Origin of the sequence: uncultured Tateyamaria sp., assembly GCF_947503415.1 — a bacterium.
Taxonomy (GTDB): Bacteria; Pseudomonadota; Alphaproteobacteria; order Rhodobacterales; family Rhodobacteraceae; genus Tateyamaria.
Genome location: NZ_CANNDS010000002.1, coordinates 837,243 through 894,482, shown reverse-complemented (window position 1 = coordinate 894,482; position 57,240 = coordinate 837,243). Strand labels below are relative to the sequence as shown.

Annotated in this window: 53 protein-coding genes (2 of these 53 running past the window's edge); 39 read left to right on the top strand and 14 right to left on the bottom strand. The window is 59.5% G+C overall.

Annotated features, from left to right (window positions below; translation table 11 throughout):
- Together modB and modA are read right to left on the bottom strand one after the other, a co-directional pair.
- Positions 1 to 445, bottom strand: partial view of a molybdate ABC transporter permease subunit gene (modB, locus tag Q1A32_RS15550; protein WP_299655061.1) — the 5' portion only. Its footprint begins 248 nt before the window's first position; only the first 445 of its 693 coding nucleotides appear in the window; it begins with the start codon at positions 443 to 445; the stop codon falls past the left edge of the window.
- Positions 442 to 1,173 carry a molybdate ABC transporter substrate-binding protein gene (modA, locus tag Q1A32_RS15545; RefSeq protein ID WP_299655058.1) on the bottom strand — a complete coding sequence of 244 codons (732 nt, stop codon included), beginning with the start codon at positions 1,171 to 1,173 and terminating at the stop codon, positions 442 to 444. Before modA ends, modB begins: the two co-directional genes overlap by 4 nt.
- Before the next feature lie 190 nt (positions 1,174 to 1,363).
- Here modA and Q1A32_RS15540 point away from each other — a divergent pair, with 190 nt between their 5' ends.
- The 6 genes from Q1A32_RS15540 (at position 1,364) to ptsP (ending at position 7,529) form a co-directional block, all read left to right on the top strand.
- On the top strand, positions 1,364 to 1,825 hold the full coding sequence (locus Q1A32_RS15540; RefSeq protein ID WP_299655055.1) for an NUDIX hydrolase: 462 nt from the start codon (positions 1,364 to 1,366) through the stop codon (positions 1,823 to 1,825).
- A 55-nt stretch (positions 1,826 to 1,880) separates the two neighbouring features.
- Positions 1,881 to 2,321 (top strand): DUF1178 family protein, encoded by a 441-nt coding sequence (locus tag Q1A32_RS15535; protein ID WP_299655052.1) that lies wholly within the window; start codon positions 1,881 to 1,883, stop codon positions 2,319 to 2,321.
- A gap of 4 nt (positions 2,322 to 2,325) precedes the next feature.
- Entirely contained in the window at positions 2,326 to 2,967 is a 642-nt protein-coding gene (locus tag Q1A32_RS15530; RefSeq protein ID WP_299655048.1) for an SDR family NAD(P)-dependent oxidoreductase, read from the top strand.
- 184 nt (positions 2,968 to 3,151) lie between these two features.
- On the top strand, positions 3,152 to 4,390 hold the full coding sequence (locus tag Q1A32_RS15525) for an aspartate kinase (RefSeq protein ID WP_299611523.1): 1,239 nt from the start codon (positions 3,152 to 3,154) through the stop codon (positions 4,388 to 4,390).
- Positions 4,391 to 4,436: 46 nt separating this feature from the next.
- Positions 4,437 to 5,150, top strand: a complete 714-nt coding sequence (locus Q1A32_RS15520) for a DUF4344 domain-containing metallopeptidase (protein ID WP_299655045.1) — start codon at positions 4,437 to 4,439, stop codon at positions 5,148 to 5,150.
- A gap of 141 nt (positions 5,151 to 5,291) precedes the next feature.
- On the top strand, positions 5,292 to 7,529 hold the full coding sequence (gene ptsP / locus Q1A32_RS15515) for a phosphoenolpyruvate--protein phosphotransferase (protein ID WP_299611525.1): 2,238 nt from the start codon (positions 5,292 to 5,294) through the stop codon (positions 7,527 to 7,529).
- Positions 7,530 to 7,833: 304 nt separating this feature from the next.
- Here ptsP and Q1A32_RS15510 read toward each other — a convergent pair whose 3' ends face one another.
- Together Q1A32_RS15510 and Q1A32_RS15505 are read right to left on the bottom strand one after the other, a co-directional pair.
- The gene (locus Q1A32_RS15510) at positions 7,834 to 8,895 is read right to left on the bottom strand and encodes an ABC transporter ATP-binding protein (RefSeq protein ID WP_299655042.1); all 1,062 of its coding nucleotides are present in this window, start codon (positions 8,893 to 8,895) and stop codon (positions 7,834 to 7,836) included.
- A 13-nt stretch (positions 8,896 to 8,908) separates the two neighbouring features.
- On the bottom strand, positions 8,909 to 9,697 hold the full coding sequence (locus Q1A32_RS15505; protein WP_299611527.1) for an IclR family transcriptional regulator: 789 nt from the start codon (positions 9,695 to 9,697) through the stop codon (positions 8,909 to 8,911).
- Positions 9,698 to 9,903: 206 nt separating this feature from the next.
- Between Q1A32_RS15505 and Q1A32_RS15500 the strand changes: the two genes are divergently transcribed.
- The 9 genes from Q1A32_RS15500 to Q1A32_RS15460 all read left to right on the top strand — a co-directional run bounded on the left by Q1A32_RS15500 (position 9,904) and on the right by Q1A32_RS15460 (position 20,233).
- Complete coding sequence (locus tag Q1A32_RS15500; protein ID WP_299655039.1) at positions 9,904 to 11,133, top strand: ABC transporter substrate-binding protein; 1,230 nt, start codon at positions 9,904 to 9,906, stop codon at positions 11,131 to 11,133.
- A 145-nt stretch (positions 11,134 to 11,278) separates the two neighbouring features.
- Complete coding sequence (locus Q1A32_RS15495) at positions 11,279 to 12,274, top strand: carbohydrate ABC transporter permease (protein WP_299611530.1); 996 nt, start codon at positions 11,279 to 11,281, stop codon at positions 12,272 to 12,274.
- A gap of 1 nt (position 12,275) precedes the next feature.
- Positions 12,276 to 13,124 carry a carbohydrate ABC transporter permease gene (locus tag Q1A32_RS15490; RefSeq protein ID WP_299611531.1) on the top strand — a complete coding sequence of 283 codons (849 nt, stop codon included), beginning with the start codon at positions 12,276 to 12,278 and terminating at the stop codon, positions 13,122 to 13,124.
- Entirely contained in the window at positions 13,121 to 15,205 is a 2,085-nt protein-coding gene (locus tag Q1A32_RS15485; protein ID WP_299655036.1) for an alpha-galactosidase, read from the top strand. The genes Q1A32_RS15490 and Q1A32_RS15485 overlap by 4 nt, the downstream gene beginning before the upstream one ends.
- A 22-nt stretch (positions 15,206 to 15,227) precedes the next feature.
- A complete protein-coding gene (locus Q1A32_RS15480; protein ID WP_299611533.1) occupies positions 15,228 to 15,998 on the top strand; it encodes an SDR family NAD(P)-dependent oxidoreductase in 771 nt (256 codons plus the stop codon).
- Complete coding sequence (locus Q1A32_RS15475; protein ID WP_299655033.1) at positions 15,998 to 16,888, top strand: 2-dehydro-3-deoxygalactonokinase; 891 nt, start codon at positions 15,998 to 16,000, stop codon at positions 16,886 to 16,888. The genes Q1A32_RS15480 and Q1A32_RS15475 overlap by 1 nt, the downstream gene beginning before the upstream one ends.
- Positions 16,885 to 17,487: a 2-dehydro-3-deoxy-6-phosphogalactonate aldolase gene (locus Q1A32_RS15470; protein WP_299655030.1), complete on the top strand. Its 603-nt coding sequence runs from the start codon at positions 16,885 to 16,887 to the stop codon at positions 17,485 to 17,487. Before Q1A32_RS15475 ends, Q1A32_RS15470 begins: the two co-directional genes overlap by 4 nt.
- Entirely contained in the window at positions 17,487 to 18,320 is an 834-nt protein-coding gene (locus Q1A32_RS15465) for an SMP-30/gluconolactonase/LRE family protein (RefSeq protein WP_299655027.1), read from the top strand. Before Q1A32_RS15470 ends, Q1A32_RS15465 begins: the two co-directional genes overlap by 1 nt.
- Positions 18,317 to 20,233 (top strand): beta-galactosidase, encoded by a 1,917-nt coding sequence (locus tag Q1A32_RS15460; RefSeq protein WP_299655024.1) that lies wholly within the window; start codon positions 18,317 to 18,319, stop codon positions 20,231 to 20,233. The genes Q1A32_RS15465 and Q1A32_RS15460 overlap by 4 nt, the downstream gene beginning before the upstream one ends.
- Positions 20,234 to 20,252: 19 nt before the next feature.
- On the opposite strand, the gene Q1A32_RS15455 is transcribed toward Q1A32_RS15460, so the two are convergent.
- The 5 genes from Q1A32_RS15455 to Q1A32_RS15435 all read right to left on the bottom strand — a co-directional run bounded on the left by Q1A32_RS15455 (position 20,253) and on the right by Q1A32_RS15435 (position 25,823).
- A complete protein-coding gene (locus tag Q1A32_RS15455; RefSeq protein WP_299655021.1) occupies positions 20,253 to 20,999 on the bottom strand; it encodes a hydroxypyruvate isomerase family protein in 747 nt (248 codons plus the stop codon).
- Positions 20,996 to 21,895 carry an L-threonate dehydrogenase gene (ltnD, locus tag Q1A32_RS15450; protein ID WP_299655018.1) on the bottom strand — a complete coding sequence of 300 codons (900 nt, stop codon included), beginning with the start codon at positions 21,893 to 21,895 and terminating at the stop codon, positions 20,996 to 20,998. Before ltnD ends, Q1A32_RS15455 begins: the two co-directional genes overlap by 4 nt.
- A gap of 96 nt (positions 21,896 to 21,991) precedes the next feature.
- Positions 21,992 to 24,172, bottom strand: a complete 2,181-nt coding sequence (locus tag Q1A32_RS15445) for a xanthine dehydrogenase family protein molybdopterin-binding subunit (RefSeq protein WP_299655015.1) — start codon at positions 24,170 to 24,172, stop codon at positions 21,992 to 21,994.
- Positions 24,173 to 24,174: 2 nt separating this feature from the next.
- On the bottom strand, positions 24,175 to 24,639 hold the full coding sequence (locus Q1A32_RS15440) for a (2Fe-2S)-binding protein (RefSeq protein WP_299611545.1): 465 nt from the start codon (positions 24,637 to 24,639) through the stop codon (positions 24,175 to 24,177).
- Between the two features lie 161 nt (positions 24,640 to 24,800).
- On the bottom strand, positions 24,801 to 25,823 hold the full coding sequence (locus Q1A32_RS15435; RefSeq protein ID WP_299655012.1) for a substrate-binding domain-containing protein: 1,023 nt from the start codon (positions 25,821 to 25,823) through the stop codon (positions 24,801 to 24,803).
- A gap of 109 nt (positions 25,824 to 25,932) precedes the next feature.
- On the opposite strand from Q1A32_RS15435, the gene Q1A32_RS15430 reads away from it, so the two are divergent.
- The 5 genes from Q1A32_RS15430 (at position 25,933) to Q1A32_RS15410 (ending at position 31,883) form a co-directional block, all read left to right on the top strand.
- Positions 25,933 to 27,462: a tripartite tricarboxylate transporter permease gene (locus Q1A32_RS15430; RefSeq protein WP_299655009.1), complete on the top strand. Its 1,530-nt coding sequence runs from the start codon at positions 25,933 to 25,935 to the stop codon at positions 27,460 to 27,462.
- Positions 27,459 to 27,923: a tripartite tricarboxylate transporter TctB family protein gene (locus Q1A32_RS15425; protein ID WP_299655006.1), complete on the top strand. Its 465-nt coding sequence runs from the start codon at positions 27,459 to 27,461 to the stop codon at positions 27,921 to 27,923. Before Q1A32_RS15430 ends, Q1A32_RS15425 begins: the two co-directional genes overlap by 4 nt.
- Positions 27,924 to 27,963: 40 nt before the next feature.
- Complete coding sequence (locus tag Q1A32_RS15420; RefSeq protein ID WP_299655002.1) at positions 27,964 to 28,932, top strand: tripartite tricarboxylate transporter substrate binding protein; 969 nt, start codon at positions 27,964 to 27,966, stop codon at positions 28,930 to 28,932.
- Positions 28,933 to 28,998: 66 nt separating this feature from the next.
- Positions 28,999 to 30,396, top strand: a complete 1,398-nt coding sequence (locus Q1A32_RS15415) for an aldehyde dehydrogenase family protein (RefSeq protein ID WP_299654999.1) — start codon at positions 28,999 to 29,001, stop codon at positions 30,394 to 30,396.
- Entirely contained in the window at positions 30,393 to 31,883 is a 1,491-nt protein-coding gene (locus Q1A32_RS15410) for an AMP-binding protein (RefSeq protein WP_299654996.1), read from the top strand. Before Q1A32_RS15415 ends, Q1A32_RS15410 begins: the two co-directional genes overlap by 4 nt.
- Before the next feature lie 35 nt (positions 31,884 to 31,918).
- Here Q1A32_RS15410 and Q1A32_RS15405 read toward each other — a convergent pair whose 3' ends face one another.
- Entirely contained in the window at positions 31,919 to 32,536 is a 618-nt protein-coding gene (locus Q1A32_RS15405; protein ID WP_299611556.1) for a response regulator transcription factor, read from the bottom strand.
- A gap of 155 nt (positions 32,537 to 32,691) precedes the next feature.
- On the opposite strand from Q1A32_RS15405, the gene Q1A32_RS15400 reads away from it, so the two are divergent.
- The 6 genes from Q1A32_RS15400 (at position 32,692) to Q1A32_RS15375 (ending at position 41,910) form a co-directional block, all read left to right on the top strand.
- The gene (locus tag Q1A32_RS15400; RefSeq protein WP_299654993.1) at positions 32,692 to 33,186 is read left to right on the top strand and encodes an oxidoreductase; all 495 of its coding nucleotides are present in this window, start codon (positions 32,692 to 32,694) and stop codon (positions 33,184 to 33,186) included.
- Positions 33,187 to 33,229: 43 nt separating this feature from the next.
- A complete protein-coding gene (locus Q1A32_RS15395; protein ID WP_299654990.1) occupies positions 33,230 to 35,767 on the top strand; it encodes an ATP-binding protein in 2,538 nt (845 codons plus the stop codon).
- Between the two features lie 152 nt (positions 35,768 to 35,919).
- The gene (locus Q1A32_RS15390; RefSeq protein WP_299654987.1) at positions 35,920 to 37,140 is read left to right on the top strand and encodes an NAD-dependent epimerase/dehydratase family protein; all 1,221 of its coding nucleotides are present in this window, start codon (positions 35,920 to 35,922) and stop codon (positions 37,138 to 37,140) included.
- An 84-nt stretch (positions 37,141 to 37,224) separates the two neighbouring features.
- Positions 37,225 to 38,772 carry a hypothetical protein gene (locus Q1A32_RS15385; protein WP_299654984.1) on the top strand — a complete coding sequence of 516 codons (1,548 nt, stop codon included), beginning with the start codon at positions 37,225 to 37,227 and terminating at the stop codon, positions 38,770 to 38,772.
- A complete protein-coding gene (locus Q1A32_RS15380) occupies positions 38,769 to 40,604 on the top strand; it encodes a glycosyltransferase family 2 protein (protein ID WP_299654981.1) in 1,836 nt (611 codons plus the stop codon). The genes Q1A32_RS15385 and Q1A32_RS15380 overlap by 4 nt, the downstream gene beginning before the upstream one ends.
- Before the next feature lie 394 nt (positions 40,605 to 40,998).
- A complete protein-coding gene (locus Q1A32_RS15375; RefSeq protein WP_299654978.1) occupies positions 40,999 to 41,910 on the top strand; it encodes a hypothetical protein in 912 nt (303 codons plus the stop codon).
- Positions 41,911 to 41,981: 71 nt separating this feature from the next.
- Here Q1A32_RS15375 and Q1A32_RS15370 read toward each other — a convergent pair whose 3' ends face one another.
- Positions 41,982 to 42,461 (bottom strand): protein tyrosine phosphatase family protein, encoded by a 480-nt coding sequence (locus Q1A32_RS15370; RefSeq protein ID WP_299654975.1) that lies wholly within the window; start codon positions 42,459 to 42,461, stop codon positions 41,982 to 41,984.
- Complete coding sequence (locus Q1A32_RS15365) at positions 42,458 to 42,730, bottom strand: DUF1272 domain-containing protein (protein ID WP_299654972.1); 273 nt, start codon at positions 42,728 to 42,730, stop codon at positions 42,458 to 42,460. Before Q1A32_RS15365 ends, Q1A32_RS15370 begins: the two co-directional genes overlap by 4 nt.
- A gap of 61 nt (positions 42,731 to 42,791) precedes the next feature.
- On the opposite strand from Q1A32_RS15365, the gene Q1A32_RS15360 reads away from it, so the two are divergent.
- Positions 42,792 to 43,796: a GlxA family transcriptional regulator gene (locus tag Q1A32_RS15360; protein WP_299654968.1), complete on the top strand. Its 1,005-nt coding sequence runs from the start codon at positions 42,792 to 42,794 to the stop codon at positions 43,794 to 43,796.
- 108 nt (positions 43,797 to 43,904) lie between these two features.
- Here the strand turns inward: Q1A32_RS15360 and Q1A32_RS15355 are convergent, their stop codons facing one another.
- Positions 43,905 to 44,762 carry an AraC family transcriptional regulator gene (locus Q1A32_RS15355; protein ID WP_299654966.1) on the bottom strand — a complete coding sequence of 286 codons (858 nt, stop codon included), beginning with the start codon at positions 44,760 to 44,762 and terminating at the stop codon, positions 43,905 to 43,907.
- A gap of 235 nt (positions 44,763 to 44,997) precedes the next feature.
- Here Q1A32_RS15355 and Q1A32_RS15350 point away from each other — a divergent pair, with 235 nt between their 5' ends.
- The 6 genes from Q1A32_RS15350 (at position 44,998) to Q1A32_RS15325 (ending at position 49,881) form a co-directional block, all read left to right on the top strand.
- Complete coding sequence (locus tag Q1A32_RS15350) at positions 44,998 to 45,729, top strand: sensor histidine kinase KdpD (RefSeq protein ID WP_299654964.1); 732 nt, start codon at positions 44,998 to 45,000, stop codon at positions 45,727 to 45,729.
- A 209-nt stretch (positions 45,730 to 45,938) separates the two neighbouring features.
- Positions 45,939 to 46,586, top strand: coding sequence for an ATP-binding protein (locus Q1A32_RS15345; protein WP_299654962.1), 648 nt, complete (start codon positions 45,939 to 45,941; stop codon positions 46,584 to 46,586).
- Complete coding sequence (locus Q1A32_RS15340) at positions 46,583 to 47,032, top strand: ferritin-like domain-containing protein (protein WP_299654960.1); 450 nt, start codon at positions 46,583 to 46,585, stop codon at positions 47,030 to 47,032. The genes Q1A32_RS15345 and Q1A32_RS15340 overlap by 4 nt, the downstream gene beginning before the upstream one ends.
- 124 nt (positions 47,033 to 47,156) lie before the next feature.
- Positions 47,157 to 48,077 (top strand): AraC family transcriptional regulator, encoded by a 921-nt coding sequence (locus tag Q1A32_RS15335; RefSeq protein WP_299654958.1) that lies wholly within the window; start codon positions 47,157 to 47,159, stop codon positions 48,075 to 48,077.
- Complete coding sequence (locus Q1A32_RS15330) at positions 48,074 to 48,982, top strand: AraC family transcriptional regulator (protein WP_299654956.1); 909 nt, start codon at positions 48,074 to 48,076, stop codon at positions 48,980 to 48,982. Before Q1A32_RS15335 ends, Q1A32_RS15330 begins: the two co-directional genes overlap by 4 nt.
- Positions 48,979 to 49,881, top strand: coding sequence for an AraC family transcriptional regulator (locus Q1A32_RS15325; RefSeq protein WP_299654954.1), 903 nt, complete (start codon positions 48,979 to 48,981; stop codon positions 49,879 to 49,881). Before Q1A32_RS15330 ends, Q1A32_RS15325 begins: the two co-directional genes overlap by 4 nt.
- A 126-nt stretch (positions 49,882 to 50,007) precedes the next feature.
- Here the strand turns inward: Q1A32_RS15325 and Q1A32_RS15320 are convergent, their stop codons facing one another.
- Positions 50,008 to 50,880, bottom strand: coding sequence for a MurR/RpiR family transcriptional regulator (locus Q1A32_RS15320; protein WP_299611582.1), 873 nt, complete (start codon positions 50,878 to 50,880; stop codon positions 50,008 to 50,010).
- A 118-nt stretch (positions 50,881 to 50,998) separates the two neighbouring features.
- Here Q1A32_RS15320 and Q1A32_RS15315 point away from each other — a divergent pair, with 118 nt between their 5' ends.
- The 6 genes from Q1A32_RS15315 to Q1A32_RS15290 form a co-directional block, all read left to right on the top strand.
- Complete coding sequence (locus Q1A32_RS15315; RefSeq protein ID WP_299654951.1) at positions 50,999 to 51,757, top strand: N-formylglutamate amidohydrolase; 759 nt, start codon at positions 50,999 to 51,001, stop codon at positions 51,755 to 51,757.
- The gene (locus Q1A32_RS15310) at positions 51,751 to 52,272 is read left to right on the top strand and encodes a TRAP transporter small permease subunit (RefSeq protein WP_299654948.1); all 522 of its coding nucleotides are present in this window, start codon (positions 51,751 to 51,753) and stop codon (positions 52,270 to 52,272) included. The genes Q1A32_RS15315 and Q1A32_RS15310 overlap by 7 nt, the downstream gene beginning before the upstream one ends.
- Positions 52,272 to 53,597: a TRAP transporter large permease subunit gene (locus Q1A32_RS15305; RefSeq protein WP_299654945.1), complete on the top strand. Its 1,326-nt coding sequence runs from the start codon at positions 52,272 to 52,274 to the stop codon at positions 53,595 to 53,597. Before Q1A32_RS15310 ends, Q1A32_RS15305 begins: the two co-directional genes overlap by 1 nt.
- A 63-nt stretch (positions 53,598 to 53,660) precedes the next feature.
- Positions 53,661 to 54,698, top strand: coding sequence for a TRAP transporter substrate-binding protein (locus Q1A32_RS15300; protein ID WP_299654941.1), 1,038 nt, complete (start codon positions 53,661 to 53,663; stop codon positions 54,696 to 54,698).
- Between the two features lie 78 nt (positions 54,699 to 54,776).
- On the top strand, positions 54,777 to 56,129 hold the full coding sequence (locus tag Q1A32_RS15295; protein ID WP_299655613.1) for a glutamine synthetase family protein: 1,353 nt from the start codon (positions 54,777 to 54,779) through the stop codon (positions 56,127 to 56,129).
- A gap of 2 nt (positions 56,130 to 56,131) precedes the next feature.
- Positions 56,132 to 57,240, top strand: partial view of an aldehyde dehydrogenase family protein gene (locus tag Q1A32_RS15290; RefSeq protein WP_299654938.1) — the 5' portion only. Its footprint extends 274 nt past the window's final position; the window shows 1,109 of its 1,383 coding nt (coding positions 1-1,109); it begins with the start codon at positions 56,132 to 56,134; the stop codon falls past the right edge of the window.

Here is a 57,240-nt window from a genome sequence, read left to right as displayed (position 1 = left end):
CACCCGGCATGATCAGGGGCAGGGTGATGGAGCCGAAGACAGCCCAACCGGGGGCACCCAGCGTGCGTGCGGCATCCTCGATCTTGGGGTCGACCGCTTCGATGGCAAGGCGGATGGCGCGGACCATGAGCGGGAAGCCCATGACCATTGCGGCAAGTGCTGCCCCAGTCCAACGAAAAGCCAGAACAAGGCCAAACGTCTCTTCCAGAAAGCGGCCCGCAGGCCCGTTGCGGCCAAAGGACAATAAAAGCAGGTAGCCGGTGACAACGGGCGGCAGAACCAGCGGCAAATGCACAAGCGCATTCAGCACGGACTTGCCCCAGAAATCGCGCCGGGCCAGCAGCCACGCGACCCAGATGGCCAGCGGCAAGGCCAGCAGCGTGGCGGTCACGCCAACCAGAAGCGACAAGCGCAGGGCGGTCCATCCGGCGGCGTCCAGCATCATGGCAGGCTGAACCCGGCAGCAACAAAAACATCCGTCCGCGTTGCAAGGTGGTCAAGGAAATCTGCCCCGAAAGGCGTGAGGGCAAGGCCGGGGTAGAGGATGGCGGGGTGACTGTCCTTGGGAATGTCCCACAGAACGGACACGTCGTCACTTGCGGCAGCGTCTGATGCATAGACAATGCCAAGCGGGGTCTCTTCCCGTGCCACCAGCGCCAGTGCCGCGCGGACATTTTCGGTTTCGGCCAGATGCGGGCTCAGATCCCCCCATGCGCCCGATTGAGTCAACCAGGCATGGGCATAGATGCCTGCGGGCACGGACATATGCTGGCCCATGGCAAGCCGTCCGCCAGTCAGACGGCCCAACAGGGTCGCAGCCGTGGCGTTAGGCAAGGGGGCGGCCCCATCTGGCCCAATGACCACAAGGCTGTTTGACAAAAGCGCACGCGGTGTGGCCATGACATGGCCGCCGTCGACCAGCCAATCGGACCATGCGACATTGGCCAGGATCACGACATCAGCGGGCGCGCCCTGACTGACCTGCCGTGCGATGGCACCGCTGCCACCGTAACTGATCACGACCTCGGCATCCCAGTCTTCGGCCACCGCATCCAGCGGGCCCTGCAACGAGGCGGCAGCAAAGACGCGCACCGTCTCTGCCAGCGCGGGGCTGACGGGTGTCAGGGCGGCGCAAGCCAGCGCCAAGCCTTTGATCCAACGACGGGTTTTCATTGCGACGAACTATTGGGCAACGGGGCAGTGTCCTCAAGACCTAAACGTGGCTGCGCCGGACACCCAACGCGCCCCCCGGGGGCCGTTAACCCGTTTACCTTTCATCCATGATATCCACCGAAACTGGTATTTCCTGCAAAAGGTGGTTATATTGCAGGGAATTACGGAGGGCAGGGCAGTGACGGCCCCGATGATCAAACAACTCCCGCTGTCTTTGGGGCGGGCGAAAAAGGCGGATGTGCGGACCCAATTTGCGGCGCTGTGCTACCGTGTGAAGAATGACAAGGTTCAGGTGCTGTTGGTGACATCCCGGCGCACGCGCCGCTGGATCATTCCCAAGGGGTGGCCCATGGATGGCCGGACGCCGGGCGACAGTGCGGCGCAAGAGGCATGGGAAGAAGCGGGCGTCGTCGGGCGACCCGACCAGCGCCCGCTGGGCATGTTTTCCTACAACAAGGACATGGGTGACGATGCGGGCCTGCCTGTGGTGGCAATGGTCTATGCGCTGAAGGTGAAGTCCCTGGCGTCGGATTTCCCCGAAGTGGCCGAGCGGACCCGCAAATGGGTGAGCCGCAAGAAGGCCGCTGAGATGGTCGACTCGCCCGAACTGTCCCGCATCCTGCGCGACTTTGATCCACGGTTTCTGGCCTGAATTCCGGCATGTATGGCTTTGATCCAAGCCGTGCTGCGACTATGTGTGGTGGGTTATGATCAAGTACACGCTCAAATGTGACCAGGGGCACAGCTTTGAAAGCTGGTTCGCGAATGCCGAAGCCTTCGACAGCCTGAAAGTGGCGGGCCATGTGGCCTGTGCCGCCTGCGGCAGTGCGGATGTGGAAAAGGCGATCATGGCCCCGCGTGTCAGCACCAGCCGGTCCGCCATGGCCGAGGGTCCCGAAGACACGACGCCGCTGGCAGAGCCCGCATCGGACGTTGAGGCCGCCATTGCCAGGATGCGCGATGAGGTCGAGAAAAACGCCACCTATGTGGGCGGTAACTTCGCCTCCGAGGCCCTTGCGCAACATTTGGGGGACCAGCCCGACCGCCCGATCTGGGGCGAGGCGAACCGGGAAGAGGCCAAGCGCCTGATCGACGACGGCGTGCCCGTGGCGCCACTGCCCTTTATTCCTTCACGCAAAGCGAACTGATGTCATGCATATTCTGATCACCGGGGCCACCCGCGGCATTGGTGCCGGGCTGGCAAACGCCTACCGCGCGCAAGGCCATGACGTCACGGGAACGGGTCGGTCCTCCGGCGCCGAGGTGACGCTGGATGTCACCCAACCCGCTGACCATCGGGCGATGGCGCAACACCTCGATGGCCAGCCCATCGATCTGCTGGTGTGCAATGCGGGGGTCTATCTGGACAAGGGCAATGATCTGGACACGGGCTATGCCCCCGATCTGTGGTCGCAGACCTTTGCGGCCAACGTGACGGGCGTGTTTCTGACCATTCAGACGCTGTTGCCGAACCTGCGCGCGGCCCCTGCGCCGCGCATTGCGATCATCTCTTCGCAGATGGCATCCCACACCCATGCGCCGGGCGGCAGCTATATTTACCGCGCATCGAAGGCGGCTGTGCTGAATGTGGGTCGGAACCTTGCCTCGGAACTGGCGGGTGAGGTGGCGGTGGGCATCTATCATCCCGGTTGGGTACAGACGGATATGGGCGGCAGCAGTGCCGCGATCACGGTGGATGAGGCGGTGACGGGTCTCATGGATCGGTTTGCAGCGCTCAGCCATGAGACGACGGGCTGTTTCGAGACGTGGGACGGGCGCGCGCACGCCTACTGACGGCACTGGTGGCTTCTGTCGAAAGGACGCGCATGCGCGCGACACGGTTTTGTTGAGCAGGGCCTTTTCAGACCCTGCTCGGGATGCCTCCGGCGGTTTTTTCGAGAACAGAGAAGACGGACCGCTTCTTGCAACTCATGCGTCCGGGCGGTAAGGGCGGGCGGACGGAAAATTGGGGCTGCACATGCCTGTTCTCGTGATGAAATTCGGTGGCACATCGGTGGCCACTCTGGACCGGATCCGCCGCGCCGCCAAGCGCGTGGGCGTCGAGGTTGCCAAGGGCTATGATGTCATTGTCATTGTGTCGGCCATGTCGGGCAAGACCAATGAGCTGGTGGGCTGGGTCAACGAAACCTCACCGCTTTTTGATGCCCGTGAATACGACGCGGTCGTGTCGTCCGGAGAGAATGTGACCGCTGGCCTGATGGCCCTTACTCTGCAGGAAATGGACGTGCCTGCGCGCAGTTGGCAAGGCTGGCAGGTGCCGCTCAAGACCAATTCCTCCCATTCCAGCGCCCGGATCGAAGAGATCCCCACCGACAATCTGAATGCCAAGTTCGGCGAAGGCATGCGCGTGGCCGTCGTCGCAGGGTTCCAGGGGATCAGCCCCGAGGGACGCATCACCACGCTGGGGCGCGGCGGGTCCGACACCACGGCCGTCGCCTTTGCCGCCGCGTTTGAAGCGGAGCGGTGTGACATCTATACGGACGTCGACGGCGTCTATACCACCGACCCGCGCGTCAGCGCCAAGGCGCGCAAGCTGGACCGCATCGCCTTCGAAGAGATGCTGGAACTGGCCTCGCTGGGGGCCAAGGTCCTGCAAACCCGGTCGGTCGAGTTGGCGATGCGCTACAAGGTCAAGCTGCGCGTGCTCAGCAGTTTCGAAGAACAATCCGACGAGGCCGGGACGCTGGTCTGCGATGAGGAGGATATCATGGAAAGCAATGTTGTGGCCGGTGTGGCCTTTTCCCGGGACGAGGCGAAGATGACGCTGGTGTCGGTTGCGGACCGGCCCGGAATTGCCGCCACCATCTTTTCCGCGCTCAGCGATGCGGGCGTGCTGGTTGACATGATCGTCCAGAACATCTCGGAGGAAGGGCGCACGGACATGACGTTCTCGTGCCCGACCGATCAGGTGGCGCGGGCCGAAAAGGCGATGGCCGACGCCAAGGGCGAGGGAATCATCAATTTCCACGAACTGATCGCCGATACGGATGTGGCCAAGATCAGCGTCGTGGGCATCGGCATGCGCAGCCACACCGGGGTCGCCGCCAAGATGTTCCAGTGCCTCAGCGCCGAAGGCATCAATATCAAGGTCATCACCACGTCCGAGATCAAGATCAGCGTATTGATTGATCGCAAATACATGGAACTGGCCGTGCAAGCCCTGCATGATGCGTTCGAGTTGGACAAGGCGGCCTGACGCCCCTAGCCTTTGACGCACCCGAAACGGCCCGAGGGACGATTTCATGTTGCGCGCCCTGTCTGCCTTTTGCCTGATGATTTGCGCCAGCCCGCTGGCTGCGAATGAAGTGCCGGAACGGGTCGGCGACGCCCTGCTGCATGTGATTGCGCATGAGGCCGGGCATGCTGTCCTGCGCGAATTTGACCTGCCGATCCTTGGCCCAGAAGAGGACATCGCAGAGGATTTCGCGACCGCCTTTGTCTACCTCACACTGCCTGACCGCGCCGAAGCCATCATCGAGGCGCGGGCGGCGCAGCACCGGGCTGACAACGCGCAGCCGGGGCGATTTTCCGAATACCGTGCGGATGCCCAGCGGGCGGGGCGGATGATTTGCCTGCTCTATGGTTTTGACCCGGATCGCTACGCGGGCCTTGCCGATCGTCACGCCATGGGCGATGAGGCGCGCGACAGCTGTGCCGATATGGCGCCCGAGCTGCTGCGCAGTTGGCGGCGCACATTGGCACCGCTGTGGATCGACCCGGATGCGCGCGTGACCGAAGTTGGCCTGCGCGTTGATCCCGATCTTGAGGCTGTGGCCGTGGCGAACCGTCCACTCATTGAAACGGCGCTTTCCATGCTGTCCCGTATGGACTGGCATTCGCGGATCACGCTGGACATCGCCCAATGCGACGGCTCTGCCGGATGGCGGCGCAACGGGCGCACCATTTTCCTGTGCAGCGCCTATGTCGACCGCATGACGCGCCAACTCGCGCCGTAGCTGCGGGCGAACCTGCAGATTGATGCCAGTATTCTACTCATGCGGGAATAATTGACACGTCGCCGTCGGTTTGGCGTTTCGCTTTGCTGGTCCCTGTGATCTAAGCTGATGTCGCAAGGTGGACGTGGGGGGCGCGCGGCGATGGCCGAACGCATTGAAACAGAAAGCCGCAAGCTGCTCGGGCGCTTGCGCGACGCCATGGCGGGGGATGACCCCGGCCAGGCGCGGCTGGACAAGATCACCCATTTGATCGCCGGCAGCATCGGGTGCGAAGTTTGCTCGATCTACCTGTTCCGGGACGAAGACACGCTTGAACTTTGCGCGACCGAAGGGTTGAACCCGGATTCCGTTCACCAGACCCGGATGCGTCTGGGCGAGGGGCTAGTGGGCCGCGTCGCACGGCGGCGGCAGGTGGTGAACACCGCGGATGCCCCCAATGCACGCGGGTTCCGGTTCATGCCCGAAACCGGCGAAGAGGTGTTTCCCAGCTTTCTTGGCGTGCCGATCCAGCGTCTGGGCGAAGCGCTGGGCGTGCTTGTCATTCAGTCAAAACAGGCGCGCGAATTTTCCGCGGACGAGATCTATGCCCTTGAAGTGGTCGCCATGGTGCTGGCCGAGATGGCCGAACTGGGTGCTTTTGTGGGCGAGGGCAGTGCCATGGGCGCGCGCCATTCGCAACCGGCAATGCTGCGCGGAACCGTGGCGCAGGAAGGGGTGGCCGAGGGCCATATCTGGCTGCACGAGCCGCGCGTTGTCGTCACCAACCCCATTGCCGACGATCCGCATCGCGAGCTTGAGCGCCTGACCGAAGCGGTTGAGGAATTGCGCGTAGGCGTCGACAAGATGCTGACGCTCGCCGCCGACAAGGAACAGGCCCAAGTCCTTGAAGCCTATCGCATGTTTGCCAACTCCAAGGGGTGGATGCGGCGCATGCAGGAGGATATCTCCAACGGTCTGAGCGCCGAAGCCGCGGTCGAAAAGGAACAGTCGCTGGCCCGTGCCCGCATGGGGCAGGCCACCGACAATTACCTGCGCGAACGTCTGAGTGATCTCGATGATCTGTCGAACCGCTTGCTGCGCATTCTGACCGGGCAGGGGTCTGATACCGGGGCCGAGATGCCCGCCGATCCGATCCTCGTGGCGCGCAATATCGGCCCGGCGGAACTGCTGGATTATGGTCGGTCTCTCAAGGGGATCATTCTTGAGGCCGGATCTGTCGGCAGCCATGCCGCCATTGTGGCGCGTGCCTTGGCCATTCCGCTGATCGTGCATACCGAACGTGCGACGCTTGAGGCGCTGAACGGCGATCATGTCATGGTGGACGGCGAACAGGGCATTGTGCACCTGCGCCCCGATGACACCGTGGTGACGGCCTTTCGCGACAAGATGGCGATGCAGGCGGCAGCGGTGGAACGCTACGCCTCGATCCGGGACAAACCCGCCTGCACATTATGCGGCTCGACCGTGGCGCTGCACATGAACGCGGGCCTGATGGCCGACTTGCCGTCTTTGGAAGGGTCAGGTGCCGAAGGCGTGGGCCTGTTCCGCACCGAATTGCAATTCCTTGTGCGCAACCAGATGCCGCGCCGGTCGGAATTGTCAGCACTTTATGCCCGCGTGCTGGATGCGGCGGGGGGCAAGCCGGTGATCTTCCGGACGCTTGATATCGGGTCGGACAAGGTGCTGCCCTACATGAAGCCCAATGACGAGCCGAACCCGGCGCTGGGCTGGCGTGCGATCCGCGTGGGGTTGGACAAGCCGGGGATCATGCGGATGCAACTGCAAGCGCTCTTGCGCGCGGCCAACGGGCGGCCCCTGACCATCATGTTCCCCTTTGTCGCGCAGTACGAAGAATACACCATGGCCTGCGCCGAAGTGGACAAGGCGATGGAGCGTGAAGCGCGCCTGGGACATGTGTTGCCCTCGGCCCTGAAAGTGGGCGCGATGCTGGAAACCCCCAGCCTCGCTTTCGCACCGCAAAAGTTCTTTGAGGAGGTGGGATTCCTGTCCATCGGCGGCAACGACCTCAAGCAGTTCTTCTTTGCCGCCGACCGCGAGAACGAGCGGGTGCGCCGCCGCTACGACACCCTCAACGTGTCCTTCCTCAGCTTCATCGAGCGCATCGTTGAACGGTGCGACCAGACCGACACACCATTGTCCTTTTGTGGCGAGGACGCAGGCCGCCCGGTCGAGGCGCTGTGCCTTGCCGCCATCGGATTGCGCAGCCTGTCCATGCGTCCAGCCTCCATCGGGCCGGTCAAGTCATTGTTAAGACGCTCAAATCTCGAAGAGGTGCGCAAGGTGATCGCGGATGCCCGCCACCGGGGCGATATGAACGTCAGACCGGCGATCATGGACTATTTGCGCGATCAGAGCTGAAGCCGTTCATCTTTTATTAATATCAGCATGTTGCGATGACGCCTGCAGGTGATGCTTCAGGTGCAGCCAGGATGGCCGTGTCTTTGGGTCCTGCACCGAAATTCTCGCAATTCTATGATTTTGGGAGTGCCGATGTGACCGAATTATTTTCCTTAAGCCATCTTTTTCTGGCGTTAAGCACGGGATTAACTCTAATAATTGCAATAAAGCGATATTCACCCGTATCTATCCAGAAACCACCCACACCACACAAAAAAACCGCCACCTGCACCGCAGATGACGGCCTGATTACAGCAAAAAACGCTTAACGCAGCCGCTGTTCGCTTTCGGCGTCAAAGAACATCACACGGGTCTCGTCAAAGCTGACAGCGACCTCGGTCCCTTCCTCCATCGCCATGTCGCCGCGCGACTCCACGATCAACCGCTCACCCGTGGGCGTGGTCAGGTAATCATAGGCGACACCCCCCAACCGCTCACGAATATCCAGCTTGATGGGCGACGCCCCTTCGGCCAGCGCCATATCCTGCGGACGCACACCCACGGTGACGGCCGTCCCCGCAGCGGGCAATGCCACAGAGGTCGGGATGACACGATCCGCCAACCCCGGCACACGCACACCCGAACCCTCGACCACACCCTTGACGAAGTTCATCGCAGGCGACCCGATAAAGCCCGCCACGAACTTGTTGTCCGGGTCCTGATAGAGATGCATAGGCGACCCCACCTGCTCGATATACCCGGCCCGCAGCACCACGATCTTGTCGGCCAAGGTCATCGCCTCCACCTGATCGTGGGTCACGTAGATCATCGTGGTGCCCAACTCCTTGTGCAGACGGGCAATCTCGACGCGCATGTCTACGCGCAACTCGGCATCCAGGTTCGACAACGGCTCGTCAAACAGGAACACCTCCGGCCCGCGCACAATGGACCGGCCGATGGCCACACGCTGACGCTGACCCCCTGACAGGGCGGCAGGCTTGCGCTTCAAATACTCGTCCAGTTTCAGGATCTTCGACGCGCCATCGACCTTGCGCTTGATCTCGGCCTTGTCGACACCGTTCATCTTCAGGCCAAAGCCCATATTCTCTTCGACCGTCATGTGCGGGTACAAAGCATAGGTCTGGAACACCATCGCGATCCCGCGCTCGGCCGGGTCCATATGGGTCACATCACGCGCACCGATGTGGATCTGACCGTCGCTTGTCTCTTCCAGGCCGGCAATCATGCGCAACAGCGTGGACTTGCCGCACCCCGACGGGCCGACAAAGACGCAGAACTCACCGTCTTCCACAGTCAGGTCGACGCCGTGAATGACCTGAGTGGCCCCGTAGCGCTTGATGGCGTTCTGCAATGTCACACCGGTCATAGTGTCCCTCCCTTTATTGACTTGGAAACTGCCAGTTGGCAGCCGCACCCGCGATATCCCGGGCGGTGGATTGTAGATGCGGCGCAAGCTGGGCCAGATCGGCCAGCGACTTGCGCGCGGTAGATGTCGTGACGCTCAGGGCACCGATGGACCGGCCCGCGTCTGATAAAATCGGGGCGGCGACACAGATGATGCCGGGCTCGTGCTCTTCGCGGTCAAAGGCAATGCCCTCGGCGCGAATCGTTTCCAACTCGGCGCACAGCGTGTCGCGGCTGGTATGGGTGTGGGCCGTGTGGGCGAACCACGCCTGCTGCGACAGGGCCACTTCCAGCGCCTCAGGCGCAAGGAATGCCAGCATCGCCTTGCCCACACCGGTGCAATATCCGGGACCAACCTTGCCCGCTTGGGAAAACATCTCCAACGGCTCGGCGGCGTTGCGTTTGTCCACATACAGGACCTGCCCGCCATCCATTTGCGCCAGGTGCACCGTCTCGCCCACACGGGTGCTCAGATCGTCGATAAACGGGCGCGCAATCGGGGCCAATGAGCTTTGCCGCCAAGCCGCATGGGCCAAGCGGACAAGGCGCAAACCGGGGGCATAGGTCTGCCGGTCCGTGTCATATTTCAACATGCCCAACGCGGTCAGGTTCTGCACCAAACGGTACAAAGTCGCCTTGGGGTGGGGGGACAACGCAAGCAGTTCGGAAAACCGCACGGGACGCTCCAGCTGGGCCACAAGGTCCAGCACATCAAGCGCCTTGGCAATTGTTCCTTCCCCCGACCGGGGGGCTGCGGTGTTCATCTGTCTCCTCCCAAAGACTGAGGCGATGAAATCTGTTGACCTCTCGCCCAAGTGCCCCGTAGTGTTCCAATAGTTGGAAACCGGTTTCACTATGTGGAACATTCACAAAGCAAAGGCCGGTGTCAAAGAAAAACTGACTTTTCGTCGTCGACAGGAAAATGCACGCTCGGCGGCGATACTCATTGGAACCAACGGGAGGAGAACCAATGTTCCTTAATCTGAAAACCGCAGTTGCGGCCATTGCCCTGTCGGCTGTTGCCGGCACCGCATTTGCGCGCGACCTGGTCATCAACTTCGATGACCTCAACCCCGGCCCCAAGAAGGGGTTCGAGGATGCCGTTGAAATGTTCAAGGCTGAAAACCCCGACATCAACGTGATCGTCAACATCAACGACCGCGAAGCGCACAAGACCGCGATCCGCAACTTCCTCACCGCCGACGCGCCTGACGTGACCAGCTGGTATCCCGGCAACCGCATGGCCCCCTTCGTGGACGCGGGCCTGTTCCAGCCCGTCGATGACGTGTGGGAAGAGAACGGCTTCAACGAAGATCTGGCCGCGATTAAGGCAACCATGTCGCGCGACGGCAAAATCTGGGGTGTGCCGTACAGCTACTACCAGTGGGGCATCTACTACCGCAAAGACATCTTTGACCTGCTCGAACTGGAAGAGCCGGGCACATGGGACGAATTGCTGGCCGCCTGTGGCAAGATGAAAGAGAACGGCGTGACGCCCTTCACCATCGGCACCAAGTTTCTTTGGACCGCCGCCGGTGTGTTCGACTACATCAACCTGCGCACCAACGGCTATGACGTGCACAACGCCCTGACCGCAGGCGAGATCAAGTATACAGACCCCCGCATTGTCGCGACCTTCGACAACTGGGAACAGCTGATCAACGAATGCGGTTTCGTGGACAACCACGCCTCGATGAGCTGGCAGGATGCGATCGCACCCTTCGCCAATGGTGACGCGGCCATGTACGTGATGGGCAACTTCTCGGTCGACGGCTACAAGAACGCCGGTCTGACCGAAGAGCAGATCGACTTCATGCCGTTCCCGACGATCAACGCGGATGTGCCTCCGGCGGAAGAAGCGCCAGCCGACGCGTTCTTTATCCCTGCCAACGCCAAGAACGTCGAAGATGCCAAGAAATTCCTGGCCTTCGTCGCGCGCCCCGATGTGCAGACCCAGTGGAACAAGACCATCGGTCAGCTGCCCATCAACTCCAAGGCCGACATCTCGGATGACAAGTTCATTCAAGAAGGCTTTGCCCTGCTGAACGCGGCCACTGGTCTGGCGCAGTTCTACGACCGTGACGCCCCGGCGGCCATGGCCAAGGCGGGCATGGAAGGCTTCCAGGAGTTCATGCTTGATCCATCCAAGAAAGACGCCGTCCTGCAGCGTCTGGATGAGGTCCAAGCCGAGGTTTACTAAGCACCTCTTTCGGGGCGGGCACGTGGTGTCCGCCCCAACCCGTTTGCCCCGTTAACCTTCTGTAAATACAGATTAACACCGTATTTTCATAAGGTTAGACATGTCCCAGCGTGGGACACACGCCCTCAGATCAGGAGGTTGCCCCATGACACATGCGGTCTTGCCCGACACCAAAGCGCCCAGCCGGCCCAGTTGGGTCCGACGGAACAAGCTGGCCATCGCCCCGTGGATCTTTCTGATCCCGGCCCTGATTTTCTTCGCGATCTACGTGGTCATCCCGATCTTCGAATCCCTCTGGCTGAGCCTCTACGAATGGAACGGCCTCTACGATGTGAACGGCAATTCCACCGCTGTCTGGGTGGGCTTTGATAACTACGCGAAACTCTGGGACGACCCCAATTTCTGGGTGTCGCTGCGCAACAATATCGCGTGGCTGGTCCTCTACATGCTGGCCGTCCCACTGGGCCTTTTCATCGCGCTGTTCCTGAACCAGACCGTCACGGGGATGCGGTTTTACAAGTCGATGTTCTTCTTTCCCTTCGTGATCTCCCAAGTCGTCGTGGGCCTGATCTTCGGCTGGTTCTACAACCCCGATTTCGGTGTGGTCGGCACGGTCTGGAAGGCCATCTTCTGCGAAGAGACCGTCAACATCGTCGGCAACGTCACCTTCACCTGCTCACGCCCCGCACCCGACATCTTGTCGAGCCCGGAATGGGCGACCTACGGCATCATCGCAGCAGGCCTGTGGCCCCAGATCGCCTACTGCATGATCCTGTACCTCACGGGCCTGAACAATGTCGCCGCCGACCAGATCGAAGCGGCACGGCTGGATGGCGCAAAGGGCTGGAAAATGCTGTGGTACGTCGTCGTGCCACAACTCAAACCCGCCACTTTCATCGCGGTCGTGGTCACCGTGATCGGCGCGCTGCGCTCCTTCGACATGATCGCCATCATGACCCAAGGCGGCCCGTTCGGCTCCACCAACGTGCTGTCACACTACATGTACGAGGTCGCGATCTCCGAATACGGAGAGCGGTACGGTTATGGCTCGTCCGTGGCGACCGTGCTGTTCGGCATCATGTTGTTCTTCATCAGCTACTTCCTGTGGCGCATGTACCAGGACGAGAAGGGAGGGCGCTGAGATGTTTCCACGTCCCATCGAAAAATCGGGCCCCACGGCCAAGGCGGCCTACCAGGCCTTTCTGCCCTTTGCCCTGATCCTGTGGCTGCTGCCCTTGCTCGCCATTTTCCTGACGTCGATCCGGTCGGCGGCGGACATCAACTCGGGCAATGTCTTTGGCTGGCCCAGTGAATTTGCGATCATCGAGAACTACACAGCAGTCTTCACCCAGTCGGCGGCGGCGCAGTATATGTGGAACTCGGTTCTGATTACCGTGCCCACGGTCATGATCTCGGTCGCGCTGGCCTGCCTTGCCGGGTATGCGCTGGCGATCTACAAATTCCGCGTCGCGCTGCCGCTCTTCTTCCTGTTCGTGGCGGGCAACTTCATTCCGTTCCAGATCCTGATGGTGCCGGTGCGGGACATGTCGGTGCAGACGGGCCTCTATGACACCATTGCGGGGCAATTCCTGTTCCACGCGGCCTTCCAGACCGGGTTTTGCACGCTGTTTATGCGTAATTTTATCAAGGCCTTACCCTTTGATCTGGTGGAATCCGCGCGGATCGAGGGTGTCGCGGAATGGAAGATTTTCTGGTACGTGGTTCTGCCCCTTGTCCGGCCCGCGATTGCGGCGCTGGCGGTGTTGATCTTCACCTTTGTCTGGAACGACTTCTTCTGGGCCAACGTGCTGACTCAAGGCGAAAGCGCCAAGCCCATCACGGCGGGTGTGCGGGCGCTGAACGGGCAGTTCGTGAACAACTGGCACCTCGTGTCGGCGGCGTCCTTGTTGGCGGCGATCCCGCCGGTGGTGTGTTTCTTTCTGATGCAGCGGCATTTCATTGCCGGTCTGACGCTGGGGGCTGTGAAGTGATACGATGCTGGCGGCTCGATGACGGGCGTCAGTCTTTGGTTCTGGGCTCTGATCGGGGCCGGTTGGCGGAGGTTGTCTATTGGGGACCGCGCCTGCCCGACGAAGAAGACCTGACGACGCTTTACGAGGCCTATACCCTTGATGTGACAGGCGGAATGCTGGATGCGAACCCCGAACTCAGCATCTGTCCGGAGGCGACACGGTCCTTTCCCGGACAGCCTGGCCTGATCATCCGGCACGGGGACGGCACGCCGTTTCTGCCGAAGTTTTGTCTGGAGCGGTCGGACGTGGCCGAGAACGTGCTGATCCTGACCTACATGGATCAGGATCGGGTGCTGACTTATCGCGCGCGCTTTGCCATCGACCCCGAGACGCACATGATCGAGGCCAGCGCCGAGCTTGACGCGCTGGAGCCGATGCACCTGCACTGGTTGGCGGCCCCGGTGTTCCCGGCGCCGCAATTGGCCGATGACATGATCGACTTTGCGGGTCGTTGGTGCGGTGAGTTCCAGATGAACCGCACGCCTTGGTCGCCGGGGATCCGGTACCGCGAGAACCGGACGGGGCGGACGGGGCACGAGCATTTTCCCGGTCTGATCGTGCCGGTGCGTGGCGCGTCGAACGCGTCGGGGCATGCTTACGCGTTTCACTACGGCTGGTCCGGAGGGCACCGTATGGTGGCTGAGGAGCTGCCAGACGGGCGACGGCAGATCCAGTTTGGGCATGCGGCCCGGGTTGAGGGTGCTGCGCAGAAGTCGTTTGCCACCGGCAAGATTTATGCCGTGTTCTCGGATGACGGTCTGAACGGTTGCGCGGTCGCGTTTCAGCGCCATTTGCGCGACCGGATCGTGACCTTTCCCCGGCCCACGGCCCCGCGGCCTGTGCACTACAATTGTTGGGAAGCGGTCTATTTCAATCACAATCTGGATGAATTGAAGGACATTGCCGAACGCGCCGTGAAGCTGGGGGCAGAGCGGTTTGTGCTGGACGATGGCTGGTTCGGGAACCGGGATGACGACACTCAAGCGCTGAGCGATTGGGAGGTTGATCCGCGCAAGTACCCCGATGGTCTGACGCCCCTGATCGACCATGTGAAATCGCTGGGCATGACCTTTGGCATCTGGTTCGAGCCGGAGATGATCAATCCGAACTCGGACATCTTCCGCGCCCATCCTGACTGGGCGCTGGGGGGTGAGGATCAGATCATGGGCCGTCAGCAGATGGCGCTGAATATGGCGCTGCCTGCAGTGCAATCGTTCCTCTTTGCCCGGATGAGCGACATTCTGAGCCGCCATGACATTGAATACGTGAAATGGGATCACAACCGTGTGCTGCCGATGCCCGATGCGGCGCAGACGCGGGGGTCTTATGCGCTGCTCGACCGGTTGCGGCGCGAGTTTCCGCATGTGGAGATTGAAAGCTGCGCCAGTGGCGGAGGCCGGATTGATTTCGGGATCATGGAGCGGACGCAGCGGGTTTGGTTGAGTGACAGCAATGACGCGGTGGAACGGCTGCGCATCCAGCACAATGCGTCGATTTTCCTGCCGATGGCGGTGACGGGGTCCCATGTGGGGCCGCGCACCTGTCATACGTCGGGGCGGACTTTGGATATACGCTTTCGCGCGTGGGTGGCGGCGCAACGCCACATGGGGTTCGAGATGGACCCGCGCGAATTGACCGAGGACGAAGCGCAAGTCCTTGCGGACGTCACCGGCTGGTGGAAACACAACCGCGACTGGATGTATGGCGCGGATATCCTGCGTCTGGACAGTGCCGATCCGGCGGTCTTTGCCGAGCAGCATTTGGAAGAGGGCGGCGGGCAGTTTGTTGTGTTCGCGGGCAAGGCTGCGACCAGCGACCAGATCGCGCCGCGCCCCCTGCGCCTGACGCGCCTCAGCCCGGATGCGAAGTACCGCGTTGAGTTGATCAACCGCGAAGATGCGAGCCATTTGTCGCGCGGCCAGAATGCGCTGAAAGCAGGACCCATCGTGGTGAGCGGTGCCTATTTGATGTACCATGGCCTGACGCTGCCATGGAGTTTCCCGGAACGGATGTGGGTGATCAAGGGCGACCTTGCCTGAGCCCAGAAATGAAAGAGATGCCATGAAAGAGACAGCTACATTCCACGACCTGAAGGGGGCCTCGGTGTTCATCACCGGCGGTGGATCGGGCATTGGCGCGTCGCTGACGGACGGGTTTCTGGATCAGGGGGCAAAGGTCGCCTTTGTGGGTCGGTCGGATGCGACGGCTTTCTGTGATGAGATGGAGGCCAAGCATGGCGCGCGTCCTTTGTTCATTCAGTGCGATATCACCGATACGGATGCGTTGAAGGCTGCAATCGGGCAGGCCGCGGAAGCGCATGGTCCGGTGACAACGTTGGTGAACAACGCGGCCAACGACAAGCGGCATGCAACGATGGATGTGGACAGTGATTTCTGGGACTGGATGATTTCGGTCAATCTCAAGGCTTATTTCTTTGCATGTCAGGCCGTTATTCCCGGAATGCAGGCGGCGGGTGGTGGGTCGATCATCAACTTCTCGTCCATCAGTTACATGATGGGGAATGCGGGCTATCCGCTCTATACGGGGGCGAATAGTGGGATCAACGGGATGACGCGCAGCTTGGCGCGCGAGTTCGGGCCGGATCGCATTCGCGTCAACGCCCTGGCCCCCGGTTGGGTGCTGACCCAGAAGCAGTTGGACAAATGGGCGACGCCCGAAGGGTTGGCAGCGCATATGGAACGTCAGTGCCTGAAAGACCATCTGGAGCCTGATGATATCGTGGGCGCGACTTTGTTTCTGGCCTCGGGCACGTCGCGCATGATGACGGGCCAATCGCTGGTCATTGATGGCGGCGTGGTGGTGACAGGTTGATGGGTCAGGTTGCGTGGATTGCCGTGGATTGGGGAACGTCGCATCTGCGCGCGTGGTTGATGCGTGGCGATGGGGCAGTTCTGGATCGACGGTCGTCGGCGCAAGGGATGGGCACGTTGGACCGGTCCGGCTTTGAGCCTGCGCTCAAAGATTTGGTGGGCGATGCGTTGCCGGCACCTGTGCTCGCCTGCGGCATGGTCGGGTCGCGGCAGGGATGGGCGGAAGCGCCCTATGCCGCGGTGCCGTGTGCGCCGCCGTCTGCGGCCGAGGCGGTGCAGGTGTTTGGGACCGATCTGGATGTGCGGATTTTGCCGGGCGTAAAGCAGGCACGGCCTGCCGATGTGATGCGCGGGGAAGAGACGCAGATTGCCGGGTTCCTGGCCGTAACGCCGGGATTTGATGGCGTGATTTGCCTGCCCGGCACACATACCAAGTGGGTGCACGTGAGTGCGGGTGAGATTGTGAGCTTTCGCACCGCTATGACAGGAGAGATGTTTGCGCTGCTGTCTGAGCGTTCGGTGCTGCGGCATTCGATGGGCGAGGGCTGGGATGCGGACGCATTCGCCGCTGGTGTCGATCAATCCTTGTCGCGTCCCGAGGGGCTGGCGGCGGCGCTGTTTTCATTGCGGGCCGAGGGGCTGTTGGATGGTCTGGATGGTGCATCCGCCAAGGCGCGGTTGTCTGGACTGTTGATCGGGGCGGAGTTGGCGGCCATGCGCCCCTATTGGTTGGGCCAGCAGGTTGCGCTCATCGGGGCCGAGAGCCTGTCCTCCGCCTATGCGGAGGCGTTGAAGGGCCAAGGCGTGCCGACGCAGATGGCGGGCGCGGAAGAGATGACATTGGCGGGGCTGATCGCCGCCTACACCCAGATTTACGGAGAGGCCGCATGAGCCGAGAGATCATTGCCATTCTGCGCGGCATCGCCCCGGACGAGGCTGTGCCCGTGGCCGATGCGTTGGTCGATGCCGGAATCACCCGGATCGAGGTGCCGCTGAACTCGCCCGATCCCTTTGACAGTATTGGGAAAATGTTGGAGGCGCACCGCGATGACGCAATGATTGGCGCAGGCACCGTTCTGGACGTGCGCGATGTGGAACGGCTGCATCAGATGGGCGCGCATATGGTGGTGTCACCGGACGCCAATGCCAGCGTCATTGTGGCGACGAAACAGGCGGGGATGCTGTCCTTTCCCGGTGTGATGACGCCGACGGAGTGCTTTGCCGCGCTTCATGCAGGCGCGGACGGGCTGAAGCTGTTCCCGGCGTCCTTGCTGGGCGTCGACGGGCTGAAGGCGATTGGTGCGGTGCTGCCGCAGGGGACCAAGACCTATGCCGTGGGTGGTGTGGGACCTGCGAATTTCGCCGAGTGGTTCGCGGCGGGGATCACCGGGTTCGGGATCGGATCGGCGTTATACAAGCCCGGCATGTCGGTCGCGGATGTTGCGTCTCGTGCGGCAGATATGGTCGCGGCCTACGACGCGGGCGTGTAATGCAGGTCTTTGATGACACGGTCTGTACCTTGGGCGAGGGGCCGATGTGGCACCCGGAACGGGGCGAGCTGTTCTGGTTCGACATTCTGGGCAAGCGGATGATGTCGAGGGGCGCGCAGCGGCGCGACTGGGCGTTCGACGAACATGTGTCGGCCTGCGGTTGGGTGAATCGGGACACGTTGCTGATGGCGTCAGCGTCGGGCCTGTGGCGCTTTGATATTCCGACGGGCGACAGGGAACTGGTGACGGCGCTTGAGGCGGGCAATCCGGTTACACGGTCCAACGATGGCCGGGCAGACCCGCAGGGCGGGTTCTGGATTGGCACCATGGGGTTGAATGCCGAACCTTACGCCGGGGCGATCTATCGGTTTTACAGGGGCGAGCTTCGGCAGCTCTTTGACCGCATCACCATTTCGAACGCGATCTGCTTTGCGCCGGATGGCACGCGGGCCTATTTTGCGGACACGTTTTCGCAGCAAATACATACGGTTGGGCTGGATGCGCATGGATGGCCCGCGGGCGAGGTGGAGGTGTTCGTCGATCTGCGCGCCGATGATCTAAACCCGGACGGGGCTGTCGTCGATGCGGACGGAGCAGTGTGGAACGCGCAATGGGGGGCCGGCCGAATTGCCTGCTATGGCCCCGATGGATCCTTCATCCGTGCTCTAGACGTGCCCACCTCGCAGGCCAGTTGTCCTGCCTTTGGCGGGCATGATGCGACCACGCTTTTTGTCACGACGGCGGCGGTCGGTGTGCAAGATATCAACGCTGGCAAGACGTTTTACGGCCCCGCAGGTGTCACGGGCCAGCGCGAACATCAGGTGATCCTATGAAACGAACGCTTGGGGTCTGCTATTACCCCGAACATTGGCCCGAGGCGCAGTGGGCCGAGGACGCGCAGCGCATGGCGGATCTGGGCCTGACATGGGTGCGGATTGGCGAGTTTGCCTGGAAGCGGATGGAGCCGCGCGAGGGCGAGTACCAATGGGCGTGGCTGGACCGGGCGATTGACACGCTGGGTGCGGCGGGGCTGCAGGTTGTTCTTGGCACGCCCACGGCGACGCCGCCGAAATGGGTCTGCAAGAAGCATCCCGACATGTTTGCGCGTGATGCGCAGGGGCATGTGCGTGGCTATGGCTCGCGCCGGCATTATTGTTTTTCCCATCAGGGGTTTCTTGAGGAATGCCGCCGGATCGTGCGGGCGATGGCGGAGCGGTATGGGCGGAACCCCCATATTGCCGCGTGGCAAACGGACAATGAATATGGGTGCCATGATACGGTTCTCAGCTATTCCGATGCGGCGCAGACCCGGTTTCGGGACTGGTTGCGCGGGCAGTTTCCGGGGCAGGGGAACGACGGCGACATCGACGCCTTGAACGCATCCTGGGGCAATGTGTTCTGGTCGATGGATTATGATGATTTTGACGAGATTGGCTTGCCGAACCTGACGGTGACAGAGGCGAACCCGGCCCATGTGCACGCGTTCCATCGTTTTGCCAGTGACGAGGTGGTGGCGTTCAACCAAGCGCAAGTCGAGATCATCCGCACCTACTCCGACGCGCCGATTGCACACAATTACATGGGCCGCGTGACCGAGTTTGATCATTTCAAGGTTGGGGGTGATCTCGATATCGCATCATGGGACAGCTACCCGCTGGGGTTTCTGGAGGACCGGGTGGGTGCCGATGCGGCGCATCAGCGGGCCTTCGCCCAGCAAGGGGACCCGGATTTTCAGGCCTTTCACCACGATCTCTACCGCGCCGTCGGCAAGGGGCGTTGGTGGATCATGGAGCAGCAACCGGGGCCCGTGAATTGGGCCCCTTATAACCCGTCGCCGTTGCCCGGCATGGTGCGTCTGTGGACGTGGGAGGCCTTTGCCCATGGGGCGGAAGCCGTGTGCTATTTCCGCTGGCGGCAAGCGCCCTTTGCGCAAGAGCAGATGCATGCGGGCCTGTTGCGTCCGGATTCGGTTGAGGCGGAGGCCTTTGGCGAGGCGCGGGAGGTCATGGCCGAATTGGCGGATGCGCCAGAGGTTGCGCCCGCCCAAGCGCCTGTCGCGATCCTGTTCGACTATGATGCCGATTGGGCGTGGTCGGTGCAGCCGCATGGCGCGGGGCTAAGTTACTTCGGGCTGGTGTTCGATTGGTATCGGGCGTGCCGCAAGTTGGGCTTGTCCGTGGATATCCTGCCGCCCGATACACGCGACTTTGCAGGGTACGATCTGGTGCTTGCGCCGGGCATGATGCACATGCCGGATGACCTGAAAGACGCGCTTCAAGCATCTGAAGTAGAAGTAATTATTGGGCCCCGTACGGCAGCACGTGATGACAGCTTCAATATCCCGGTACCGCTGCCGCCCGCGTGGCCCGGCAGCGATCTGACGGTTTCCCGTGTCCAATCCATGCGCCCGGATTTGCCTCTGCCTTTGGTGGGCGGCGGGTTTGTCACCGGGTATCTTGAGCAGGTCGAAGGGGGCGGCGACGTTCTGTTGACCACCGACGCTGGTGCGCCTGTTGCGGTACGCTGTGGTCCAAACGTGACCTATGTTGCCGGGTGGGGCGATGATGCGGCGCATATGCGGGTGATCGAGGCTGTGGCTCCTGATCTGGCTGCTGAGCGGATGCCTGAAGGCGTGCGCCGTCGTGACACCGGGACCGAGCGATTCTGGTTCAACTATTCCAACCGCACCGTGCAGATTGAGGAGCGAGAGCTGCCCGCAGCCGGAGTGCTGCGCTTGGCCCGCTGAACGGGTTGTCGTCCTCGCATCACCGAAATTGCTGCATCCACCCGAGCGTCGCGTCAGTGTCACCACCCGGTTTGTATTCAGCGCCCAACGGGGCGGGCCAGTCGGTCAGCGCTGCAAAGATGGTGGCGTAGTCCAGTTCTCCGTGATCGGGCGCGCCACGGTCGGGGACTGATGCGAATTGGATGTGGCCGATGATGTCGTGCAGGTCCGAAAGGCGGGTCAGGATGTCGCCTTCGGTCCGGCCGACGTGGTAGCAGTCAAACATGAGTTTGAGGTTTGGGGCGTTCACCTCGGCAATGATGGTCCGCGCTTGATCCGTTGTCTGCAGGAAGTAGCCGGGCGCATCGTTTCGGTTCAGGGGCTCGATCAGGATGGTTTTGTCGGTTGCGTTGCAGGCGTAGCGCAAGTTGTCCACAAAGGTCCCGTGCGCGCCGTGCCCGCTGGCAAATCCACACATGACGTGGATTGCGCCAGCACCAATAGCCTCGCCATAGGCAACCGCCTGGTCGATCGCGGCATGTGCGTCTTGCGTGCGTCCGGGAAGAGCGGCAAGGCCGTTTTCTCCGCCAGCGACGTCACCGCGGGATGTGTTGAGACCGAGCATGGGGAGGCCCGTGGCATCAAGTGCCGCTCGAACGTCTTCCGCCGGTATGTCGTAGGGCCAGTGGCATTCCACGGCATCGAAGCCTGCAGCCTTGGCCGCGTGGATCGCGTCCGGTAGCGGGCGATCATTCCATAGAAACCCGAGATTGGCGGAGAACTTCATGTGTTGTCCCCCGGCAGCGTCAGCCCTGCATTGCGGGCATAGACCTTGGCCACGGCAGCGTCGTCTTCGCCCCCCAGTCCCATGCCAGCGGCGGCGATGAATTGTTGCAGTGCGGCGGCGGTGATGGGGGCCGAGAAGCTGGCCGATTTGGCGATGTCGAGAACGATGCCAAGATCCTTGGGCCAGATGTTGACCGAGGAGTGGGGCGTGTAGTCGCCGTTGACGATGTGCGGCGCGCGGTTTTCCAGCATCCAGCTTGATCCTGCGCATTTCGAGATCACGTCGAGGAATTGGTCAGGGGCTACGCCTTGCGTCATGCCGAAGGTCAGCGCCTCGGCCATGGTGGCGATGTGCACGCCTGCGAGCAGCTGGTTGACCGCCTTCATGGCCGATCCGGGGCCTGCCCGATCACCCAATTCGAACACGGTTTCTGCCATGGCATCGAGGGCGGGGCGGGCGGCAGTGAACGCGTCTGCTGTGCCTGCCGCCATGATGGACAGCGCGCCCTGCGCCGCTTTGATCGACCCGCCAGAGATGGGCGCATCCAGATAGTGAACGTCGAGCGCTTCGCAGCGCGCCTCCATGTCTCGGGCGAAGTCTGGTGGAACGGTAGCGCAGGCCATGACCACCGCGCCGGATTTCAGCAGCGGAACGACGCCTGCATCACCGAACAGCACGGTTTCGGTCTGAGCAGCGTTCAGGACAACCACGACGACGGCATCAAGCGTGCCAGCGATATCGGTCAGGTCGCCCTTGGCACCACCTTCGGAGCGGAAGCGTTCTGTATGTTCGGGTGAGATGTCAAAGCCATGGGTGGCGTGCCCGGCAGAAAGACAGGATTGCGCCATGCCAAAGCCCATTGAGCCAAGGCCGATCACGGCGGTTCTATGTGGCATGCGGCTCTCCTGTTCTTTGCAGTCGTGCCATCATGGGCATCGCGCTGCAAAGGGCAAGAGAAGGTGACCCCCGGCGGATGTGCCGGGGGTTGAAGGTCAGACGAAGGAAACGCCGTTGTCGTCCATCGGCAAGGTGGCAACGCGCAGGTCGCTGGCCGCCGCGATGGCATTGGCCAGCGCAGGTGCGGCGGGGGGCGTGCCCGGCTCACCCACGCCGGTGGGTGGCTCGGCGGACGGCACGATATGCACGTCGATCTCTCCGATGTCGCTGATCCGCAGCGGTTCGTAGTCGGGGAAGTTGAACTGGTCCACGACCCCATCCGTCAGCGTGATCTTGTCGCGCATGTTGTGGCCGATGCCGTAGCCGATCCCGCCTTCCATCTGCGCCTTGATCACATCGGGGTTCACGGCGATGCCGCAGTCGACGGCGCATGTGACCTTTTCGATCTTGATGCCGTCGTCGGCATTACCGGAGATTTCCACGACCTCCGCCACATATGAGTTGAAGGACTTGTGCACGGCGATGCCTTGGCTGCGGCCATCGGGCGCGTTGCCCCAGTTGGCTTTCTCGGCGGCAAGTTTGAGCACGTTCGCCTTGCGGGTCTGGTCCGCGTCGTCACCCGTCAGATAAGCGAGGCGGAAGTCGACCGGGTCAATGCCTGCGGCCTTGGCGGCCATGTCCATCATCACTTCCATGACATAGGCCGTATGGGTGTGACCCACCGCGCGCCACCAAAGGGTGCTTGTTGCCTTGTCCGTGTCCGTCAGGCCAAAGGCGGCTGTCGGGATTTGGTAGGGACTATCGACCGTGCCCTCAACCGAGCTGTGGTCAACGCCGTCATGCACGGCAAAGGCTTCGAACGGGGTGCCCTTCATGATGGATTGACCCGCAATGCGGTGTTCCCAGCCGACGATATTGCCCTCACCGTCGAGACCGACGCGGACCTTGTGACCAAAGGCCGGGCGGTAGTAACCCGAGCGCAGATCATCCTCGCGCGACCAGACAAGATGCACAGGACGCGACCGGTCGGTGAGCGAGAAGGCGAGGGCCGCTTCGACCTGATAGTCCGCTTGCGGCGTGGCGCGACGCCCAAAGGAGCCACCGGCAAGCACGGTTTTGATCTGCACCTTTTCGAAAGGCAGGCCGAAGATCTCGGCCATGGCGCCGTGGGGCAGGGTCGGGATCTGGCAGCCGTCATGCATCAGGATGCCGCCATCTTCTGTCTGCTCGATCGTGCAGTTCAATGGCTCCATCGGTGCGTGAGCAAGGAGGGGGAAGTAGAAGGTTTCCTCCACCACCGTATCCGCGCCGTCGACGGCAGCCTGTACGGCAGAGACATCCGCACCGTTCACGTTGTAAGTCGGTGAGGCATCCAATGCGGCACGGATTTCCTGTTCGATCTGGTCGGAACTGCGGGTTTCCGCGTTGCTGGTGTCCCACTCGATGTCCAGCGCATCGCGTGCCTGCATTGCGGCCCACGTGTTTTCGGCAAAGACCGCGACGCCCGCCTTGTTGGGCAGAATGTCGGCGCTGATGAACCCTTTGATCCCTTCTGCGCCAGTGGCGTCAAAGCTCACGGCGGTGGCGCGCTGCTGTTCTGGTCGCGCGATCATGGCGATCATCTGGTTGGGCCGCTGGATGTCCATTGCGAACATGGCTGTGCCATTGCCCTTGGCCGGGCTGTCGAGGCGGCGCACATCCGGGTTGCCGATCAACCGAAACTCGGACGGGTCCTTGAGCCGGGGTTCGGTTGGGGCGTCCAGCGTAGCAGCCGCTTCGACGAATTCGCCCAATGGGGCAGAGTTGCCCGCGCCGGACACAACACCGTCCTGCAGCGACAAACCGGATGCATCGACGCCCCATTGCTGCGCCGCTGCCTGAAGCAGCATCTCGCGTGCGGCGGCGCCAGCCTGACGATATTGCAGGTAGGAATTGGCCATGGCCGTCGAACCGCCCGTGCCCTGCATCGGGCCAAACAGCGTGTTGTTGTAGACTTGCGGATTGGACGGCGCGAAATCATAGCCAATCTGGTCCATGGTCAGGCCCATCTCTTCGGCAATCAGTGTGGTCAGGCCAGTGGACGGACCTTGACCCATCTCGAAGTGCTTGATGATGGCGGTGACGGAGCCGTCACTGCCCACCTGCACAAAAGGGGTCAGCATGGACGGATTGCCAGATGCAGCCAGCGCACCATCAGGGCGCACGCCAACAACAAGTACGGCACCGGCAGCGGCGGCGCCTTTCAGGAACCCACGGCGGGATGTGTTCACAGTCATGATCAAGCCTCCAGGATTTCAGACGCGCGCTGGATGCCCGCACGGATACGTTGGTAGGTGGCGCAGCGGCAGGCATTGCCCCACATGTAATCGTCGATCTCGTCCGCCGACGGGGTCGGGTTTTCGCGCAGCAAGCCCACGGCAGACATGATCTGCCCGGATTGGCAGTAACCGCATTGCACGACGTCCAGTTCGACCCATGCTTGCTGTACTGCCGCACCAATCGTGTCGTCGGACATGGCCTCGATTGTCGTGATCTCGGCCCCGTCCACATCTTCGATATAGGTCTGGCACGAACGAACAGGCTCACCGTTCAGGTGCACCGTGCACGCCCCGCACGAGGCGACGCCACAGCCAAATTTGGTGCCTGTCATTTTCAGATCATCCCGGATAACCCAGAGCAACGGCGTGCCGGGTTCTGCATCGACCGCGTGGGTCTTGCCGTTCAGTTTCAGTGAAATTGCCATGCTGTAACTCCCTGATTGCGTTGTTGGGATTCAACTTAGGATAAATGTCGGTGATTTCACTCGTTGCAATAAAATGTGTACGCGTGATTTGCCGCTTCGATCAGCGGCTCGACGGGCATCGGATTGACACTGGTCCTTAGGCACACTTCCCGTTGCCGGACCTACTTTTCAGAGAACACTGCGCAGGTCTGGCGCAACACCAGTTCAGGGATCACCAGCGTACTTGCGACTTCTTGATCAGGCGCTGTAATTTTCGATGCGATGGTTTGGGCGGCTTTGGCCCCGATCTGGCGTGCCGGGATGCGCACCGTTGTCAGGCCGGGCTCAAAATCTCTTGACCCGGTAAAGTCGCCAATACCGGTTACAGACACATCCTCTGGCACAGTCACGCCGGCCTTGGACAAGGCATGCAACGCACCCCACGCCAGAACGTCATTGCCGCAGATGATGGCAGTGGGCGTGACCTCACGGGACATCAAACGCGTCACCGCATCTTTTGCCGCGCCCAGGCTATAGGGCGTTTCGATGTCCCAGATTTCGGGGATCTGCACGCCAAATGCGGCCAGCGCGGTTTCAACACCGGCACGTCGTTGCGCGGCCCGGTCATTTCCGGACAGCGGCGGAAACAACCCCGCGATGCGCGTGTGCTTCAGCCCGCCGATGTGATGGCCGACCAGCCAACCCGCCCGGAAATTGTCTGAGCCAACTGACGTAAAATGCGACGTCTTCGCGTAGTTCCACAGCAGCACGGTGGGGACGTTTTGGCTGTCCAACAGGCCGAACGTCTCTGCCTCATGCTCAATGCCGATCAGTGCCATGCCGTCGACGCGATGTTCCAGCATCTTGCGGGTGATCGCGTATTCGCGTTGCAGATCGTAGCCGTGCGAGGCCAGCAAGATGGTGAAGCCAAGCTCTTCAATCGCTTCCGAAAAGCTTTGGATCAGTTCTGCAAAGATCGCATGGTCGACCGTGGGAACGATCAGACCCACGGTGCCGCTGCGAATACCGTGGATTGTTTGCGCCGCCCGATTGCGGATGTACCCCAGTCGACGCACCGCGGTGTCAATCTTTTTGCGGGTGGACGCCTTGACCAACTCCGGATGATTGAAGCTGCGCGACACCGTCGACGGTGAAACGCGTGCGGCCTTTGCGACGGCTATGATATCTACTTTTTTATCTTTCATATCATTGCTTTAAGGTGCATTCTTCGGCCGTAAATGAAAACATTTGCAATACTATTTTCATCCCCTAACCTGATCAGTCAAGCCCGAATGGGCGTGGGAGGATCAAGCGTTGGAATTTCTGGCCTATTTCGGTGACGTGTTTACGCCGATCAACTTTGGCTTGCTGTTGCTGGGCACCATCGGAGGCCTGATCCTTGGGGCAACGCCGGGCCTGTCGCCGACGATGGCCGTGGCGCTTCTTATCCCATTCACCTTCCGGCTGGAGCCTGCGCAGGGCCTGATCCTGCTTGGGGCCGCTTACACCTCGACCGTGGCGGGTGGTGCGGTCAGTGCCATCCTTCTCAAAATCCCCGGTGCGCCTGCCAACATCGCCACGACACTGGATGGGCATACGATGGCCCAAAAGGGGCAGGGCGCGCGGGCGCTGCAACTGTCCTTCATCGCCTCTGCCATAGGTGGCGTCTTTGGCGTTCTGCTGCTGATCTTTCTCACGCCGGTGTTGGCCAAATGGGCACTGGCTTTTGGGCCATCGCATCTGTTCTGGCTCGCTATTCTGGGCGTCACGGTGATCGGGTCACTCGACTCCAGTTCGGTGGTTAAAGGGCTCTTATCCGGCTGCATCGGCCTGTGGCTCGCCACCATCGGCTTTGACGACATCATGGGCGCACAACGCTTCATCTTTCATCCTGCCGTATCGGGAGGGATCAACGTGATCCCGGCGCTGATTGGCCTGTTCGCGATCCCGCAGGTTATCACCATGTTCGCCAAAGGCCGGGTGTCTTTGGATGCCGAAGTGCTGACGGTTGAGAAACACCCTATCCGCGATGCGTTTCGAGAGGTGTTCCGCCGGTCGCGCGCGTTGAGCATCGGCACACTGACCGGGTCCGTCATTGGCCTGATCCCCGGTGTCGGTGGTCAGATCGCAGGCCTGGTGGCCTATGACCAGTCCAAGAAAATGAGCCCCGAGCGCGACAAGTTCGGCACCGGCCACAGCGAGGGCGTCATCGCCGCTGAAAGTGCGAACAACGCGATGGTCGGGCCATCCTTGGTGCCGTTGTTGACGTTGTCCATTCCGGGCTCACCCACCGCTGCGGTGCTTCTGGGTGGCCTGCTGATCCACGGCATTTTCCCAGGCAGTGACCTGTTCGACAACAATCCGGATGTGGCGTGGACCTTCATCAATTCGATGCTGATCGGACAGATCCTGATGTGCATCTTTGGCCTCTACGTGGCGGGGCTTGCCGCGAAAGTGGCGCAGGTACCGAATGCCGTCATGGCCGCCATTGTGCTGGGGTTGGCCGTCTTTGGCAGCTACTCGGTCCAGAACTCCATGGGCGATGTCTATGTGATGATGGCACTTGGCACGGGCATGTATTTCCTTGAACGGTTCGGTTTTTCGGCGGCACCGCTGGTGCTCGGCCTGATCCTCGGCCCGATTGCCGAGGCGAACTTTATCCAAGGGTCGATGATTGCCAATGCGACCTCAAGCGTTGGCCAGTACTTCTTTACCGGACCGCTCAACCTGACACTGATCACGGTGGTCGTCGCGTCCATCGCCTACTCCGTCTGGATGGAACTGCGCAGCCGCCGCTACACGACCAAGGATGACGCCGTGAAGAAAGAAGAGGCCATCTCGTGACTGACCTGCCGCGCACCCAGCATATCATCGCAAGCGGCGTCGTGGCCGCCGTGGGCGTGGCCGTGGCCTTCATCAGCTACACGCAGGAACCTGCTGCGGCCTTCCTTTTCCCGCGCATGATCTCGACCGTGTTCGTTGTGCTGGCGCTGTGGACCTTTGGCAAGGCGTTGATGGGACGGACCAAGGTCGGCAATGGGCTGGATAGCCGTGCGATGCGGAACATCCTGCCGGGACTGATTGTTGCGCTGGTTTTAGTCTATTGGGCGGCCAAGGGGCTTGGGTTCTACACCGCCACCACAATCGCTTTTTTCATTCTGCTATCGCTGTACGATCCGGCCCCGCACAGCGAGGTCAAAAGCTGGATCAAGCGCGCACTGATCACCGCCGGGTTTCTGGCGGTCATGTACGGTCTCTTTGCGGGGCTTCTGAACGTGTTCACACCGCGAGAGATTTTCTTCTGAACCGCAAAAGCGGCAGAGCAACCCTAGGGAGGAGAAATCCATGAAGACACTGCTAGCAGCCGCCGCATTGGGGCTGACGACACTTGCCACCGGCGCATTTGCCGACGGTCACGAAAGTTTTCCAGAGCGGCCTATCATGATGATGGTCAGCTATGGCGCGGGCGGGGCGACCGACTTTCAGGCGCGTATCGTGACGATGACTGCCGGGAACGAAGATGCGCTTGGCATGCCCATCGCCATCATCAACAAGCCCGGAGCCGGGGGCCGCGTCGGCTGGAACTGGTTCGCGACCCAAGCCGATGCCGATGGCTACACGCTGGGTGCCTACAACATCCCGCATTTCATTGCGCAATCGATCGAAGGCGGCGTGGAGTATTCCGCGGATAGCTTTGAACCCATTGCCAACTGGGGCGCAGACCCGGCCGTGTTCGTGGTCGGTGCCGACAGCGAATTCAACTCGATGGCCGATGTCGTGGACTATGCCAAGGCAAATCCGGGCAAGCTGACCTTCTCAGGCGCGGGCCTGTTCGTGGGCCACCACATCGCGGCGTTGCAGCTTGAGAAAGTGGCTGGCGTAAAGCTGGCCTATATCCCGTCCAACAAGGGCGGTGCCGGTGCCATGAAATCCGTGATCGCGGGTGAGGTTCTGGGTGGCGTCAACAACCTGTCCGATGCCTTCCGCGCGCAGGAAGCGGGCAATGTCAAAATCCTTGGCGTGTTCGATCTGGAACGGAACGAGTTCCTGCCAGACGTGCCCACGCTGAAAGAGCAAGGCTTTGACATCGACAACGCCTCCGTCAACTTCCGCGGTGTGATGGTGCCCAAGGGCACGCCCCAGCCCATCATCGACAAGCTTGCGGCCACTGTGCCCACCATGTTCGAAAACAGCCGCGTCGCAGGCAAGATGAAAGCAGGCGGGTCGCCTATGCACATCATGACCCGCGACGAAGTGCTGGCCATGTGGGCCGCCCGCGAGGAAACGCTCAAAGAGCTTCTTGCCGGTCTTTAAACCAATACCCCGCCCTGCATAACCCGTAGGGCGGGGGTCCCCCCGCCGTCCTGTGAAAGCCCTAACATGACTGACGATCTTTCAGAGCTTGATGCCATCCTTGATCGCTCCCGCGCCGCACAGGCCGCGTATGAGGCGGGCGGCAGCCAAGATCGGTATGACCGTGCCGCACAAGCCGTGGGTTGGGCCATCATGGAGCCGTCGCGCAACCGCGAACTGGCGGAACTGGCGGTGCAGACCACGGGGCTTGGCAACGTGCCCGACAAGATCACCAAGAATCATCGCAAGACGCTCGGCCTGTTACGCGATATCTCGGACGCCAAGACCTTTGGCGTGATCAGCGATAATGCCGCAACCGGCATCACCGAAATTGCCCGTCCCATGGGCGTGATCGGGGCCATAGTGCCTTCGACCAACCCTGCGGCGACGCCCGCCAACAACATCATCAATGCGCTGAAATGCGGCAACTCCATCGTTGTAGCCCCATCGCCGAAGGGGGGGCCGTCTTGCGAGCGTTTGCTGGAGTTCATTCATGCCGAGTTCGCCAAGATCGGAGAGGACCCGGACCTTGTGCAAATGGTGCCGGCACCCGGGTCGAAGGCCAAGACACAGCGCCTGATGGAAGCCTGCGACAAGATCGTCGCCACTGGCAGTCAAAACAACGTGCACCGTGCCCAGACCTGCGGCACACCTGCGGTCGCCGTGGGTGCGGGCAACGTCACGGTCATCGTGGATGAGACCGCCGATCTGGATGCCGCGGCCGAGAAGATCCGCGCCTCAAAGACGTTCGACAATGCGACCTCCTGCTCATCCGAAAACGCGGTTGTCGTTGTCGATGCGGTCTACAACGCCTTTGTCGATGCCATGGCGCACGCAGGTGGTGCGGTGGTCGAGGATGAGGCGGGTATTGTCGCCAAGCTCTGGCCACACGGGCATCTGAACCGCGAAGTGATCGCGCAAGACGCCGATAAAATGATCGCGGCATTGGAGTTACAGGATGTTGTCCCCGCGGGGACAGATTACATTGCCGTGCCAACCTCGGGCGTTGGCCCGGACCATCCGCTGAGTGGGGAGAAATTGAGCCGCGTTCTGGCCCTCTACCGGGCCACGGACTTTGACGCCGCTGTCGAGACAACCGACGCGATCCAGCGCTATCAAGGGGCTGGCCATTCCGTGGGCTTGCACAGCTCCAACCCGGACCGTGAAATGCAGCTTGCCACGACCATCCCCACAAGCCGGGTCATCGTCAATCAGGCGCACACGTTTGCCACCGGCGGCGCGTTCACCAACGGCATGCCGTTCTCCCTCAGCATGGGATGCGGGGCGTGGGGTGGCAATGCGGTCAATGAAAACGTGCACTGGAAGCACTTCATGCAGACCACCAAGATCGTGCGCGAAATCCCGGCGCGCGAGCCGTCTTTGGAGGACATCTTTGCTGGCTATTGGCAGGAGGCGGGTAAATGAAGCTGGAGCGTGACGCTCCACCTGCCGGGACGGTGCGCGACTGGCTTGACGCACGGGCTGACGCGGGCGGAACGGCGATTGTATTCCCGGACAGCGGGGACGTCCTGACTTGGTCCGAATTGCGAGGTGCGGCACAAGGTTTTGCGGCGGCTTTGACATCGAAAGGGGTCAAGAAGGGTGAGAGCGTCGCCATTGTCGCGCCAAACGACAAAGCGGCGGTGTCGGCCTTTTATGGCGCAGTGTATGGCGGGTTTCGGGCCACGATGATCAATCTGGCCGCTGGACGCGATGCAATCAGCTACGCGTTGGAGCATTCGGAGGCACGTTTCGCTTTTGTCCATGAAAGCTGCGCGAATCTGTTCGCCCAATCCAATTTGACAGGAGTGAATTCGGTCGCTCTGGCCGTGTCGGATCAAACGGATCTGCACGCGTTGACGCCACAGGATCATGCGCTTTTGATGTATACCTCGGGCACAACCGGGCGCCCAAAAGGCGTTGTGCATACCCATGCCAGTCTTCTGGCCGGGGGATGGACAACCGCGATTGCGCACAATCTGACGGACGCGGATCGCGGCTTCTGCGTGCTTCCGGTGTACCACATCAACGGCTTGTGCGTGACGGTCATGGGGAGCCTTGTGTCGGGCGGGTCTTTGGCCATGGTGTCGAAATTCTCGGCCTCACGATTCTGGGAACAGGCCGAAGCTGGGGAGGCGACGTGGTTTTCGGTTGTGCCGACGATCATCTCGCATCTGTTGCACGGGACCACAGAACCGACTGCCGCTTGCAAGGCCCGGCTTCGGTTCGGCCGCTCGGCGTCGTCTGCCTTGGCGGTTGAGACACACGCCGCGTTCGAAAAGCGGTTTGCCGTTTCAATCATCGAGACAATGGGGCTGACCGAAACCGCAGCGCAAATCCTGTCCAATCCGCTTCCCCCCGGTCCTCGGAAGATCGGCTCACCGGGTATCGCGTTCGGCTGTGAAGTTGCCATTCAGGGGCCGGACGGGGCGGAAGTCGCACGCGGAACAGAAGGCGAGATTGTGGTACGAGGCCCAAACACCCTGCTTGAATACCTCAAGAACCCGGAGGCGACATCGGCCACGTTTCGAGAGGGGTGGTTGCGCACCGGCGATCTCGCGCAGATGGATGAAGACGGGTATGTTTTTGTCACCGGCCGTTTGAAGGAACTGATCATCAAGGGGGGCGAAAACATCGCGCCGCGAGAGATTGACGAGGCGCTCTATTCTCATCCTGACGTGGTCGAGGCTGCTGCATTCGCGCGCCCGTGCGGAAGCTATGGTGAGCGGGTCGAAGCCGCTGTTCGCCTTTGTGATGGATCACGACTGAGCGCAGAAGCCCTTATTGATCTGTGTCGGGAACGGGTTGGTGCGTTCAAATCGCCAGATGCGGTACACTTCATGGCGGAACTGCCAAAAGGTCCGTCGGGCAAGATTCAAAGATTGAAACTGGCCGAATTGATACCGGCCTGAGCGGTCATGCTGCTGACGAAAGTGTCAGCCGTGCGCTAAAACAGATGCTTTTCCTTGGCCAGCAGGGCGGCCTGGGTCCGGTTCGACACTCCCAGTTTGGCCAATACATTCTTGACGTGCAACTTCACCGTGACTTCCTGAACGCCCAGATTGCGCGCGATTTCCTTGTTCGACAGGCCAATACACAATTGTTCCAGCGTTTGCATTTCGCGGTCTGACAGGTTTGCGAACGTGGCCGATGGTGCGTCCGGCGTGGTGGCCGCGCCGAAGTCGAATGGAAAGTACCGCTCGCCGGACAACACGAACTTGATCGCATTCACGAGCGACGCGGCAGTCAGGGACTTGGGAATAAAGCCATTTGCACCATTTTCCATCGCCTTGTTGGCCACCTCCCGATTGGCAACGCCGGATAACAGGGCCACCTTGGTTGCAGGGAAGGCTTTTCGCGCGCGTTCAAGACCGTTCAGGCCGTCCATTCCGGGCATGTGGTAATCAAGAATAAGCAGATCAAATGAATCGATGCCGCGCATCAACTCAAGAGCGGCGTCAAGATTGGCTGCGGTCTGCACTTTGAAATCATCGACGGTTTCGAGATAGGCGGCGATTGTATCACGAACCAGATCGTGATCGTCGGCAATCAGGATGTTGGGCATGTCTGCAACTCTCTTACTCTGCACGTTCTCACAACCGAAAATTCAGGCCAAAGCGTGACAGAACTATACTTTGGTATAGGTGCCTATGCCAATGCTCTGCTGATCAATTTGAAACACTGGTTTAGTCAATTTTTGTCGGATTTGGAGAAAAACGCATGGCACGAATTCACCACTCACGGACGTTCGCCATTGTTTTGGCGCTGTTGATTGGCTGGCAGACTCCAGTCTTCGCGCAATCCGTAACGGATTTGCAAGTCACGGCTTCCGATTCCGAATCCGACATCATTTCCCTGAGCCTCGCAGCGCTTGATGCGATGGCACAGGAAACATTCAGCACCACAACGATCTGGACAGACGGAGAGGTCACCTTTTCCGGTGTGCCGCTCAAGGCCTTGCTTGAAAGTGTTGATGCTGCCGGGTCGTCGGTCGAGATGGTGGCTTTGAACGACTACAAGGTCGTGATGTCAATGGCCGAACTTGAGGACAATGCGCCCATCGTTGCCACCCGCATGGATGGCGAGACGATGTCGGTGCGGGACAAGGGACCATATTGGATCGTCTTTCCGTATGATCAGAATCCCAAATACCAGAATGAAACGATCTATTCGTTCAGTATCTGGCAACTGAACCGGTTGAAGGTCGTGGATTGACCTGCGGCAAATGCTTACGGTGACTTCAAACAGGAGGTCGCACGTGAAGCCCGGGTTGAACCGTTACCGTCTTACGGTTTTGGCAGGCATTTGCCTGCTCATTTTTTTGCTGACGATGATGGTGACGAACCTGTTGTCGCAACTGCAGGATCTGTCGCGTGCCGCTGATGACAACATGCAGTGGAGCATTTCGCAGATTGATACGGAGTTTGCGAACCTGAACGCCACGTTGGCCGAGCAAATCGCGTCGCAACGCTATTCGGATGATGAGGTGCAATTGCGCGTCGATATCGCGCTCAGCCGACTGAAAATCATCAACTCCGGGCGCCCGGCAGAAATATTTGCCGACAGTCCCGAAGCGGCGGCATTGCTCGATCCAATCGATGCCTTTGCCGAGCAGGCCATCGCGCTGTCCGATGCGCCCGGCCCACTGGCAGGCGCATCCCTGATCGAGATGCAGCGTTTGGTGACCCAAGTGCGCCCCCATGTGCGCGAAATCGCGCTTTTGGGCGTCAGGTTGGGCGCCGAACGGTCCGCAGCGCGCCGTGAGGAATTTGCCAGCCAATTGTCCCGCACCGGCGGAATTGCGATCATGCTTCTGATCCTGATGGCGATTTTGATGCTGTTGCTGGACCGGTTATTACAGCGGGCTGTACGGCGCGATGCTGCGTTGTCGGCATCATCAAAACAGCTGAAATCCACGGTTGCCGCATCGCTCGATGCCATCGTGACAGCGGACGAGGCGGGGCGGATCGTAGACTTCAACGCCTCGGCCGAACGTGTCTTTGGCTGGACGCGGGACGAAATCGTTGGGCACACGATGGAGGATACCTTCATTCCGCACAGGATGCGCGAGGCTCATCACAACGGGATGACACGGTATCTGAAAACCGGCAAACCAAGGGTCGTCGATGCCGGGCGTGTCGAGCTTCCCGCGTTGCGCAAGAGCGGCGAGGAGTTTCCCGTCGAACTGAACATCACCACCACGCAGGACGGCAGTGCCACTACCTTCATCGCTTACATTCGTGACATCAGCGCGCGGAAGATCAACGAACAGAAACTGATCGATGCGCGTGACCGGGCCGAACGGACGGACAAGGCCAAGTCGCAGTTCCTGACCGTGATGAGCCATGAGATGCGTACGCCACTGAATGGCATTCTGGGTGTACTTGATCTGCTCAAGACGACACCGCTGAACGAGCAGCAAAAGCGATATGCCGGTATCGCGACGTCTTCGAGCGAGGTCCTGCTTGAACATGTAAACGAAGCGCTGGACATCACCCGGATCGAGACGGGTGAGCTGCAACTCAGTTTGCAGACCTTTGCCATGACCGACTTGATGCAAGGCTTGGTCGATATGTTCGAGCCGTTGGCAAAGGAAAAGAACCTGACGCTCTCACTCGATATCGAGCTTGCAATTCGCGGGCCCTATCACGGTGATGCAGGGCGCATTCGGCAGATCCTGACCAACCTTGTGGGCAACGCAATCAAGTTCACCGACACTGGCGGGATTTCGTTGCGGGTAAGTGGAATCCATGGCCCGGATGCGTCTTCGCTGCGGTTCGAGGTCAGCGATACAGGTATTGGCATCCCTTCCGACCAGCAGGAACAGGTGTTCGAGGACTTCTTTGCCCTTGCCGACAGCGATGGGCGTCAGATGCGCGGTGATGGTTTGGGTCTGTCCATCTCGCGGCGCATCGCGCGGGCGATGGACGGGGACGTGTCGCTCAAAAGTGCGGAAGGTGCCGGTTCCGTTTTTGTCCTCACCTTGCCCCTGCGGCGGACCGAACCGGAGGCACCGCCCGCTCCGACGGATACGGCGGCAAGTGCCGCGCCGGTCCGGGTGTGTAAGGTTCTGATCGTCGAAGACAACAGCATCAATCGCAGCGTTTTAGGCGACATGCTGACCGCCATGGACCACATTGTACATGAAGCGGTGAATGGCGCGGATTGCGTGGAAAAGGCCGAGCGCGAGGCGTTTGACGTGATTTTCATGGATATCAGCATGCCGGTGATGGACGGTATCGAGGCGACCCAACGCTTGCGTCACGGCAATGGTCCGAATGCCAACACTCACATCGTCGGCCTGACCGCCCACGGGCGGGAGGAATACCGGGAAAGTGCAGTGGCTGCGGGTATGGACAGATTTCATACCAAGCCCATCCGTCTTGACGCCCTCCACAGCATCATTGCCGAGGTGACTTCTGGTCACGTGACCAAGCTGGATACGGCGCATTTCCCTGAAGCCTTGCTTGAGATGATCAATGTGCTTGGTCACGACAAGGTTGCGAATATTTCCGACAGGTTTCTCTCGGAGCTTGCGGCTTTCACGGCCGACCTTCGCACATCAAACGATACAGCTGATCTTGGGATGCTGGCGGATGCCGCGCACAGGTCTAAAGGGGCGGCGTCGCTTCTTGGGCAAGTTGCTTTGCAAGAGGCGTTGGCGACGCTGGAGCAAGAGGCGCGCGACGGGACACTGACAGCGTTCGTCGATTGGGCCAACGCACTTGAGGCAGACGCTTCCGTATCGCGGACCGTTTTTGACACCGCCCTGCAGCGCGCAAAAAGCACAACTTAAGGACAGCAGCCCTATCCCATGGGATAGTCGCCCACTTCCAATTTTCTGCATCCTATACCGTCGCACCACGCCGCACGGCGTCTGCAGGCGTTAATGATTTGTTCATGATGAAAAAGGGCCGCCTGGAGGGGCCCGCCAGAAGGAACAAAAACATGACACTAGCCAAGAGCATTATTGTTGTCGGTGGGGACGGATTTTGCGGGTGGCCAACGGCGCTTCACCTGTCTCAGCTTGGTCACAACATCACGATCGTCGACAACCTGTCGCGCCGGGACATTGACGCCGAAATGGGTGCAGACAGCCTGACGCCCATCGCGTCCATGGCCGACCGCCTTGCCGCATGGACGGAACATACCGGCCGCACAATCGCGTTTGAAAACATCGACGTAGCCCGTGATTTTGACGCGGTCACGGGATTGCTGGACACGATAAAGCCCGACACCATTATCCACTTCGGTGAACAGCGCGCCGCCCCTTATTCGATGAAGGGCGTGGTTCAGAAACGCTATACCGTCGACAACAACATCTCGGGCACCCACAATCTGCTGGCCGCTTCGGTAGAACTGGGCCTTGATCCGCATTTCGTTCACTTGGGCACCATGGGTGTTTATGGCTACGATGATGACGGGCTTGAGATCCCCGAAGGCTATCTGCCTGTCTACATACCCGGCGACAACAAGCAGATCATGAAGCGGGACATCCTGTATCCAACAAACCCGGGCAGCGTGTACCACATGACCAAATCCATGGATCAGCTGCTGTTTCAGTTTTATGCAAAGAACGACCGCTTGCGCATCACCGACCTGCACCAGGGTATCGTTTGGGGCACTCAAACCGATAAAACCCGGCTAGATGAGCGCCTGATCAATCGCTTTGATTACGATGGCGACTATGGCACCGTGCTCAATCGTTTCCTGATGCAGGCCGTGGTGGGTCACCCGCTGACCGTGCATGGCACGGGCGGTCAGACCCGAGCCTTTATCCACATTCAGGACACGGTGAAATGTCTGGCTTTGGCAGTCGAGAACCCGCCTGCTCAAGACGGCAAGGTCGCCATTTTGAACCAGATGACAGAGACACATTCCGTGCGCGCGCTGGCCCAATTGGTTGCCGATGTGTCAGGCGCCGTAATTGCGAACGTGGACAATCCACGCAATGAGGCCGCCGAAAACGATCTGCGGGTGTCCAACAAGACCTTCCTCTCTCTGGGTCTGAAGCCGGTCACGTTGGCCGAAGGGTTGATCGACGAAACACAACAGATCGCCGCGAAATATGCCGACCGCTGCATCCGCAAGATGATCCCATGCGTGTCCACGTGGACGGACAAGCAGCGCCTTGGCGTGGTTTCTCCAAAGGTTCGCAAGGCGGCCTGATCCGTCCGCAGCCGACCCGTCAGACTCGCTTGGAGGCGGGTTTGGACGGGCTGGCCTATTCAGCATCAGATCACGGTGAACGGCATGCGCATGATTGGCATTGGGCTCATGGGATTTCTCTTGGCAGGCATCGCCCTTCTGCTGTCGACAATGAACATCCTCGAACAAGGACAACGTTATGTCCGCGAACTGACAACCGGCCCGCAACTGGTGTTTGAACACCGCACGGCGGCCACCGCGCAAGACGCAGACACAGCGGTCATCTTGCGCGCCACCCCCGACCATCCGGTCATTCTTTCCGGTCTACCCGCCTATCAAAGCGTTGCATTCGCCATGCCAGTGGATGCACGCCCAACGTCTGGATACCTCCAAATCGATGCGACATCTCAGGTTCTTGACGGTGTGGAGGGGGTGCTACGCATCTCGATCCACAACACCCGCCGGGGCGAGATGCTGCTGCGTTCAGGCGAAGCGGGACGTTCTCTGCAAATTCCTCTTTCACCGACGGATTTCGCAGGGAACCAGCTGGTCGTCTCTTTCTCACTGCAAGGCACTGGCGCCCAACACCAGTGCGGCGCAGAAGACGGTGTCGAAGCCGTCGTCGAGATTGAGACGACCAGTGCAGTTTACCTGACGCTGGATCGGCCACTACAAACCGCGCGCGACAGGGTGCATGCCTGGGGCAATGTTGTGCACGTCGCATGGCCGCAATGGTTAAAGCAGGACGAGCAATTGCGTCGTTTGGTGTTGGCCACTCAGTTCCAACGCCGCGGCCTTGCAACTGTATTCGAGACAGTCCAGGCGAAAGGCGGGCTGACCACGGTGGAGCTGCGTGCTGCACTGGAAGCTTTTCCTGAAACCAAAGACCAGTCTCGACCCAACAGGTCGATGGCGCAGATCGGCGCGAATGCAGGTGTTCGCAGGTTTTACCGCAAGGCCGTGTGGCGCGAGCGTTATGATCTGAGGGGCAACACAGGGCAGCACATGCCGGCGCAATTGGACCTGCACATGCGGTTTGGCCGTTTGTTGGGGAACCAGCATTGGGCCGTGGCCGTAACGCTGAACAGCCGCCTCGTGTTTCAGGCACATATCACCGGTGCGAAGCCTGAATACTCTGCGCTCATTGACCTGCCGGAAGACATCCAGTCCGCGTCCAACGTCCTCGAAATGGTGGCGGCAACAACCAACCCAAGAACCGGACCTTGTGATCAAGGCCCCGAACTTCTGGCCGAAGTGTTGCCGACGTCACGGCTGGTTGCAGGCGACACGCCGTTTGCTGATCCGTTGTCACAGGTACACGCCGCTCTGAGGGCGGTGGGGCCAATCAATGTCGCCGTTGCGGGACCGCTGTCCGCCATGGACGCAGATGCGGCCAGCCGGATGTTGGATTTGATGATCCCACGAAACGTAGCTTTCAAACCTGCCGCTGCCACGGCTCATGTCACAATGCTTGCACCCGGTCTTCCGGCTCCAACACCGTCGGAAACTGGCGTAGCCTGGCTGGTTACGCATGATGATGTGTTCGGGCAGTTATCGGTACAAAGCGTCGGGCCGGGCGAGGCGTTGCCGCGCAAGGGCCTTGCATTGCTTGTTACGCCCGACGCTCTCGTTTTACCGGAGGCAAAGGGATGAGCGAGGCAGAGGATAAGCGCGAACAGATCAACTACATCTCTGTTGACAGCGCGCCCAAGCGCTTTGCCGGGTCGGTGCCGGAATGGCAGGCGCCCAAGATGCTGGCCGTGTTCACCGCGCTGGCGGCAACACAGCTTTGGCTGGTCAACACCGATGTGCTGTCGCAGGTGTTTCCGAACCGCGACTACGTGTTCTCTGTCCATAGTGGACGGCACGCTATTGCAATCCGCATTTTCCTGATCTCGTTCTTCGTCGCGTTTGCAGCGTTCAGTTCTGGAGGAGTACGCGAACGTACGTTCTTTGCCCTCGATATGGTTCTGACGTTTCTGGCGGGGTGCGCGGTGTTCGACCTAGCCAATGCGTGGAGCCATCACTTGCTTGGGTCGTCCTTTTCTTTGCACTTCAGCGCCATCGCGTCGGGCCTGTTCGGGTTTGCCATCTATTCTTTCAAATTGCTCGAACGCGGTTTCATGCCTGCCCGCATCCGCATCGAACATATCCCTGTCAGTCAGATGCGCGCCATCCTGCGCCTTTGCGTCACCATCGCAATTGCCGCCGCGATTGCCATCTGGGTCGGCGGAATGGAACTGCATACCGTCGAAGTTATGCGCAGCTGGACTCTGCTGGGCGGGATTGGGCCGGGCGTGTTTCTGTTCCTGCCGGTGCTGTTTGGGCAGCTTTATGCGCTGGCCATCTACGATGTACTGACGGCCAAAACGCCCAAGTTCACGCCGCCCGTGTCGGTTATCGTGCCTGCACATAACGAGTCTTACATCATCCGCGACACGATCAACGCGATGGACCGGGCGGCCCAACACTATGGCGGCGACGTGCACATCCTGATCATGAACAACAACTCCACCGACGACACGGAAGAATTTGCGCGCGATACGCTGGCCGCCTGCAAGGCCGCGAAGGGGCGGGTGATCAATGTGCCCAAGCCCGGCAAATCCAACGCGCTGAATGCGGGGCTTGATGCATGCGAAACCGAGTTTCTGGTCCGTGTCGATGCTGACACTCTGGTGGGCGAAGATAATTTCAGCCGTGCGATGCCCTATTTTACCGACCCGGCAGTGGGCGTTGTGGGCGGCGTGCCTGTGCCGCCCGGTGGGGCGCTTTTTGACCGCGCGCGTCTGCTGGAGGTGCTGGTGAAACACGGCTTCTATTCCGTTGCGATGGGCGCAGTGAATGGGGTCGTGGGCATTCCGGGCATGTTCGTTGTCTACCGCACGCATCACCCCCGCTATTTGGGTGGCTTTGTCGAAGGGATGAATGGCGAAGACACCGACATCTCGCTGCGCATTGGCGAGTTGGGCTTTCATTCGGTGGTGGACCCCAAAATCCGCTACATCTCCGAGGTGCCGTCGTCTTACAGCCATATGCGCGAACAGCGTATGCGATGGTTTCGGTCGATCTATCATATCTCGTCGCGGTGTCGGGACCTGATCTATGGGCCGAACCTGACGCTGCGCGGCAAGGTGATCCTGCCATATATGCTGATCAACTCGGCGCGCCGCGCCATGCTGGTGCCGCTCATCATCTTTGGCGGCCTCGAATGGGGCCTCGCGTTCAACGAAAATACGCCGATTGTCTGGCAATCCATTGTGGCCGTAACCACCGGTGCGCCGGCGATCATGGCGGTGCTTGCCTCACTGTTGAACGGGGTGCCGCGGGGTATCATCGCCTTGCCAGAATACCTGATCTTCCGGGTCTTGCGGGCGTATTTCACGCTCGAATCCATGCTCAGCATCTTGATTGATGTCCGTGCCGAAGACCTTGAGCGCGTGATCCGGCTCGACCTCGTTCCTGACAAACCGATCCGTGTGGCGTGAAAGTTGCATCCATGAAGCGCAGCGAAAAGAAAATGCTACAGCAATGCAACGACATGCCAATGACGCACCGGATGACGACACGATCGCTGGCGGTATCGGGTGCGACTGTGTCCATGCGAATGACGGACGCGGTACCATTAACGCGTCAGCAAAGACGCCCGCAGTTTACGAAACCACATGACCGGTTTCAAAGCGGGTCTCTTTCCGGACTTAAGAGCTCGGCTCGCTCTCCATTCCACATAACCAATCGACGGAATGCGCGATGAAGCAGATCTTAATGGCAGCGGTTCTGGTCTTGGCATTTGCTGGTTCAGCTTACGCACAAGATCAAAGGACAAGATTCGACGACATCAGATCCCAGGAGGAAGCCGACCCGAGCACTGCATTTACGGCAATGGTAGCTTTGGCGGAGGAGGACTTTGCTCCCGCGAAGGACCGCGTTGGATACTATTTTCGGCATGGGATCGGAACACCGATCAGTCTTGCCGAAGCGCGTGTGTGGTATGCGCGGGCTGTGTCTGCGGGGCACCCTTGGTCGACGGCATCCTTGGCTCGGCTCGAGATTGAGTTGGGCAACGAGGAGGCCGCTTTGCACATGTTGCAAATTGCAGTCCGCACCAACCGGCCCGGAACGCGACGGCTTTTGGCAACCGCACATATTGATCGGACTTTGGACGATGCTTCTGATCCGGAACTGGGGCGGCGAATGTTGGAGGGCATGGCCGCGGATGGGAATGCAAATGCCGTCCGGGACCTGATTGTGCGTTTCAACTGGAACCGCTTGGACGGGCAGGCGTCACACGCCGCTGTCGCGTTGGTTGTACGGACGGGCCTTGGCGGTGACGTGCGTTTTGCAGAAGCCGCGTTGGTGTATCTGTCCCGCTCAGGCGACAAGGGTGACAGAGTGATCCAAACGCGTGCCTTGCTGGCGGATGTGCCCGGAATGCGTGATCGGATCTTGTCTCCCGAAAGGATAAGGCTCGCCGCTGACACCCGCCCAGATCAATTCTGGCGGGCAGTAGAAGAGGTGCTGGCCAACACGGAAAGCGAAAACTATGCGCACACCGCAAGCACAGCCTTTTGGATCAACAAAAATGCTTGGGTCCGCGTCCTCCAAAAGGAGCTGAGCGCATTGGGCTACTACTCCGGGCGCATCAACGGTCTGATGACCAAACGAACGATCCGAGCACAAAACCGATTCTGCAAGGACAGCGGTATTTGGACGACATGCGCGACAGGACCACTGCGTGGATCGACCGTTCGGGCGATCGCAGATGTAATTGCGCGGCGCAAGCCCGATGTGTAGTGTTTCTGACTACGCATTTGGCTGATAAGTACGTCGTCACCGCAGCACTCTGCGCGCTGATCATGAGCAGATCAGTAGTCGTCCCCCGCATAAAGATTTGGTTGTCCAACAGCTTCGGTGTGCCCGATGAAAGATGCCCAGTCGTCGCCAGGTCTCCAGATGCTTTCCATGTTCTTGAACGCGTCTGACTGTGACAGGCCCGATCCATCCTTGGCGTATCGGTAGAAAAAAGCGCTGACCCGCGCGTTGTAGATACAATGCACGTGTGTTTTGGCGTCTGGCGCATCTTCAATGGCGGACTTGAAGTCCTGATAGTTCTGGTCGGTCGGGTCATCGAATTCCACAGGAATGTAGATGTAGGTCATACCCAACGCTGTGACGGTCCCTGCCTCGTCCACAAGCGCACCTTTATTGTGGTGCGGGCCGAGGTTGACGATGCGGGTCACACCAAGATTTTGAATATCTGCCAGTTGGTCTTCTGTCGGCTGGCCAGAGGTCGTCAGGCGGGCATCCATTCGACGCCAATTCACAATATGTGGCAGATCAGTCATTGTACGACCTCCTGAGATGCGGACGATATGGTGCAGGCCGCGTGCGGCTTGGTGAAACGCGTTTCCGATGCCGGATGCGTGCTCAGCTTTTCGGGTGGTCGGATGGGGCGGGGCACAAGATTGCCGCCGCAATTGGGGCAAGCACCGCCAAACTTTTGATCCGCACATGTTGCGCAAAACGTGCACTCGAATGAGCATATTCGGGCGTTGAGCGCCGCAGGTGGCAGGTCGGTATCGCAGCACTCGCAATTCGGTTTCAGTAGAAGCATGAGCCATCCTCGAATGATTTGTCGGTAGACTACACATCCCGCCGATGGCAGAAATGACAACATGACATCAAAAACTGCCAAATTGGGTTCATGCCCCACACATGCGCGGCTGGTCGTGTTCGTGGTCTATCCAAACATCGTTTTGCTGGATCTGGTTGGACCGTTGCAGGTTTTTTCGCACGCGCCCGATCTTGAAACGGGGCGCAACGGATATGACTGTGTGGTGGTGTCCGTTGACGGGGGAAGCGTCGGCACAAACACAATTGTGTCCATCCCCACTTTGTCAGCAGCCGGCATAGCAGACCGCGACATTCACACATTGGTCGTTGTTGGCGGTGACGGTGCCATTCCCGGTATGAAAGATCCCAAACTCGTAGCGACAGTCACGGCTCTGACCGCTCGGGCGCAGCGTACCTGTTCCGTCTGTTCGGGCGCTCTGGTTCTTGCTGCCACCGGCGCGTTGGACGGGTGCCGTGCTGTCACCCATTGGGATGATTGTAGAATGCTCGCAGATGAGTTTCCGCGCGTTCAGGTCGAAATGGATCCCATCTTCATTAAAGATGGGCCGATCTGGACGTCTGCAGGGATCACTGCCGGAATCGATATGGCGCTGGCAATTGTGGCAGAGGATTTGGGGCGCGCGTCGAGTTTTTCAGTGGCGCGGTCAATGGTTGTTCAGATGGTTCGGTCCGGCGGCCAATCGCAATTCAGCCCGGCGCTGGGGCGCCAATTGCGTGACAGGGCAGGTCAGTTCGAAGCGCTGCATGTCTGGATGGTCGACAACTTGCATCAGCCGCTATCAGTAGAAACCTTGGCCGACCAAATGAACATGGGTGCGCGAAATTTCGCCCGCGTCTATGCAAATGTCATGGGCATCACACCTGCCAAAGCGGTCGAGGCGATGCGGGTGGAAAAGGCGCAACATGCATTGGAGACGACGGAAAAAAGCATCAAACAGATCGCAGCCAATTTCGGATTCAAGACGGAAGACCGGATGCGCCGCGCATTCCTGCGATTGCTGAATGTGTCGCCATCGGACTATCGGCAAAACTTTCACCTGGCGTGAAGGCGAGGGCCTGGCTTTCGAAAGCAGGATACCAATACAGACGCTTGGCGATGCGGCGAGAATGCCGAAATTACTATCCTCAAAGACCCGCCAACTTTGGGATCTGTTTCACTCCCTGTTCTTTCGCAAAATGCCGGGCGTCACACCCAGCGTTTTCTTGAACACGTCCGTCATGTGGCTTTGCGAACTGAACCCGCAGTCATAGGCAATCGCGGCGATGGGTTCATCTGACCGTTTCAACATCTGTTTCGCCACGGCCACCCGTTGGAGCTTGATGTACTGATGTGGGCTATGGCCCATGGTGTCGCGAAAGACACGCGCGAAATGGTAAGGGCTGAGGTTTGCTATGCTGGCCAATTCATCAAGTGACATGCGGTCTGGCAGGTTCTGGGCGATGTGATCGAGTACTGCCTGAAACCGGGATGCATTTTGGTTTTTGGCACGCAGGTTGACATGCGCCACAACGGTCAGATTGTAGGCCAGTCGCATGACCAGAAGTCTGGCCGCTGCATCCAGTTGATCACGATCGGGCAGCGCCAACCGTTTCCTCCAAACGCCGGCGATCGCCTGCGCAATACCCACCATGGACGCATCTTCGGCATGGTGGATGGCGTGCGCTGTCCAGGCGCTGGGCTTGGTGTCTCGCATTTCGAAAATCGATTGCAGCATCTGCGTCAGGTCATCCGTGCCAAAGATCATTTGCACACTCCACCCGGATCGCACCGCGTGAATTTCCCGCTCGCCGTTTGCAGGCAGGAACACATATGTGGATGGCGGCGTGTTGGGGGAAAGGGTTTCCACCCCGGCGATCTTGTAGTTCGTCATGGATCGCCCAAGGTACACGTCGACGAAATTGTACCCGGCCGGAATGAGGATCCTGTGTGCACCCGGCTTGCGCACAACCATGGTGTATCCATCACCCTCGTGATGGAAGTCGTCTTCCCAGTTGTGGTCGCGCTTATGCATGCGGTGCCTTTCTCGACATCACAGACATCTAGCGCCCCGGGGTGCGCAGTTATTTCACGACCATCGCGACTTACAAAATCTTGGGGCATAAACATGAAGCCCTTCGGACCGCACGTTGTTGTAAGCGATAAGCGTTCTGGTGGAAGTCAGGTGGGGATGGATGCTTTAGCTCTAAGCTATCGAAAACGAGAGCGACGCCTCTCGTGACATACCACTTAACCTTGGGGGATACGAAATGTTCGATCAAGTGACGGAACGGCAGGAGAACGGCACTGACGTCTACAATTTGATCGCATCAGCCCGCATCATGATCGGATGGATTGAACAACATCATGATGAACCTGCGCGTGAACACGCCACGGTGATGCTGCACGCGCTTCAGAAAGTCGTTGGCCTCACCGAAGGCGATGCAGAGTGGCCCGAAATGGGCAGTTCACTGAAAGTGCACGGCTCGCGTGACCTTTACGACCTAACGCGGATGGCGATTTTTTCCGCGTGTTCCGAACAAGACGGATCGCCGCGCGCGCCGAATTTCTCGATCACAGTTGACCCGGATGTCTCGGTGCACATCGATGGCTTGCCGCTGCTCAGAGTGTTGATCAACCTGATCGAAACAGCGGTGGGTGGCACTGTCAGCGAATGGTCGACCAAGGTTTCCGTTCATGTGCAGCAGGATCGGGACCAAGTCCTGTTCAGGATTTCGGACGACGGACCGGGCTTGTCGTACTGGGCGCAGGCTGCGCTGCGTCTGGGCGCAAAAACTGAACACAACCCGCACCGCAAGATGGGGTCTGGGTTGTTAACTGCGTCCCATCTTGCTCGGGTCATGGGTGGTACAATCGATTTGCAAGAGACGGGCACTTACGGGACCGTTTTGCATTTTCGCGTACCCAAGGTGCCCTCAAAAGTTGAGAGAAAACCGGCCGATGTTGCAGATGTCGAAAGTGAGCTTTGCCAATCGGGATAGAACAGTCGCGCCACTTCAATAGTTCTCTGTCTGGCATGCCGCGCACCTCTCGCTTGGCATCAACACCTCGCTCCAGACAGCATCCGAGGCGGGTCCTGTCCCGTTTGCCCGCCTCTTACGTCTCGCTCGCGCCCTGTCATCCGGTAACGCGAGCGGGACGCATTTATGCAATACTCACCGCCGTTTTTCGCAGTGTGCAAGGAAAAGCCATGAATAAGAGTGTGAATTGGAGTGCAGAAATACTGGACGCGTGCGACGAGGTCATCACACGACCCGTGTTGCATTTCGCGGGCGAGATGCGTGTCGTGCAAAGCGCCGGTCAGGTCAGAAGTTCAAGCGTCGAAGCATCCGAAGCGGACGGCGGGGCGGAACCCCGTGGCGCCGCATGCCTGACCAAGATTCTGGGCGCGATCAAGGCCGGTCAACGCCAATCACCGCAAATGGCTGCACGGCCTTGTGCGCTTTATCTGCACGTGCTGGACGATATTGATTTCGATTGTCAGCAGCCGTTCCTTGCGGAAGTCCTTGGTGAACTGGTGTCCAACGCGGTGCACGCGATGCGGGGACAAACGGCTGGGCGTATCGACGTTATGACGACGCAATATCGCGGTCGTCTCTTCGTTCAGGTGGCGGATAACGGTCCCGGTATGCCGGACGGTATGTTCAAGTGGTTCGAACAGGGCGCAACGTCTCGCGTGCATCGGAAAGGCTCTGGCCTGGATACGGCGGCTTTGCTTGTCAGCATCGCAGGCGGACAACTTGAATTGGTGGCGTCTGGCCCCAACGGCACACGGTTGGGGTTCTCGGTACCGGTCGCGGCGGACAGGGAAATCAACTTGGGAAAGGGGACGCTATGACAAATCGGGCTGAGATCTGCGATGCGCTGTGCCATATCCTTGGCAACACCTGCCGCATTCACCGCACCACACGAAGCTACGAATGGAATGCGTCTGGCCCGGGTTCAGAGCTGGTCCGTCAGTGTTTGCACGATCAGGCCAATGAAATGAGGGATGCGATTGGACCAATTGCACAACAGATTCTTGGTCTCGGCGGGCAACCGATTTTTGACTATTCTGACGGTGTGGTCGCCGTGAACCCTCCGTCCGGCGGAGACCTGCCAATCCTGTCGGACATGGTCGACAAGCTCTACAAAGGGCACACGCAGGCCAAGCTGTCCATCAGCGCGGCCATAGATGTGGCACGGGATGCTGATGAACTTGCAACCATGGTTTTTCTGGCCGGGCGCATCGATATGCATCGGGCGCATCGCCATCGCCTGGGGCTCATTTCTGCCAAAGAATAGCAATTTCGTGCAACAGTTAGGCATGGCAGACATCTTGGTGTAGGCTATCTGAAAGGTGCCAAAAAAAGGTCATTGATCAGATAATCAGTTTTGGTTCGAGTTGCCGCGAGATCGGAAGGTGTTCATGTCCAAGCAAGGCGCAGATAAACCTGATCCTGTCGACGAGGCAGGCTTTGTCGACTTTCTCGAGACCGAGACATCTGCGGTCATTTCCGGCTCAACGATAGCTTCCGATTGGAGTGGTCTCGAAGCGCTGGAGGTCGAACAAGGCAATGAAGCCTTTGAAAGCCCGCCCCTTCAAAGCCACTTTCTTGCGTTGTGCACCCATGGATTTGGATTGGCGGACATCTCGTTCGATGCGCTGAAGGATCCCCGGCGCTCGATCGTGGAGCCTGGGACATTGTGCTTTCTTCCCGCAGGCCAGTCAGCCACGTTCGAAATGGCGGGGCGGGCCACAAGCACCCATGTGCTGGTGCAACCCGAGGTCCTTTCATGTGTCGCGGAGCGCCGCAGCAACCGTGCGTTCTCTCCCATGGATCTCGAAGGGTTTTCGGGCCGACACCACATGGCCATGCGGGAAACGGTTCAAAGCATCCAGTCCGGTGCACAATGGCGTTCAGCTGTGTGGGCCGATACGATGGGCTTGCAGCTTGCTTCTCAACTGTATGATTTTGTGTCCGTTCCCGACACGCGAGAGGGTACAGGCATCGATCTGAGTGACCTCCAGTTCGGGCGCGCCGTGGATTTCATCGAAGCGCATCTCACCCGCGATTTCACGCTGGAAGACATGGCGCGTGCCGTGGATGTCGGTGTCTACAGGCTGGCCAAGGGGTTCGCTGCCGAAACGGGATGCAGTATCGAAAGCTACCGCAACGAACGCCGTATTGGCATCGTTCAGGCGTGGCTTCACGCATCTGGCAAGAAGATGAGCAACGAGGCGTTGGCCCGCCAAGTTGGCTACAAGAGCGTCGCGGAATTGGATGCGGCATTCCGAGCGCAGACGGGCGTGTCGCTTGTCAACTACCGTGCGGGAAAGCTGACATGACCGATACGAGGCTGATCACGCGACCGGCGATGGTTCGGGCGATGTCCAATGAATTCAATGCGGACTTGGCGGAGTCATTTCAGCACAGTTGGAAACGCACCAACACCATTGTCGTGGATCAAGGCGATTGTGCCATCCATGGCGCGTCCATTGATTTTCACTTGCTCGAATTCTGTCTGACCGGATCACACGACCTCAGTGGGCATTCGGAAATGGAGCATGGCGAAAACACCAACGTGAAGTTGTTGCCTGGCTCTGTGGGCTACAACCAGCCAAATACCAGCGTGTCGCAAACTGTTGTCGGTTTCGCCAAGTACCAACAGATCTACATTGATGATGCCGTTGTTCGCGAGACGTCCGAAAGCGTATTGCGGGGCGATCCGGACAGCACCAGGCCGCTCGGATTTCAGGGGGTGTTTGATCCGCAGTTCAAGATGCTTGCGGCCAAGTTGCTCGAAGAGGCTCGGTGCCCGGCGGTGGGATCGGACCTGCGTGCTGACCTGATCGCTCAGGAAATCGCTCTTTTGTTATTGCGTCGGCGAGATCGTGCACGGATCAAACTGCCCAAAGTACACACGTTGTCCGAAGGCCAATTGGCGCAGATCCTTTCGTATCTCGAAGAACAGATCGAGGACATCGGCGGCATGGATACGCTGGCCGGTCTGGTGAACATGGATGTCTTCAGTTTTACCAAGGCGTTCAAAGCGACAACCGGCGAAAGCCCGGGGCAATTCCTGATCCAACGCCGCCTGTCACGTGTGAAAGAGTTGCTGCGAACAACCAACGACACGCTGGCAGATATCACCTATGCGACTGGCTTTTCAAATCAGCCGCACATGACGTCGACCTTTACCAAACACGTCGGCGTCTCCCCCGGCAAATGGCGCAAGGCGGTGCGGTCATGAGTGGGTTAATCACACGTGCAGACATCATTGATGTCACGGCCAAGGACTGGAACACCAACATAAGCGAGCGGACTGGTCATAATTGGCGGCGCGTGAACGCCATGGTTGCGGATCAGGGGGATGCGATGATCGCCGTCCCCGGCTTCGACTTCTTCTTTTTGGAATACTACCTCTCGGGGTCACATCGTGTCCATTTCGATGGCGAGTTTGCTTTTGGCGACACGTGGGACGGTGTGTTGTTGCCCGGATGTGTGAGCTTTCTGCAATGCGACTCTGCGTTCGAAGTGCGGGCTTCCGGTCAGGGCACCGTCATGCAAGCCTATATTGACCGGTCAGTTTTTTCGGACTGCGCGGCGACCCTGATCAAGGGGGACCCTGACAATGTGGCTGCTCGCGGGTTCCACGGCAGATTTGACCCCTGGCTCAAGACATTGGTCGAAGCCTTGCTGGAAGAGGCGCGCCGCCCGAACATTGGCACGGATTTGCAGGCAGATTTGTTGACTCAGCAGATGGCCGTTGCGGTTCTACGGTCGCAAAACGCCGAGCAGGTCAAGGATGTGAAGGTGCGGACGTTGGCTGACCGTGACATGGCCCGTGTCGTTGCCTACCTCGAAGAGCAGATGGAAGATATCGGCGGCATGGACACGGTTGCCGGTCTGATCGGAATGGATGTGTACAGCTTTACCCACGCGTTCAAGGCGACGACCGGACAGTCGCCGGCCCAGTTCCTGATCGAACGGCGCATCGCGCGGGTGAAGCAAATGCTGCTTGGAACCGCAGAGTCGCTGGCCGACATTACCTATGCGACCGGGTTCTCGAACCAGCCGCATATGACATCGACCTTCACAAAGCATGTGGGTGTGTCGCCCGGCAAATGGCGCAAGGCGATCCAACAGTGACATCTGTCGTCAAGGACAAGGCGCATGTTCTTCTGCGCTCGTGAACTTAGAACGTCTTTTTCGCGATATACCCTTGACGCGAAAGCGAAATTTACCTGTCGAATTTGTGTGTAAACGCCCACGTCATCAGGTGAACTTTCGGAAGAGCTTTGTCTTGTCAAAGATGTCTTCCAACTCTTGCATCCGGTCCCTGGTTGTTTCCCAATTCAAAGTTTGCACCGCGGAAATCATGCTTTCCAGAAGGAGCATGGTCGTCGTGGCGGAGTCCCAGGCCGAGGGTACGATGATCTGACTTGTCAGACTGATATCGGCCAATCTATGCACCGGCGACCGCCATTGGTCGGTAAACAATACGATCTTGGTGCGCCTCGCATGCGCGAGCTCAGCGAGCTTCAGCGTATTGTTTTCGTACCGTCTGACATCGAAAATAACGAACACATCTCCATCTTCGGCGTTCAAAAGGTAGTGGGGCCAAGTGTTTGATGTGGACGGGACATGGGTCACGTTTGGCCGGATGACCTGCAGATGCATGAACAGGTATTCCGCCAAGGTGTGCGTGATACGACCTCCAACGATGTAAAGATGGCGGGTTTGATCGGCCACCAGCGCGCAAGCTTCGTCAAAGGCGACCGGGTCAATGTGGGCCATAGTGTTGCGAATGTTGTCGATGACGGCTTCGGTGAAGCGGTTTAAAACATGTTCTGACGGCGCCGCACCGGCCCAAGTTTCGTGCTTGGCAATCGGACCTTTTGCAATGGCCCCGAGTTCATCACGCAGGTCGGCCTGAAAATCTGAATAGCCTTTGTACCCAAGCTTTTGAACCATTCGCGCAACCGTAGGCACAGAAACATGCGCCCCCTTTGCCAGCGTCGTCAAAGGACCAAGTCCGGATGCCGGATAGTTTTCCAGTATCGACAAAGCCAACTGACGTTCAGCGCGCGTCAGGTCGTCCAGCTTCTCTTGAATACGATCCGAGATTGTCTGCTTTGCATCGGTCATATCAGACGCCTCGTGATTGTGCAGAAAATTAACAGAACTGTTGGTCCTGTAATTAATTTCTCACAATTGTGTTGACAGAAACCGCGCTTGGCAAGACGTTTCCATAGTGGGAGCCGGAATGAATCACCTGAACCGTCCGTTGGATGACGCCATTGTTGATGTGCGCAAAGCCGAAGCGCCGTCATCCCTGGTTGTGGTCTGCGAACACGCAAGTTCGAAAATACCAGAATATTTCAGCGATTTGGGCCTGTCTGGGGAGGCGCTCAAAAGCCATATTGCTTGGGACCTTGGGGCGCTGCCATTGGCGGAACGATTGGCGAAACGGCTGGATGCAACGTTGATCGCGGCGAAAACCTCACGGCTTGTCTACGACTGCAATCGTCCTCCGGAAGCACGTGACGCAATGCCCGAACGTAGTGAAATCACAGACATCCCCGGAAATGCAAACTTGAGCGCGGCCCAGAAGTCCGACCGTATCAACACCTATTACGAGCCGTTTCGGCAGGCCGTGTCGCAGGCCGTTGCGGAACTGGATGAGCCGATCCTCATCACCGTCCACAGCTTCACCCCGATCTACCATGGCGCGCGGCGCGATGTGGAAATTGGCATTCTGCATGATACGGATACTCGTCTCGCAGACGCGCTGTTGTCGGAAGCCGATGCAGATCACATTGTTCGCCGCAATGAGCCATACGGCCCTGGTGACGGGGTGACGCACACGTTGAAGGAACACGCGCTACCGGGTGGTTTTTTGAATGTCATGCTGGAGGTGCGCAACGACCTTGTCGCGGATGATGCCTCTCAATCTGCCATGGCCGATACGCTTTCCGCTTGGATACAGCGCGCGTTGGCGAGCCTTGAGGCGGCGGCATGCTGAGCGCCGTCATGAAATACATCAAAATCGTCGATGCCATGAATTATCGCATCGGGCGGGTCGTGATGTACGGCATCTTTGCTATGATGGCGATCCTGCTTTGGTCCTCGATCAGCAAGACGTTCTTTGTGCCGTCGCTTTGGACGCTGGAAGTCGCCCAATTCGCAATGGTCGCCTACTACATGCTTGGCGGGCCTTACTCGATCCAGATGGGGTCGAACGTGCGGATGGACCTGCTCTATGGCGAATGGAGCGACCATCGCAAAGCGCAGATCGATGCGATGACAGTGATCTTTTTGATCGTGTATCTGATCTTTTTGCTCTGGGGAGGGTGGGAGAGCTTTCAGTATTCCATCAGCTATGGGGGTGAGCGCAGTTCTTCGGTCTGGCGACCGTACCTGTGGCCGATCAAGGCGATCATGCTGGTCGGTATCTTCCTGATGCTGCTGCAGGCGATTTCCGAGTTCTTCAAGGACATCCTGCGTATCAGGGGCCACGATATGGGGGCCAAAGTCTGATGTCCTACGAGGTCATCGCCATCCTCATGTTCTCGTCCATGATGCTGATGCTTCTGACGGGCCAGCGTGTATTCGGTGCGATTGGCTTTGTGGCTGTGGTCGCCGCGTTCTTCTTGTGGGGGGACCGGGGCGGGTACGACCTTGGTTTTGCTGCCGCGATCAAGCTGATGAAGTGGTATCCTCTGCTGACGCTGCCGATGTTCATTTTCATGGGTTACGTCCTGTCGGAATCGAAAATCGCCGATGATCTGTACAAAATGTTCCACGTCTGGATGGGCGGCCTGTCAGGCGGTTTGGCCGTGGGCACAATCGGGTTGATGGTCCTGATCTCGGCGATGAACGGTCTGTCGGTGGCAGGCATGGCCATCGGAGCCACCATCGCGCTGCCCGAGTTGCTGAAGCGCGGCTATGACAAACGAATGGTTACCGGCGTGATCCAAGCCGGATCATCGCTTGGCATCCTTGTACCGCCATCCGTTGTGCTGGTGCTTTATGCAATGATTGCCCGCCAACCGGTGGGCCAATTGTGGCTTGCGGGCGTTTTACCAGGACTGATGATGGCCGCGATGTTCGTGATCTACATTGTGATCCGATGTCGCCTAAACCCGTCGCTTGGTCCCGTTCTGCCCAAGAAAGAACGCGACATTCCGATGGGCGAAAAGATACGACTTCTTGGCGCGGGCTTGCTGCCGCTGTTCATCTTCTTCGCGATGATGGTGCCGTTCGTGAACGGCTGGACGTCGCTTGTCGAAAGTTCAGCTATCGGTGCCATCGCAGCCTTTCTGGCCGCTGTGCTCAAGGGTCGCATGACTCGCGAAGTCTTTGAAACGTCCGTGCGCAAGACACTGGGCATTTCCTGCATGTTCATGTGGATCATCCTTGCGGCCCTGGCCTTTGGCGCGGTCTTTGATGGGCTCGGCGCGGTCAAGGCCATCGAAAGCCTGTTCACGGAAAAGCTGGGCCTGAGCCCTTGGATGATCCTGATCCTGATGCAGCTCAGCTTCATCCTGATGGGCACTTTCCTGGACGATACCGCAATGCTGGTGATTGTTGCGCCCCTTTACGTACCGCTTGTAGGTGCGCTTGGCTTTGATCTGATCTGGTACGGCGTGCTGTATACGATCACCACGCAGATCGCTTATATGACGCCGCCCTTTGGCTATAATCTGTTCCTGATGCGCGCGATGGCGCCGCCTGAGATCTCGTTGAAGGACATCTATTCATCCATCCTGCCATTCGTTCTCGTGATGGTCGTGGCGCTGGCAACGATCATGGCATTCCCCGAAATCGCGCTTTGGCTGCCGGGATACGTTTATGGAAATTGACAAAAACAGAGATCCCGTATGCCGGGACACATTGAGAAGAGCATTAACAGAGAGGACATACCAATGACGACAAGACGCAAGTTTTTATCATCCGCGGGTATCGGCGCGGCCGCCACGTTGGCGACCCCTTCGATTGTCAAAGCGCAGTCTGCGATCAAATGGCGTTTCCAGACCTATGCGGGCAGTGCCTTGGGCGAACATGTGACCAAGCCGGTCATCGACTACATCAACGCCAACTCCAACGGAGAGCTTGAGGTCGAACTGTTCTACGCCGACCAGATCGTTCCGACGGGCGAGTTGTTTCAGGCTCTGCAACGCGGCACAATCGACGGTGTGCATTCGGACGACGACTCCATGGCGTCTCCCACGCCCCTGCGCCAGTTCGGGGGTTATTTCCCGTTTGCAACCAAGCACATTCTCGATGTACCGGTGCTGTTCAACCAGTACGGGCTCAAAGAAATCTGGGAAGAGGAATACGCCAAGGTCGGTGTCAAATGGCTGTCGGCAGCGGGGCAGGACCCTTGCAATTTCAACACCAAGAAGGAAATCACGTCCGTCGCCGATCTTGACGGGCTCAAGCTATATACCTTCCCGACTGCCGGCCGTTTCCTTGCCAAGTTTGGCGTGGTGCCTGTGAACATTCCGTACGAGGATGCCGAGGTCGCGGTGCAGACCGGCGAGCTGGACGGTATGGCGTGGTCCGGCATCACCGAGGATTACACCGTGGGATGGGCCGATGTGACCGATTACTTCCTGACCAACAACATCTCGGGCGCGTGGATCGGGTCCTGGTTCGTGAACGAAGAACGTTGGGCCGAGTTGCCCGATCACCTCAAGTCGGTGGTGATGGCTGCAACCGAAGCAGGGCACACCTACCGCAACCAATGGTATTGGGGTGGCGAGGCCGCATTGCGTGCCAATGGTGACAAGCTGGAGTTGCGGTCGGTTCCGGCCAGCGAGTGGGCGGAGGTTGAGAACGCCGCCAAGGAGTTCTGGGAAGAAGTGGCTCAGGAAGGCGAGGTACACCAGAAGATCGTCAACATCTTCAAGGAGTACAACAGCGTCATCAACCAAGCCGGTGTGCCTTACAACTTCGAGTAAGCGTACCGAAAACAACAAGTGCCCCCACCGGTTGGGGGCGCTTCACCGGACAGAAGGATCAGACCCGTGGCCGCAAATATGACATTTGATGCGTTGAAAGACGCCGTGACAGCGGGTGAGGTCGACACGGTTCTTGCCTGTCTTGTGGACATGCAAGGCCGGTTGCTGGGCAAGCGGTTCCATGCAGTGAATTTCGTGGAAACCTCGTTTCAAGAAACCCACTGCTGCAATTACCTGCTGGCCACCGATCTCGAAATGGCCACCCCGCCGGGCTACAAAGCCTCAAGCTGGGAAGGCGGCTATGGTGACTATATCATGGCACCTGACCTTACGACCTTGCGCCGCGTGCCATGGCTCGAAGGCACCGCCATGGTTCTGTGTGATGTGCTTGATCATCACACGCATGCACCCGTCCCACACTCGCCGCGCGCGATGCTTAAAAGGCAGGTCGCCCGCCTGACCGCCCTTGGCTTTGATGCGATGATGGCAACAGAACTCGAGTTTTTCCTGTTCGAGAAAAGCTTTGACGAGATCCGTAAGAGCGATTTTCGCGATCTGACCCCGATAAGCGGCTACAACGAAGATTACCACATCCTCCAGACGACCAAGGAGGAAAGCGTGATGCGACCCATTCGCAATCACCTGTTTGGCGCGGGCATCCCTGTCGAGAACACAAAGGGTGAGGCCGAGACGGGTCAGGAAGAGTTAAACATCCGCTACGCTGCCGCGCTCGATTGCGCTGACCATCACACCATCGCCAAGAACGCGGTCAAGGAAATCGCCTGGCAGCAAGGACATGCCGCCAGCTTCCTGCCCAAGTGGCACCATGACAAGATCGGCAGCTCCAGCCATGTGCACCAGTCGCTTTGGCAAAACGGCGCACCTGCGTTCTACGACCCGGACGCCCCATTGGGCATGTCAGAGCTGATGCAGCACTATATGGCTGGGCTGATCGCATATGCGCCTGACTACACCTTCTTTCTTGCGCCGTACGTCAACAGCTACAAACGGTTTGCCAAGGGGACGTTTGCGCCCACCAAGACGGTCTGGTCAGTCGACAACCGCACCGCCGGGTTCCGCCTGTGTGGGGAACGGACCAAGGGTGTGCGGGTTGAATGCCGGGTCGGTGGGTCCGATCTGAACCCCTACCTCGCTCAGGCTGCGATGCTTGCCGCCGGGATCAAGGGGATCGAAGACAAGATGGCGCTGGCGCCCGCGACGTCGGGCGATGTGTATGATGACAGCGGGGCGACCGAAATCCCACGCACCCTGCGCGCGGCAACAGAAACACTGCGCAACTCCGCATTTCTGCGCGCGGCGATGGGCGATGACGTCATTGATCACTACACCCGCGCCGCCGAGTGGGAGCAGGAAGAATTTGACCGCGTGGTGACCGATTGGGAAATCGCACGCGGCTTTGAAAGGGCCTGACCATGATCCGCTGTATCTCTCCCATAGATGGTTCTGTCTTTGCGGAACGTCCCACGCTGTCGTCGGCAGAGGCACGCGCGGCAGTGGCCCGCGCCCGGTCCGCGCAAACCGCCTGGGCAGCGCGCCCTTTGGACGAGCGCATCGCCCTTGTGCAGGCAGGGGTGGCGAATGTCGGTGCAATGAATGACGAGATTGTGCCCGCGCTCGCCCGTCAGATGGGCCGCCCGATCCGCTATGGTGGCGAGTTCGGCGGCTTCAACGAACGCGCAACCTACATGGCTGACATTGCCAAAGACGCGCTGGCAGATATCGAGATTGAGGACAGCGCCACCTTTCGCCGCGTGATCAAACGCGTCCCGCATGGGCTGGTTCTGGTCGTGGCGCCCTGGAACTACCCCTACATGACTGCAATAAACACGGTCGCGCCCGCCCTGATCGCAGGCAACGCGGTGATGCTGAAACACGCGAGCCAAACGCCGCTTGTTGGTGAACATATGGCGGCAGCGTTCCATGCGGCGGGCATCCCCGAGGACGTGTTCCAGAATGTCTTTCTGGATCATCAAACCACGTCCGACCTGATTGCGGCCAAGTCCTTTGGCTTTGTCAATTTCACCGGCTCCGTGGGCGGTGGTCAGGCGATGGAACGCGCCGCCGCCGGCACGTTCACCGGCATCGGGCTGGAACTGGGTGGCAAGGACCCCGGCTATGTCTGCGACGATGCCGATATCGACGCGGCAGTGGACACGCTGATCGACGGGGCGATGTTCAATTCGGGCCAGTGTTGTTGCGGGATCGAACGGATTTATGTGGCCGAACAGCACTTTGACGCATTTGTCGCCAAGGCGGTCGAGATTGTGAGCGGGTACAAGCTGGGCAACCCGTTGGACGAGGATACAACGCTTGGCCCGATGGCCCACAAGCGGTTTGCCGATACGGTGCGCGCGCAAACCGCCGAAGCGATTGAACAAGGTGCAACCGCGCACATTCCGACATTCGCTGAAGACGACGGCGGTGCCTACCTGTCTCCGCAAATCCTGACAAACGTGACACACGATATGCGCGTCATGCGCGAGGAAAGCTTTGGCCCAGTTGTCGGCATCATGCCCGTCAA

Bases quoted from the DNA above. Each gene is read 5' to 3' on its own strand.
- modA (WP_299655058.1), bottom strand. From the start codon at position 1,173: ATGAAAACCCGTCGTTGGATCAAAGGCTTGGCGCTGGCTTGCGCCGCC.
- Q1A32_RS15540 (WP_299655055.1), top strand. From the start codon at position 1,364: ATGATCAAACAACTCCCGCTGTCTTTGGGGCGGGCGAAAAAGGCGGAT.
- Q1A32_RS15535 (WP_299655052.1), top strand. From the start codon at position 1,881: ATGATCAAGTACACGCTCAAATGTGACCAGGGGCACAGCTTTGAAAGC.
- Q1A32_RS15530 (WP_299655048.1), top strand. From the start codon at position 2,326: ATGCATATTCTGATCACCGGGGCCACCCGCGGCATTGGTGCCGGGCTG.
- Q1A32_RS15525 (WP_299611523.1), top strand. From the start codon at position 3,152: ATGCCTGTTCTCGTGATGAAATTCGGTGGCACATCGGTGGCCACTCTG.
- Q1A32_RS15520 (WP_299655045.1), top strand. From the start codon at position 4,437: ATGTTGCGCGCCCTGTCTGCCTTTTGCCTGATGATTTGCGCCAGCCCG.
- ptsP (WP_299611525.1), top strand. From the start codon at position 5,292: ATGGCCGAACGCATTGAAACAGAAAGCCGCAAGCTGCTCGGGCGCTTG.
- Q1A32_RS15510 (WP_299655042.1), bottom strand. From the start codon at position 8,895: ATGACCGGTGTGACATTGCAGAACGCCATCAAGCGCTACGGGGCCACT.
- Q1A32_RS15505 (WP_299611527.1), bottom strand. From the start codon at position 9,697: ATGAACACCGCAGCCCCCCGGTCGGGGGAAGGAACAATTGCCAAGGCG.
- Q1A32_RS15500 (WP_299655039.1), top strand. From the start codon at position 9,904: ATGTTCCTTAATCTGAAAACCGCAGTTGCGGCCATTGCCCTGTCGGCT.
- Q1A32_RS15495 (WP_299611530.1), top strand. From the start codon at position 11,279: ATGACACATGCGGTCTTGCCCGACACCAAAGCGCCCAGCCGGCCCAGT.
- Q1A32_RS15490 (WP_299611531.1), top strand. From the start codon at position 12,276: ATGTTTCCACGTCCCATCGAAAAATCGGGCCCCACGGCCAAGGCGGCC.
- Q1A32_RS15480 (WP_299611533.1), top strand. From the start codon at position 15,228: ATGAAAGAGACAGCTACATTCCACGACCTGAAGGGGGCCTCGGTGTTC.
- Q1A32_RS15475 (WP_299655033.1), top strand. From the start codon at position 15,998: ATGGGTCAGGTTGCGTGGATTGCCGTGGATTGGGGAACGTCGCATCTG.
- Q1A32_RS15470 (WP_299655030.1), top strand. From the start codon at position 16,885: ATGAGCCGAGAGATCATTGCCATTCTGCGCGGCATCGCCCCGGACGAG.
- Q1A32_RS15465 (WP_299655027.1), top strand. From the start codon at position 17,487: ATGCAGGTCTTTGATGACACGGTCTGTACCTTGGGCGAGGGGCCGATG.
- Q1A32_RS15460 (WP_299655024.1), top strand. From the start codon at position 18,317: ATGAAACGAACGCTTGGGGTCTGCTATTACCCCGAACATTGGCCCGAG.
- Q1A32_RS15455 (WP_299655021.1), bottom strand. From the start codon at position 20,999: ATGAAGTTCTCCGCCAATCTCGGGTTTCTATGGAATGATCGCCCGCTA.
- ltnD (WP_299655018.1), bottom strand. From the start codon at position 21,895: ATGCCACATAGAACCGCCGTGATCGGCCTTGGCTCAATGGGCTTTGGC.
- Q1A32_RS15445 (WP_299655015.1), bottom strand. From the start codon at position 24,172: ATGACTGTGAACACATCCCGCCGTGGGTTCCTGAAAGGCGCCGCCGCT.
- Q1A32_RS15440 (WP_299611545.1), bottom strand. From the start codon at position 24,639: ATGGCAATTTCACTGAAACTGAACGGCAAGACCCACGCGGTCGATGCA.
- Q1A32_RS15435 (WP_299655012.1), bottom strand. From the start codon at position 25,823: ATGAAAGATAAAAAAGTAGATATCATAGCCGTCGCAAAGGCCGCACGC.
- Q1A32_RS15420 (WP_299655002.1), top strand. From the start codon at position 27,964: ATGAAGACACTGCTAGCAGCCGCCGCATTGGGGCTGACGACACTTGCC.
- Q1A32_RS15415 (WP_299654999.1), top strand. From the start codon at position 28,999: ATGACTGACGATCTTTCAGAGCTTGATGCCATCCTTGATCGCTCCCGC.
- Q1A32_RS15410 (WP_299654996.1), top strand. From the start codon at position 30,393: ATGAAGCTGGAGCGTGACGCTCCACCTGCCGGGACGGTGCGCGACTGG.
- Q1A32_RS15405 (WP_299611556.1), bottom strand. From the start codon at position 32,536: ATGCCCAACATCCTGATTGCCGACGATCACGATCTGGTTCGTGATACA.
- Q1A32_RS15400 (WP_299654993.1), top strand. From the start codon at position 32,692: ATGGCACGAATTCACCACTCACGGACGTTCGCCATTGTTTTGGCGCTG.
- Q1A32_RS15390 (WP_299654987.1), top strand. From the start codon at position 35,920: ATGACACTAGCCAAGAGCATTATTGTTGTCGGTGGGGACGGATTTTGC.
- Q1A32_RS15385 (WP_299654984.1), top strand. From the start codon at position 37,225: ATGCGCATGATTGGCATTGGGCTCATGGGATTTCTCTTGGCAGGCATC.
- Q1A32_RS15380 (WP_299654981.1), top strand. From the start codon at position 38,769: ATGAGCGAGGCAGAGGATAAGCGCGAACAGATCAACTACATCTCTGTT.
- Q1A32_RS15375 (WP_299654978.1), top strand. From the start codon at position 40,999: ATGGTAGCTTTGGCGGAGGAGGACTTTGCTCCCGCGAAGGACCGCGTT.
- Q1A32_RS15370 (WP_299654975.1), bottom strand. From the start codon at position 42,461: ATGACTGATCTGCCACATATTGTGAATTGGCGTCGAATGGATGCCCGC.
- Q1A32_RS15365 (WP_299654972.1), bottom strand. From the start codon at position 42,730: ATGCTTCTACTGAAACCGAATTGCGAGTGCTGCGATACCGACCTGCCA.
- Q1A32_RS15360 (WP_299654968.1), top strand. From the start codon at position 42,792: ATGACATCAAAAACTGCCAAATTGGGTTCATGCCCCACACATGCGCGG.
- Q1A32_RS15355 (WP_299654966.1), bottom strand. From the start codon at position 44,762: ATGCATAAGCGCGACCACAACTGGGAAGACGACTTCCATCACGAGGGT.
- Q1A32_RS15350 (WP_299654964.1), top strand. From the start codon at position 44,998: ATGTTCGATCAAGTGACGGAACGGCAGGAGAACGGCACTGACGTCTAC.
- Q1A32_RS15345 (WP_299654962.1), top strand. From the start codon at position 45,939: ATGAATAAGAGTGTGAATTGGAGTGCAGAAATACTGGACGCGTGCGAC.
- Q1A32_RS15340 (WP_299654960.1), top strand. From the start codon at position 46,583: ATGACAAATCGGGCTGAGATCTGCGATGCGCTGTGCCATATCCTTGGC.
- Q1A32_RS15335 (WP_299654958.1), top strand. From the start codon at position 47,157: ATGTCCAAGCAAGGCGCAGATAAACCTGATCCTGTCGACGAGGCAGGC.
- Q1A32_RS15330 (WP_299654956.1), top strand. From the start codon at position 48,074: ATGACCGATACGAGGCTGATCACGCGACCGGCGATGGTTCGGGCGATG.
- Q1A32_RS15325 (WP_299654954.1), top strand. From the start codon at position 48,979: ATGAGTGGGTTAATCACACGTGCAGACATCATTGATGTCACGGCCAAG.
- Q1A32_RS15320 (WP_299611582.1), bottom strand. From the start codon at position 50,880: ATGACCGATGCAAAGCAGACAATCTCGGATCGTATTCAAGAGAAGCTG.
- Q1A32_RS15315 (WP_299654951.1), top strand. From the start codon at position 50,999: ATGAATCACCTGAACCGTCCGTTGGATGACGCCATTGTTGATGTGCGC.
- Q1A32_RS15310 (WP_299654948.1), top strand. From the start codon at position 51,751: ATGCTGAGCGCCGTCATGAAATACATCAAAATCGTCGATGCCATGAAT.
- Q1A32_RS15305 (WP_299654945.1), top strand. From the start codon at position 52,272: ATGTCCTACGAGGTCATCGCCATCCTCATGTTCTCGTCCATGATGCTG.
- Q1A32_RS15300 (WP_299654941.1), top strand. From the start codon at position 53,661: ATGACGACAAGACGCAAGTTTTTATCATCCGCGGGTATCGGCGCGGCC.
- Q1A32_RS15295 (WP_299655613.1), top strand. From the start codon at position 54,777: ATGACATTTGATGCGTTGAAAGACGCCGTGACAGCGGGTGAGGTCGAC.